At 34.9% G+C, this 57,671-nt stretch carries 62 protein-coding genes, 2 pseudogenes and 1 riboswitch (2 of these 65 cut by a window edge); of the genes and pseudogenes, 43 read left to right on the forward strand and 21 right to left on the reverse strand.

Annotated features, from left to right (window positions below):
• The 7 genes and pseudogenes from groL to FB551_RS14250 all read left to right on the forward strand — a co-directional run.
• On the forward strand, positions 1–445 hold the end of the coding sequence (gene groL / locus FB551_RS14220) for a chaperonin GroEL (RefSeq protein ID WP_047435225.1). The gene continues 1,181 nt to the left of window position 1, outside the view; only the last 445 of its 1,626 coding nucleotides appear in the window; its start codon lies beyond the left edge, outside the window; its stop codon occupies positions 443–445.
• 164 nt (positions 446–609) lie between these two features.
• Entirely contained in the window at positions 610–1,035 is a 426-nt protein-coding gene (locus FB551_RS14225) for a hypothetical protein (protein WP_142017946.1), read from the forward strand.
• Positions 1,036–1,486: 451 nt separating this feature from the next.
• Positions 1,487–3,556, forward strand: a complete 2,070-nt coding sequence (locus tag FB551_RS14230; protein WP_142017947.1) for a YCF48-related protein — start codon at positions 1,487–1,489, stop codon at positions 3,554–3,556.
• A 42-nt stretch (positions 3,557–3,598) separates the two neighbouring features.
• Positions 3,599–3,823, forward strand: a pseudogene (locus FB551_RS23530) (hypothetical protein); the annotation flags it as partial.
• 100 nt (positions 3,824–3,923) lie between these two features.
• Positions 3,924–4,595 carry a hypothetical protein gene (locus FB551_RS14240; protein ID WP_142017948.1) on the forward strand — a complete coding sequence of 224 codons (672 nt, stop codon included), beginning with the start codon at positions 3,924–3,926 and terminating at the stop codon, positions 4,593–4,595.
• A gap of 1,319 nt (positions 4,596–5,914) precedes the next feature.
• Positions 5,915–6,955 carry a hypothetical protein gene (locus FB551_RS14245; protein WP_142017949.1) on the forward strand — a complete coding sequence of 347 codons (1,041 nt, stop codon included), beginning with the start codon at positions 5,915–5,917 and terminating at the stop codon, positions 6,953–6,955.
• Positions 6,955–7,839 carry a hypothetical protein gene (locus tag FB551_RS14250; RefSeq protein ID WP_142017950.1) on the forward strand — a complete coding sequence of 295 codons (885 nt, stop codon included), beginning with the start codon at positions 6,955–6,957 and terminating at the stop codon, positions 7,837–7,839. Before FB551_RS14245 ends, FB551_RS14250 begins: the two co-directional genes overlap by 1 nt.
• A gap of 126 nt (positions 7,840–7,965) precedes the next feature.
• Here FB551_RS14250 and FB551_RS14255 read toward each other — a convergent pair whose 3' ends face one another.
• Positions 7,966–8,199 (reverse strand): helix-turn-helix domain-containing protein, encoded by a 234-nt coding sequence (locus FB551_RS14255; RefSeq protein ID WP_142017951.1) that lies wholly within the window; start codon positions 8,197–8,199, stop codon positions 7,966–7,968.
• Between the two features lie 695 nt (positions 8,200–8,894).
• On the opposite strand from FB551_RS14255, the gene FB551_RS14260 reads away from it, so the two are divergent.
• From FB551_RS14260 to FB551_RS14360, 21 genes and pseudogenes are all read left to right on the forward strand, one after another.
• The gene (locus tag FB551_RS14260; protein ID WP_142017952.1) at positions 8,895–9,419 is read left to right on the forward strand and encodes a hypothetical protein; all 525 of its coding nucleotides are present in this window, start codon (positions 8,895–8,897) and stop codon (positions 9,417–9,419) included.
• Positions 9,420–9,547: 128 nt separating this feature from the next.
• The gene (locus FB551_RS14265; protein WP_142017953.1) at positions 9,548–10,183 is read left to right on the forward strand and encodes a hypothetical protein; all 636 of its coding nucleotides are present in this window, start codon (positions 9,548–9,550) and stop codon (positions 10,181–10,183) included.
• A 183-nt stretch (positions 10,184–10,366) separates the two neighbouring features.
• Positions 10,367–10,912: an SMI1/KNR4 family protein gene (locus tag FB551_RS14270; RefSeq protein WP_142017954.1), complete on the forward strand. Its 546-nt coding sequence runs from the start codon at positions 10,367–10,369 to the stop codon at positions 10,910–10,912.
• Between the two features lie 69 nt (positions 10,913–10,981).
• Positions 10,982–12,157 carry a T9SS C-terminal target domain-containing protein gene (locus FB551_RS14275; RefSeq protein WP_142017955.1) on the forward strand — a complete coding sequence of 392 codons (1,176 nt, stop codon included), beginning with the start codon at positions 10,982–10,984 and terminating at the stop codon, positions 12,155–12,157.
• Positions 12,158–12,289: 132 nt separating this feature from the next.
• On the forward strand, positions 12,290–12,955 hold the full coding sequence (locus tag FB551_RS14280; RefSeq protein WP_167497857.1) for a DUF4919 domain-containing protein: 666 nt from the start codon (positions 12,290–12,292) through the stop codon (positions 12,953–12,955).
• Positions 12,956–12,997: 42 nt separating this feature from the next.
• A complete protein-coding gene (locus FB551_RS14285) occupies positions 12,998–13,672 on the forward strand; it encodes a hypothetical protein (protein ID WP_047435269.1) in 675 nt (224 codons plus the stop codon).
• A 36-nt stretch (positions 13,673–13,708) separates the two neighbouring features.
• The gene (locus FB551_RS14290) at positions 13,709–14,308 is read left to right on the forward strand and encodes an SMI1/KNR4 family protein (RefSeq protein ID WP_142017957.1); all 600 of its coding nucleotides are present in this window, start codon (positions 13,709–13,711) and stop codon (positions 14,306–14,308) included.
• Between the two features lie 104 nt (positions 14,309–14,412).
• A pseudogene (locus tag FB551_RS14295) lies at positions 14,413–15,070 on the forward strand (DUF2461 domain-containing protein).
• A gap of 104 nt (positions 15,071–15,174) precedes the next feature.
• Positions 15,175–15,687 (forward strand): hypothetical protein, encoded by a 513-nt coding sequence (locus FB551_RS14300; RefSeq protein WP_142017958.1) that lies wholly within the window; start codon positions 15,175–15,177, stop codon positions 15,685–15,687.
• Positions 15,688–15,719: 32 nt separating this feature from the next.
• On the forward strand, positions 15,720–16,268 hold the full coding sequence (locus FB551_RS14305; RefSeq protein WP_142017959.1) for a hypothetical protein: 549 nt from the start codon (positions 15,720–15,722) through the stop codon (positions 16,266–16,268).
• A 103-nt stretch (positions 16,269–16,371) separates the two neighbouring features.
• Complete coding sequence (locus tag FB551_RS14310; protein ID WP_142017960.1) at positions 16,372–17,013, forward strand: hypothetical protein; 642 nt, start codon at positions 16,372–16,374, stop codon at positions 17,011–17,013.
• 375 nt (positions 17,014–17,388) lie between these two features.
• The gene (locus FB551_RS14315) at positions 17,389–17,907 is read left to right on the forward strand and encodes a hypothetical protein (protein ID WP_142017961.1); all 519 of its coding nucleotides are present in this window, start codon (positions 17,389–17,391) and stop codon (positions 17,905–17,907) included.
• A gap of 91 nt (positions 17,908–17,998) precedes the next feature.
• Positions 17,999–19,609: a serine hydrolase gene (locus tag FB551_RS14320; protein ID WP_142017962.1), complete on the forward strand. Its 1,611-nt coding sequence runs from the start codon at positions 17,999–18,001 to the stop codon at positions 19,607–19,609.
• A 128-nt stretch (positions 19,610–19,737) separates the two neighbouring features.
• Positions 19,738–20,121: a 5-carboxymethyl-2-hydroxymuconate Delta-isomerase gene (locus FB551_RS14325; RefSeq protein ID WP_142017963.1), complete on the forward strand. Its 384-nt coding sequence runs from the start codon at positions 19,738–19,740 to the stop codon at positions 20,119–20,121.
• A 33-nt stretch (positions 20,122–20,154) separates the two neighbouring features.
• On the forward strand, positions 20,155–20,658 hold the full coding sequence (locus FB551_RS14330) for a DinB family protein (protein WP_142017964.1): 504 nt from the start codon (positions 20,155–20,157) through the stop codon (positions 20,656–20,658).
• A 57-nt stretch (positions 20,659–20,715) separates the two neighbouring features.
• A complete protein-coding gene (locus tag FB551_RS14335) occupies positions 20,716–20,991 on the forward strand; it encodes a hypothetical protein (RefSeq protein ID WP_142017965.1) in 276 nt (91 codons plus the stop codon).
• Positions 20,992–21,051: 60 nt separating this feature from the next.
• Entirely contained in the window at positions 21,052–21,489 is a 438-nt protein-coding gene (locus FB551_RS14340) for a hypothetical protein (RefSeq protein ID WP_142017966.1), read from the forward strand.
• Between the two features lie 494 nt (positions 21,490–21,983).
• A complete protein-coding gene (locus FB551_RS14345) occupies positions 21,984–22,760 on the forward strand; it encodes an alpha/beta fold hydrolase (protein ID WP_142017967.1) in 777 nt (258 codons plus the stop codon).
• 9 nt (positions 22,761–22,769) lie between these two features.
• On the forward strand, positions 22,770–23,123 hold the full coding sequence (locus FB551_RS14350; protein ID WP_047435295.1) for a DUF2200 domain-containing protein: 354 nt from the start codon (positions 22,770–22,772) through the stop codon (positions 23,121–23,123).
• A 147-nt stretch (positions 23,124–23,270) separates the two neighbouring features.
• A riboswitch (FMN riboswitch) is annotated at positions 23,271–23,396 on the forward strand.
• 92 nt (positions 23,397–23,488) lie between these two features.
• Positions 23,489–24,136 (forward strand): 3,4-dihydroxy-2-butanone-4-phosphate synthase, encoded by a 648-nt coding sequence (gene ribB / locus FB551_RS14355; protein ID WP_047435297.1) that lies wholly within the window; start codon positions 23,489–23,491, stop codon positions 24,134–24,136.
• Positions 24,137–24,269: 133 nt separating this feature from the next.
• Positions 24,270–25,268: a T9SS type A sorting domain-containing protein gene (locus FB551_RS14360; RefSeq protein ID WP_142017968.1), complete on the forward strand. Its 999-nt coding sequence runs from the start codon at positions 24,270–24,272 to the stop codon at positions 25,266–25,268.
• A gap of 61 nt (positions 25,269–25,329) precedes the next feature.
• Here the strand turns inward: FB551_RS14360 and FB551_RS14365 are convergent, their stop codons facing one another.
• Positions 25,330–27,414 (reverse strand): TonB-dependent receptor domain-containing protein, encoded by a 2,085-nt coding sequence (locus tag FB551_RS14365; protein WP_142017969.1) that lies wholly within the window; start codon positions 27,412–27,414, stop codon positions 25,330–25,332.
• A 165-nt stretch (positions 27,415–27,579) separates the two neighbouring features.
• Here FB551_RS14365 and FB551_RS14370 point away from each other — a divergent pair, with 165 nt between their 5' ends.
• Positions 27,580–28,332 carry a hypothetical protein gene (locus tag FB551_RS14370; RefSeq protein ID WP_047435303.1) on the forward strand — a complete coding sequence of 251 codons (753 nt, stop codon included), beginning with the start codon at positions 27,580–27,582 and terminating at the stop codon, positions 28,330–28,332.
• 110 nt (positions 28,333–28,442) lie between these two features.
• Positions 28,443–29,735: an MFS transporter gene (locus FB551_RS14375; RefSeq protein ID WP_142017970.1), complete on the forward strand. Its 1,293-nt coding sequence runs from the start codon at positions 28,443–28,445 to the stop codon at positions 29,733–29,735.
• Between the two features lie 59 nt (positions 29,736–29,794).
• Here FB551_RS14375 and FB551_RS14380 read toward each other — a convergent pair whose 3' ends face one another.
• Entirely contained in the window at positions 29,795–30,010 is a 216-nt protein-coding gene (locus tag FB551_RS14380; protein WP_047435309.1) for a hypothetical protein, read from the reverse strand.
• A 218-nt stretch (positions 30,011–30,228) separates the two neighbouring features.
• Here FB551_RS14380 and FB551_RS14385 point away from each other — a divergent pair, with 218 nt between their 5' ends.
• The 5 genes from FB551_RS14385 to FB551_RS14405 all read left to right on the forward strand — a co-directional run bounded on the left by FB551_RS14385 (position 30,229) and on the right by FB551_RS14405 (position 33,636).
• A complete protein-coding gene (locus tag FB551_RS14385) occupies positions 30,229–30,903 on the forward strand; it encodes a DUF4919 domain-containing protein (protein WP_142017971.1) in 675 nt (224 codons plus the stop codon).
• 217 nt (positions 30,904–31,120) lie between these two features.
• Complete coding sequence (locus FB551_RS14390; protein ID WP_142017972.1) at positions 31,121–31,972, forward strand: alpha/beta fold hydrolase; 852 nt, start codon at positions 31,121–31,123, stop codon at positions 31,970–31,972.
• Entirely contained in the window at positions 31,972–32,442 is a 471-nt protein-coding gene (locus FB551_RS14395; RefSeq protein ID WP_047435315.1) for an RNA polymerase sigma factor, read from the forward strand. The genes FB551_RS14390 and FB551_RS14395 overlap by 1 nt, the downstream gene beginning before the upstream one ends.
• On the forward strand, positions 32,432–33,025 hold the full coding sequence (locus FB551_RS14400; RefSeq protein WP_047435318.1) for a hypothetical protein: 594 nt from the start codon (positions 32,432–32,434) through the stop codon (positions 33,023–33,025). Before FB551_RS14395 ends, FB551_RS14400 begins: the two co-directional genes overlap by 11 nt.
• Positions 33,022–33,636 (forward strand): class I SAM-dependent methyltransferase, encoded by a 615-nt coding sequence (locus tag FB551_RS14405; protein WP_142017973.1) that lies wholly within the window; start codon positions 33,022–33,024, stop codon positions 33,634–33,636. The genes FB551_RS14400 and FB551_RS14405 overlap by 4 nt, the downstream gene beginning before the upstream one ends.
• A gap of 72 nt (positions 33,637–33,708) precedes the next feature.
• Here FB551_RS14405 and FB551_RS14410 read toward each other — a convergent pair whose 3' ends face one another.
• The 5 genes from FB551_RS14410 to truA form a co-directional block, all read right to left on the reverse strand.
• Positions 33,709–35,466, reverse strand: a complete 1,758-nt coding sequence (locus FB551_RS14410) for an ABC transporter ATP-binding protein (protein WP_142017974.1) — start codon at positions 35,464–35,466, stop codon at positions 33,709–33,711.
• Positions 35,467–35,594: 128 nt separating this feature from the next.
• On the reverse strand, positions 35,595–36,365 hold the full coding sequence (locus FB551_RS14415; RefSeq protein ID WP_142017975.1) for an alpha/beta hydrolase: 771 nt from the start codon (positions 36,363–36,365) through the stop codon (positions 35,595–35,597).
• A gap of 86 nt (positions 36,366–36,451) precedes the next feature.
• Entirely contained in the window at positions 36,452–37,039 is a 588-nt protein-coding gene (locus FB551_RS14420) for a Crp/Fnr family transcriptional regulator (RefSeq protein ID WP_142017976.1), read from the reverse strand.
• A 77-nt stretch (positions 37,040–37,116) separates the two neighbouring features.
• Positions 37,117–37,458, reverse strand: coding sequence for a hypothetical protein (locus tag FB551_RS14425; protein ID WP_142017977.1), 342 nt, complete (start codon positions 37,456–37,458; stop codon positions 37,117–37,119).
• 23 nt (positions 37,459–37,481) lie between these two features.
• Entirely contained in the window at positions 37,482–38,237 is a 756-nt protein-coding gene (truA, locus tag FB551_RS14430; RefSeq protein ID WP_226798698.1) for a tRNA pseudouridine(38-40) synthase TruA, read from the reverse strand.
• Between the two features lie 88 nt (positions 38,238–38,325).
• On the opposite strand from truA, the gene lpxK reads away from it, so the two are divergent.
• The 6 genes from lpxK to FB551_RS14460 all read left to right on the forward strand — a co-directional run bounded on the left by lpxK (position 38,326) and on the right by FB551_RS14460 (position 44,194).
• Positions 38,326–39,351 (forward strand): tetraacyldisaccharide 4'-kinase, encoded by a 1,026-nt coding sequence (lpxK, locus tag FB551_RS14435; protein ID WP_047435338.1) that lies wholly within the window; start codon positions 38,326–38,328, stop codon positions 39,349–39,351.
• Positions 39,335–40,150 carry a purine-nucleoside phosphorylase gene (locus FB551_RS14440; protein WP_142017978.1) on the forward strand — a complete coding sequence of 272 codons (816 nt, stop codon included), beginning with the start codon at positions 39,335–39,337 and terminating at the stop codon, positions 40,148–40,150. The genes lpxK and FB551_RS14440 overlap by 17 nt, the downstream gene beginning before the upstream one ends.
• 207 nt (positions 40,151–40,357) lie before the next feature.
• A complete protein-coding gene (locus FB551_RS14445; protein ID WP_047435910.1) occupies positions 40,358–40,873 on the forward strand; it encodes a TlpA family protein disulfide reductase in 516 nt (171 codons plus the stop codon).
• A gap of 84 nt (positions 40,874–40,957) precedes the next feature.
• Positions 40,958–41,413, forward strand: a complete 456-nt coding sequence (locus FB551_RS14450; RefSeq protein WP_142017979.1) for a GNAT family N-acetyltransferase — start codon at positions 40,958–40,960, stop codon at positions 41,411–41,413.
• Between the two features lie 166 nt (positions 41,414–41,579).
• Positions 41,580–42,677 (forward strand): DNA polymerase IV, encoded by a 1,098-nt coding sequence (gene dinB / locus FB551_RS14455; RefSeq protein ID WP_047435347.1) that lies wholly within the window; start codon positions 41,580–41,582, stop codon positions 42,675–42,677.
• Positions 42,678–42,721: 44 nt separating this feature from the next.
• Complete coding sequence (locus FB551_RS14460; protein WP_142017980.1) at positions 42,722–44,194, forward strand: alpha-amylase; 1,473 nt, start codon at positions 42,722–42,724, stop codon at positions 44,192–44,194.
• 50 nt (positions 44,195–44,244) lie between these two features.
• On the opposite strand, the gene FB551_RS23315 is transcribed toward FB551_RS14460, so the two are convergent.
• From FB551_RS23315 to FB551_RS14470, 3 genes are all read right to left on the reverse strand, one after another.
• Positions 44,245–44,412 carry a hypothetical protein gene (locus FB551_RS23315; protein ID WP_167497858.1) on the reverse strand — a complete coding sequence of 56 codons (168 nt, stop codon included), beginning with the start codon at positions 44,410–44,412 and terminating at the stop codon, positions 44,245–44,247.
• 244 nt (positions 44,413–44,656) lie between these two features.
• Entirely contained in the window at positions 44,657–45,997 is a 1,341-nt protein-coding gene (locus FB551_RS14465; RefSeq protein ID WP_142017981.1) for a carboxylesterase family protein, read from the reverse strand.
• Positions 45,998–46,496: 499 nt separating this feature from the next.
• Positions 46,497–47,399 carry a helix-turn-helix domain-containing protein gene (locus tag FB551_RS14470; protein ID WP_142017982.1) on the reverse strand — a complete coding sequence of 301 codons (903 nt, stop codon included), beginning with the start codon at positions 47,397–47,399 and terminating at the stop codon, positions 46,497–46,499.
• A 258-nt stretch (positions 47,400–47,657) separates the two neighbouring features.
• Between FB551_RS14470 and FB551_RS14475 the strand changes: the two genes are divergently transcribed.
• Positions 47,658–48,713, forward strand: coding sequence for an NAD(P)-dependent alcohol dehydrogenase (locus FB551_RS14475; RefSeq protein ID WP_142017983.1), 1,056 nt, complete (start codon positions 47,658–47,660; stop codon positions 48,711–48,713).
• 53 nt (positions 48,714–48,766) lie between these two features.
• Here FB551_RS14475 and FB551_RS14480 read toward each other — a convergent pair whose 3' ends face one another.
• Positions 48,767–49,195 (reverse strand): winged helix-turn-helix transcriptional regulator, encoded by a 429-nt coding sequence (locus FB551_RS14480; protein ID WP_142017984.1) that lies wholly within the window; start codon positions 49,193–49,195, stop codon positions 48,767–48,769.
• 82 nt (positions 49,196–49,277) lie between these two features.
• On the opposite strand from FB551_RS14480, the gene FB551_RS14485 reads away from it, so the two are divergent.
• Complete coding sequence (locus tag FB551_RS14485) at positions 49,278–50,156, forward strand: NAD(P)H-binding protein (RefSeq protein ID WP_142017985.1); 879 nt, start codon at positions 49,278–49,280, stop codon at positions 50,154–50,156.
• A gap of 133 nt (positions 50,157–50,289) precedes the next feature.
• Here the strand turns inward: FB551_RS14485 and FB551_RS14490 are convergent, their stop codons facing one another.
• The 9 genes from FB551_RS14490 to FB551_RS14530 all read right to left on the reverse strand — a co-directional run.
• Positions 50,290–51,573, reverse strand: a complete 1,284-nt coding sequence (locus FB551_RS14490) for an alkaline phosphatase family protein (RefSeq protein WP_142017986.1) — start codon at positions 51,571–51,573, stop codon at positions 50,290–50,292.
• 108 nt (positions 51,574–51,681) lie between these two features.
• Positions 51,682–52,527 (reverse strand): GNAT family N-acetyltransferase, encoded by an 846-nt coding sequence (locus tag FB551_RS14495; RefSeq protein ID WP_142017987.1) that lies wholly within the window; start codon positions 52,525–52,527, stop codon positions 51,682–51,684.
• 174 nt (positions 52,528–52,701) lie between these two features.
• On the reverse strand, positions 52,702–53,448 hold the full coding sequence (locus FB551_RS14500; RefSeq protein WP_142017988.1) for a DOMON domain-containing protein: 747 nt from the start codon (positions 53,446–53,448) through the stop codon (positions 52,702–52,704).
• A gap of 1 nt (position 53,449) precedes the next feature.
• Positions 53,450–53,974, reverse strand: coding sequence for an ankyrin repeat domain-containing protein (locus FB551_RS14505; RefSeq protein WP_142017989.1), 525 nt, complete (start codon positions 53,972–53,974; stop codon positions 53,450–53,452).
• Positions 53,971–54,516, reverse strand: a complete 546-nt coding sequence (locus FB551_RS14510; RefSeq protein WP_047435913.1) for a YceI family protein — start codon at positions 54,514–54,516, stop codon at positions 53,971–53,973. The genes FB551_RS14505 and FB551_RS14510 overlap by 4 nt, the downstream gene beginning before the upstream one ends.
• Positions 54,517–54,526: 10 nt before the next feature.
• Positions 54,527–54,874: a hypothetical protein gene (locus FB551_RS14515; protein ID WP_226798699.1), complete on the reverse strand. Its 348-nt coding sequence runs from the start codon at positions 54,872–54,874 to the stop codon at positions 54,527–54,529.
• A gap of 1 nt (position 54,875) precedes the next feature.
• The gene (locus FB551_RS14520; protein WP_047435373.1) at positions 54,876–55,718 is read right to left on the reverse strand and encodes a DUF5777 family beta-barrel protein; all 843 of its coding nucleotides are present in this window, start codon (positions 55,716–55,718) and stop codon (positions 54,876–54,878) included.
• 125 nt (positions 55,719–55,843) lie between these two features.
• Complete coding sequence (locus FB551_RS14525; protein WP_047435376.1) at positions 55,844–56,494, reverse strand: Crp/Fnr family transcriptional regulator; 651 nt, start codon at positions 56,492–56,494, stop codon at positions 55,844–55,846.
• Positions 56,495–56,691: 197 nt separating this feature from the next.
• Positions 56,692–57,671 carry the 3' portion of a TonB-dependent receptor gene (locus FB551_RS14530; RefSeq protein WP_142017991.1) on the reverse strand. Its footprint extends 1,168 nt past the window's final position, so 980 of the gene's 2,148 nt are visible here — the last part of the coding sequence; its start codon lies off the right edge, out of view — the gene reads right to left on this strand; the stop codon is at positions 56,692–56,694.

The raw sequence follows: 57,671 nt of genomic DNA on the forward strand, positions 1-57,671 counted from the left end.
CAGAGTAGATGATGCACTACACGCTACAAGAGCGGCTGTAGAAGAAGGTATCGTTGCAGGTGGTGGTGTTGCTTTAGTAAGAGCAATCTCTTCATTAAACGAACTTTCTGGTGCTAACGCTGACGAAACTACAGGGATCAAAATCGTGAAAAGAGCGATCGAAGAGCCATTAAGACAAATCGTTGCCAACGCAGGTGGTGAAGGTTCTGTAATTGTTGCGAAAGTAGCAGAAGGATCTGGAGACTTCGGATACAACGCGAAAACTGACGAGTATGTTCACATGCTTGAAGCAGGAATCATTGACCCAACTAAAGTAACAAGAGTTGCCCTTGAAAACGCAGCTTCTGTATCTGGAATGCTTCTTACAACTGAATGTGTAATTACTGAAGTGAAGAGCGCTGAACCAGCTATGCCAATGGGTGGTGGAATGCCAGGAATGATGTAACAGCGTGTTGCTGAGACAAATTTAATATATAAACCGTTCTGCTTTTGTAGGGCGGTTTTTTGTTTGAAATTTAGTTGATAATTATAAAAGTTTTATTTATTTGCACTGAGGTTGTTTTTATATATTTGTGAATTACTGTAAGCATTTCAAAAACAAACCATTAAATGAAATTTTTAAAAATTCTATCTTTGTTAATTATAATTTTCATTGGAATTCTAATAAGTACAAAGTTAAAATTAACTGTTGAAAGTGCTGAATACAATGCTAATTACGAAAATATTTATCCTCCAAAGTGTTTCATAAAATTTGAAAACAAAAAATACCTTATTAAACAAAGATATAAATACAGGTATAAAATACTCAGTGAATATTGGTTTGTAGCCAGTGAAGGTTTTGCAGTTCAAAAATTTGAATTTCCTTTTGAAATGAATTATAGCAATGATCAAAAAAAATATATCCTATTAAAATATTCTGAAAACGAAGAATTCATTAAATTCAATTCACAAAAATATAAAATCACGGAAAAAAGGAATGATACAATTATTTCAAAAATAGCTGATGACAAACTTATTATATTTATTAACGAATGAGTAAAGTACTATTAATTCAAAGTCTCACAGATTATCAACTCCACAACTAAAATAACAAGAGCCCTTGAAAATGCAGCTCCTGTATCTGGAATGCTTTTAACAACTGAATGTGTAATCACTGAAGTAAAGAGCACTGAACCAGCTATGCCAATGGGTGATGGAATGCCAGGAATGATGTAACAACTTGTCGTTGAGATAAATTAATATGCTAACCGTTCTGCCTTGCAGAACGGTTTTTTATTTGTATTAGTTTTTTAACTATATTTGGTCCTCTAAATAAAACCATGAAAGCATACAATAAAGTTCTTAATTATACAAACTTTAAACTTGAATCAAAGCTCTGAAAAGATTTAGCAATTAACTAAAATTGCATTTACACTATTTTTGCTTATAAATATTATATTTCCATGATCATACTTGATCACAATAAAAACGTTATAAAAAAACATAAATGAAAAAAATACTTTTACTATTTTTAATTACTATTACTTTTAATCAAACATTTTCTCAGACTACTTGGGAGCTTTTAAACCCCAAACCAACAACAAATACAGGAAAGCATATTGAATTCGTTTCTAGCAATAAAGGTTTTATAATTACATCAAATGAACTCCTAGAAACTATAGATTCTGGTACAACTTGGACAAAAAAACAAAATATTACGGGTGGTAATGATATTAGTTTTAAGAATGGGATTGGCTATGTTGCAGGGGATTTCGGTTATATTTTAAAGACCATAGATAATGGTGTAAATTGGCAACAAATATATACTGGTTTTAATGATTCTTTTAATACAGTAAATATTATAGACAATAGCACAATTATTCTATCAAGCTCAAATAAAATCATTAAAACACTTGATGGTGGAGTTACATGGTTAAGTTATACTATTCCAAACGTAACAGTTGTCAAAACTGCCTTTACAAGTTCTTTGGTTGGACATGCTGTTTGTAATAACGGCAAGATACAAAAGACTATAGATGGTGGAAACACTTGGTATAATACTTATAGTACTACGACATTCCCATCTAACTTTTTCACGGTTTATTTCATAAACCAGAATGTCGGTTTTGCATCAAGACAACACGATTACTTATTTAAAACTACAGATGGTGGCGAAACTTGGACAGAAATTACAGGATCATTTGAAGCAATGTATGATTTTTACTTTTTAGATGAAAATAATGGTTTTGCCACAGGAGATTATGGTGCAACTTATAAAACGACTAATGGCGGAATTACATGGAGCCAGATTTTTTTCCAAGACGGATACTTTGACTATACTTCAATGTATGGCATTTTCTTTCAGGACAGTAATAAAGGCTTTGCTACGGGGGCAAGAGGACGAATAATTAAAACCATAGATGGAGGAAACACATGGACACAACATTCGCCCACCTACAATGATTTTAAGCAACTACAAATAGTGAATAATAATGTTGGTTTTGCATTAACTGATAATCAATTTTACAAAACCAATAATTTTGGTGACACGTGGACATTGGTTGGCACGTTAAATCTTGGCACTTCTGTTACTAGTAGCGATTTCACATTTGTTAATGAAAACTTAGGATATGCAACTACTGGAGGAACATATGGAGGACATGTTTATAAAACAACTGATGGAGGATCAACATGGGAAATATTAAATAATGGAAATGATATTATAGATGAAGGGATAAGTTCAATTTGTTTTTTGGATGGTAATATTGGTTTTATTTCTGGTGGTTTTAACCAAAAAAAAGTCATGAAAACAACAAATGGAGGAAGCAGTTGGACACAGGTATCAAACCAAGCCTTTGGAAATATTCAGTTTGTAAACTCGCTTGTGGGTTATGCTAATAGAATCGGGAATTATTATGGAGCAATGTATAAAACTATAGATGGAGGTAACACCTGGAATCAACTCATTGAAGTAGCAGGAGGTGGAATCAAATCTTTTCATTTTGTTGATGAAAATAATGGTTACTTTGTGGGAGATAATTCTCTATTTTACAAAACAACTAATGGTGGTACAAGTTGGACACAAATATCAGTTCCTTACGGCTACTATACGTTAACAAAATTTTACACCCCTAATATAGGATATATTGTAAATGAAAATGGTGAAATATACAAAACCATAAATGGCGGAATAAATTGGTCATCAGTAACAACTCAGTATAGTATAAACTCTCTTGAATTAGTTAATAATTATATTTTCACAGCAGGAACAAATGGAAAAATATACAGAAGCTTTACCGGGAATACAGTTTTAGGGACATTAGAAAAAGAAACTGAAAAACAATTTGTTGTATATCCCAATCCTACTTCCGATTATATCAATATAAGTTTAAATGGTAAAGCTGAAAAAGTAGAATTATATAGTGCTGATGGAAGGTTTCTAACTCCTAAATTCATTACAAATACAAAAGATTTCATTAAATTAGATATGAATGATTTTTCTTCTGGAATATATTACCTAAAATTAACTTTCAAAAACAATAAATCTGTGACAAAACAAGTTATTGTAAAAAAATAAAATACAATTACTATTGGCACAAATCCTTGCAAAACAATATATTTTGGACACAACGCAAAAATCGACGAATAGTTCAATATACTTGAAGCAAGAATCCTCGACCCAACTAAAGTAACAAGAGTTGCCCTTGAAAACGCGGTTTTTGTATCTGGAATGCTTCTTACAACAGAATGTATTATCACTGAAGTGAAGAGCGCTGAACCAGCTATGTTAATGGGTTGTGGAATACCAGGAATGATGCAACAGCGTGTCGCTGAGACAATTTAATATATTAACCGTTCTACTTTTGTGGAGCGGTTTTTTTTATTATTAAGCCGTTTTGTATATTTGATTGTCAAACTTTAATGATAGGCACAAAAATCCAACCATGAAAAAAATACTATCTTACTTATTAATCTTTTTCATATTTACCCTAATTTTAAACTGTAAGGCAAATGAATCATTTGGATTAAAAAAAATGAGCAAAAGTGAACGCAATACATTTATTTCTTCAAATTTAAAAACTCAAAGGGGTGTTAATCTGGGTAATTTTATTTTTCATCTACAGGAATCTAAAGTAGACTTAACACCCTTTAACCAAATTTTAATTGATGAATTAAAAACATCTCAGTATCCGTATGACATTAATATATTAACGAACGTATTGGTTAATAACAAAGAAAACAAATCTGAAATTGAATATATACTCAACTCAAAAATTAAAATTTGGGATACAGAAAATTGGTCTGAAAAATTCTGGACATTAATCCAAGAGTATAATTTAAATATTAAAAAACCTAGCTACTACTCTATAGAAAATAATTCATCAAAAAAATATGATGCCTCAATATTTCTAAAAACAAAAATCGAAACTGATGAACTAGGAAAAGAACCTATGTTAATGATCAATTGGAATATTACAAGCTACGAAGAAGGAAAACTTATTGAAACATTAGATAAGTTAGATATTAAACAAATAGATTATACTTCCAAAAATCAGGCAGTAAGTCTATATGGGAAAAGTGGAATTGATGGATTATTAAAAGTTATAACTTACTAAAAGTTTTTACTGTACAAAATATCTCAACTTTAATTGAATGACAAAAAAAATAACAGTTTCGGTAATAATCTGGCTAGTTTATGTTTTTGCAGACTACTTTTATCTTCCCTATTTTATCCAACCCTTTTCTTGGCTTTTAGTGTGTATAATCTTGCTAATTTTAACAGTAAGACAAGTAATAAAATTAATCAAAGAAAAGAAAAATATAAAGGTAAACAGAATAATAAATCTTTCAGTAACATTAATTTTATTTTTTCTAACGTTTTACAATTTCAACAAAATCCCCAACTTTATTATTGAAAAATTGACTGGAGTATTTCTTATAATAGGCGAAATCAAATAGTAAAAGATGTTTTGACAGAAAAATTGAAACCCGATACAACAGTGAATAATGGTATTTGTAAACTTTCATTTGACTTCCCAATTATTTCAAATGGTGGAAATGACATCTGGATTTGTCAAAATAAAACAGAAGGTACAAAAACTATCAAATTTTGGATTTCTCGGGGCTTTTTCGAATCACCACAAACTTATTTTATATTCACAAACGATAATGAGACACAAAAGCAATACGAAGAACAAATAAAACTAAAACCTGAATATAATTGGAAATTAGAAAAAAATTGGTACCGGATAATGGAACGAGATTAAAATTTCTTTTATCAAAATTTTCTGCATTAAAGCAACAAGAATTAGCCTTGAAAATGCAGCTTCTGTATCTGAAATGCTTCTAACAACTAAATGTGTAATCACTGAAGTAAAGAGCGCTGAACCAGCTATGCCAATGGGTGGTGGAATGCCAGGAATGATGTAACGGTCAGCGACCGAGGCAATTTAATATACTAACCGTTCTACTTTTGTAGAGCGGTTTTTTTGTATGTAAATCTAAGGTAAGATATTTAGATTGGAATCCTTGTCAAGGTTTAAAACCTTGACAAGGATCTGCTGAAATATATTTGAAAACGCAGCTTCTGTATCTGGAATGCTTTTAACAACTGAATGTGTAATCACTGAAGTAAAGAGCGCTGAACCAGCTATGCCAATGGGTGGTGGAATGCCAGGAATGATGTAACAGCTGTTGCTGAGACAATTTAATATATAAACCGTTCTGCTTTTGTAGGGCGGTTTTTTGTTTTGTAGACAACCCCTTTGTTTATCATTTATTATACTATTGCGTTTATCCCAAAACAACTAAAAATAAACCATTGTTTAACAGACAATTGTACAATACACATATGAAATAAGCGTAATAATATATATGTGATATTTGCGCAATGCGTATATTTGGATGTTATGTGTAATTAAATAAAAGAGAAACAATGATTGAATTGTCAACAATAAATGAAGACTTAGTAATTAAAAGTAAATTCATTACTGGTCACACAACATATGATTTTGCAATAAAAAATCTCTACCCTCTAATTAATAGATTAGATATACAAAGAAATCTACAAAATCCATCATTTTATAGAAGATTAAAAGATGATATATTAAATGGTTGTATTATGCCTCCTATTACTATTGCAATCATTGATAATAAATATGAAAATTCATCAGGTTCTTTATCAGACCTTAAAACATATGTGAATAAGCATATTGAAAACATGTTTATTTTAGATGGCATACAACGTTTGAATACTTTACATAATGCTTATACTTATCCGGAGATTGATAAATCATTAGATTTAAAACGTCCATTATTCATAAATCTCCTAATTTGTAAATCAATGGATAACCTGCTGTATAGAATGATTACCTTAAATAATGGACAAAAACCAATGTCGGCAAATCATCAGATTGAAATATTATTAAGTAACATTTATAATTTTGATGAATTAGGTATAAAAATAATAACAGACAAGCAAAAAGGTACAAAAGGAAAGAATGAAAATCATTTTGAAAAATCAAGCATAATTAAAGGTTATCTAGCTTTTATAACTAATAGCATATCTATTGATAACAAAAAAATTATTGATGAAAAGATGGATAATCTTTTAACTAAAAAAATTATGGAATCTAATATCACAAATGATAATTTAGAATTTTCAGATGTTATTAATTTGATAAATAACCTTTCAGAATCATCACTAACTAAAAAATGGTTTGATAACACTAATAATGTAATTGGTTTTTCAGTAGGAATTAGAAAGTCTTATAATTATTTTAAAAATGTAACTTTAGAAGATTTTGAAAAATCACTCTCTATATTCGAAACTACATTTAAAGGACTAAATTTATCTACAATAAAGCTTAGCAAAGAGAGAAGAAATTTGGTGAAATTTTTTATTGAAAATTTTGAAACTCAACACCAAATGAGTGAATATGATCTATTAGATATGTTTAATGATTATACTTTTTAATGAATTACAGTTTTACAGAATTAATTCAGTCAAGATTTCAAAGTTCACTTGTGCCAAGTTTAATATTAAATGCAGGCACAAGAAAGGAATCTTATTTAATTAGGCTTCTGACAGGTACAGTAAGTATTGCAAATAATTACACTAGTGAAATATTTATCCAAAAAACAAACTATTCTAAATTAGGAAAAGAAGTAAAAAAAATTATCTCAACAAAACCAATTAGAGAAGCATTAACACATCCTTTGCAACTTTCTGATCTGGATTTTTATATAAGTACTTCAGAACATTCAAATGATACATATTATGAATTATTAATTGATGAGGTATGCTCTTACTTTTTCGCAACGGAAAAAGAGAATCACACAACATCATTCCTTCATTTATATAGGATTATTGAATATATTTCTTATAGTTTCCCACTGATATACTCTTCATATTCCAGAGACTATTTTGGTACATTTAATAGACTAAAAAGTTATTTTGAGACAGCAAAAAGTGAATTATCATTTTTTGAAAAATTTCAAGAGAAAATAATTGATAGCTCCCTTTTAGAAAGTGAATTAGAAATAGATTTCACAACTGTTGATCCAATACTGGCATCAAAATATTATACTTTACTGAAAAATATTTTAGATCCCTCAAATTTAAAAACTGACGTACCCAATACGAAAATATCATTTGAATACAAATTCATATTAAAATTAGTAATTACTTTAAGAAATCGTTATTTTCATTTTGCAATTGGTGGCCAAAGAAATATCAGATCTAACGAAATTATTCAAAGTGATCTGTTTTTTAAGTTAGTAAATGATGAAATACTTAATTGGATAACAATAATATATTTTGAAATATTAAATCATTCTGTAAGTCAAAGAAAAATATAACTACATATAACATCATATTGGCAAAATGCGGGGTTAAACTCTGAATTGAAAACCTTCTCGTTTTTCGCCAATACTTTTCCCCATACCAATAGATTAATAAAAACAAATCCACTCTCGCCAGGATTTCTAATCAATTTTGAAATCCAATAAATCTTTAGGTGTTACATTTAGACCTTTGGCCAAATCAATTAATGTAGTAAATGCAAAATTTCTTTTTCCATTTTCTATATCGCTTACTGTACCTTTAGTAATTTTGGAACTATTTAGAACAACATCATCTTGGGTAAGCCCAGATTTAAGTCTTAAATCTTTGACGTGTTCTCCAAATCTTTTTAGTATTTCATCTTGTAAAACGTCCATTTATTAGCACTTTATACAAAGGGCGTAATTTTTTTTACAAATTTTGTTACAAGAACTTGTAACAAAATGAAAATTTCTTATATTTGGAAAAGATTACTCATTAGAGTAATTTTGCGATACTTCAAAGAAATATAGAAGCTATTGCTTAGAACCTTGCTTTTGAAAACTGGTAATTTTTATGCACGCAAGATGATAAGCAGGAAGCTCACGACCTAGGCGTGGGCTCTCTTATCTGTGTGCAGGGTATACCAGTACCTCAAAAGCGGATATTGTAGAGTCTCATGCCGTTTTTATTTTCATGTCGTTCTGTTCTTCTACAAACATCTTTTTCTAAGCCTGCTTTTACCACATAAAGTATCATGATACGGTACAATGGGGTGTACAATCCATTGCGGCTTCCGGGCTTTTAGAAAAACACAAATTCTACACTATTCATAAGGCTTGTATGGGCAGAAAGTTCAGAACTTCTTCCTTTATGGCCAGTAAAGTCATACAATAAAACAAAAAATTAAAACCATTAAGGAAAATGAAGAGAATAAGATAAGTTAAGATCCATCAAAGATGGATGAAGCAGTCTGCTGAATACATAGCTTCAGCTATGATCTTAATGATTCTTAATCCCTTAAAAATTCTTAATGGTTCAAAAAAATGTACCCCAATTAATCATTCATAAATCACTAAAAAAATACAGACTCATGAAAAAAAGCAGAACAGACTTTCAGTCCCGGCTGGGAAAAGGCCACAAAAAATACTACGGCTTACAGCTGATGGAAACCTATTTTCAGTTCAATGACCTTACAGCATCCAAAGAACAACTAAACAGCATTATGAATTATGCCCTCAAACGAAATAGCCGGATACAAGAAGCCCCATCCGTTATTCTTCATTTTTATCAGGCAATGCGGTCATTCATCCGTGCAGGTTATTTCATAGCGATGAAGGAAAAGAAAGGGATCATCAATACTCCGTTGGAAGAAGTTTCTCCATTAGTTCTTGGCCTGCTTTCTGAGAAAGAATACCAAAATCCTCTGTTGGTCTTCAAAAAAGCATTCAGAGAATACAGCATACAGGAGTTTGATTATTTTATATCCGGGATGGCCTATTTCTCACTTGGCGTATACAGCAATCTTCCGGAAAGGAATATGATAAACCCGTACATCCATGTGATCAAAATGCTGGATGCAGCGTATCTCCTTCTTGAAAGGAAAGGGAAAATATAAAAGCTATTCTAAAAGAACAATTTTTATTCAAATGCTCTCTATTTACATTTGATATATAGATACTCTCTAATGTTAATTTAATCTCTAAATTTGGATGTTTGTAACAAAAAAACAAATTTAGAATGAAAATGAATTGCAACAAATGTAAAAATGAAGTTATCATTATAAACTTTTCTGAAGAACAAAAACTTGATCTTTATATTTTGATGCAAAACGATTTAAAAGTATTTGCTGAAAAAAAATTAATTGACGAATTCAATGTAGACAAAAATAAAGCAAAAAATATTATTCAACATTTAAATAATAGAAATGGCAGATGTGCAGAATGTGAGTTTGAAAAATTGAACGGAGAATATGTTGAATGTCCCAATTGTGGTGCTTTTAATTATAATCTTAATGAACCAGTGTTTAATATAGAATTTTGCAGTCATTTAGAATGGTCTCTGGATTTTAAAAACATTGAAAATGAAAAGATAAAATATTATGCTAAGCCTTTTTGGTGTGATGGTATAAGTCATTTACCAGAAGACACAAAATCTTTACTTTATAATAATATTAAAAATGACAAGCAAATAATAACAAAAGCCTGGATTGGATATAATGGCAATGAAATTTATGAAATGAAAATCAAGTTTGGGAAAAGAGCTATAGAAAATTATAAAAATAATAAAAGCTTAATCGAATGCATTCCAGGAAATAATGAAAATCCGAATTGGATAAAGTTATTTATGGAAGATAAAAAGATTGAAATTCAATTAAAATAATAATTGTTGCTAACATGAGTATGCACGACTGAAGAAGGCAGTAACCTCGCACCACAAAGTCTCCCGACGTTGGAGAAATAAAACAAAATCCACCACCACACTAATTTTTATCCCCAAACTTTCTCTTATCTTTGTTTCAATAACGATCTGATCAATGCTGACGACGTAAACACCAAACAAAATATGGCAACAAAAGAAGAATTCTGGGACAGGAAAAAGAAATTAAATGATGATTTTTTCGTGATGGGCTCCGTGGCCCATCCTGCAACTGAAGAACAAATCAGAAAATATGAAGAAAGCACAGGGTTTAGCTTCAGCGAAGATGTTAAGGATTTTCTTACCTCATTCGGATCCTTACTTTTTGAAGTTAAAGAAGAGATCTGGAAACGTCCCCAGGAATTTGATGTTCTTCCAAGCTGGAAATTCGGGTATGGATTTTTTGTGTACGGACTTTCGCAGGATAAAGAAATGCCTTCCTGGATGGGATTTGAAGAAAAACATCAGGAAGCCATTGAATATAAAGAAAAGCCATTGGGACAACTGTTTTTCAAACGCAGTGGAAATCTCTACAGGGCATATACCGACAACGGAGTGATAAAAATTGAGTATGACAAATACGACGACGAAGATCATGAAGTATTTGAAGGAAATATTTATGATTTTTTAATTGAAGAAATTAATAATTTAGAACAGGATTATCTGGAATATATTAATGAAGGAAAATCCTGATGTATTTGTACACAACCCTATAACTGCTGACTTTACACCTATAAAACAAAAACACTAAACCTTATACCATTGAAAACAAAATTACTATTCCTTTCATTTTTAGGATCGATACTAGCGCATTCACAAACGCTCCATTTTAAAAATCTCGTCAATATGTCTGCAGGCAGAGGTGCCATCACCAGTGTCATCGTAGATGATAATATCTATGTGAGCAATGGATACCAGGAAAGCGGAGGTACTGCCAATTATATTGAAAAATATAATATTAAGGATAATAAGTGGAGTGTTCTCAAATCTACTCTAAGTCCCAAAAAATTTGCTAATTCAGAAACTTACGATAATAAAATCTATATTTTTAACGGTTGGGGAAACAGCCATCTTGAAATTGTAGATCTTGAAACCCAGAAAGTAACAGAAGGAGCAGTTAACCGTTCCTACACAGGAAATGCAGGTTCTGCCATCCATAATGGAAAAATATATGTGTTCGGTGGCAGCGGACTAAACGGTGCTGCAACCACTGTATTTTCTAAAAGATTTCAATATTATGATATCGCTTCCAATACATGGCATCCATTACCGGATATGCCATCAGCCCGAGAAACAAAAGGCAAGATCGTGAATGATAAATTGTATGTCATTGGTGGCTTTAACGGTACCTCATCCCGCATGATCAATGTTTACGACCTCAACACTAATAGCTGGACCAATCAGTATACGATGCCTTCAGGGATATCCGGACATTCTCTAGCGGTATCCGGTGATAAGATTTTTATTGCAGGAGGTTATAATAACCAGACTTTTCTGGCCTATTTTGATACAACAACCAATAAATTCCATCAGTTGTCATCCAACATGATTCCCAGAAGACATGCTGCAGCGGAGGTATATAACAATACTTTATACATTATCGGCGGAAGTACAACGTCTATTACCAAGTCAGCGATTAAAAGTATACAGGCAGCAGATATCAGTGAAAATGCACTCTCTTCAAACGCAGCCAATGAAAATTATGAAACTAAAACAAGAGTCTATACCAATGCACAAAAAGACGGTTTTGTGATCAGTAATAAAAATAACAGCAATCAGTTTGAATTTACCGTTTACTCCACAGAAGGAAAAGAAATACACAAAGGTTTTGCCTATTACAACAGAAATATAGATTTATCCAGAGTACAAAAGGGAACTTATATTTTTAGTTTTAAAGATGAGAAAGGGGTTTTGCAGCAGGTTAGAATTGTAAAATAATAATACACGAAAAAAATTGTTATCAATTCCATCATTCGCTTCAAAAATAATCCTGAAAACGAATTAATATAATACATGTCAGGAATGCAGAACATACTCTGCAAAAGGTATAATTCAATAATAAATATCAACATGAGAATTCTCCTCCTATTTCTTTTTTTTCCGTTTCTAAGCTTTGCTCAAGATAAATTTGAGTATAAAAAAGATTTTGAGAAAATACTTAAAGAAACAAAAAATATAAAATCAGAGCTTTATTATGATAATTTATTAGACAGATATAATAAAATAGACACAACACTCACAGATAAGCAGGTACTGGCTTTACTAATCGGTTTTACAGATAATAAATTTTATAAGCCCTATAAAGATCTTGAATTTGGTAAAATATTATATCAATTGAATACAGAAAAGGAATATGAGAAAGTAATTCAGCTGGGTGATGAATTTTTGAAAACCCACCCTTTCGACCTGAAAACACTTTTCGAAACATCCTATGCCTATTTTAAAACTGATCATAAAGAAACAGCGGATCAATATCTCTTGAAAACTAGAATAATATTTCATGCGATGGCCTACAGCGGGCAGGGATTTAGTCCTGATGAACCAACATTTGCATTAAATCCTAGTGATGGGCAGGATTATTTAAGAAAAGGATTTAATATGAAGATTGGAAAAATGGGATCTGGAAAGGATAAAAATGGTTATTTTCTGGATATTCTTGATATTAATTTCGACAATGGAAATACAACAAGTATGTACTTCATCATACCTCATGCAACAAAAAAAATGTTTGAATAGATTCTCTTGTTATTCGTAGATTTGACGACTAATAATCATGATATGAACGCTCAGGAACTTCAAACATTACTCACCGAAAGAGCAGAAAAATTTCATCTCAAAAATGAAGCATTTCACACGCTCCACAAAATACTCTCAGAAAATCCTGAAGAATTGATAGGAGGCTTTGCCCGCCACGAAATTACTTTTGTATTTGAGGGATACCAATATCTGATTGAACAGCGATACCGGGAACCTATTATCCGGGCAAGAATAAGTCTTTGTGTGGAAAAGGAAACGTATGTTGAAAGTTTAGAACCCATCGGGTATTATGATCTTGAAATGGATTTTGATGGCGAAATAGTGGACGACTGGTTTGTCATTGAGAAGGAAAAATACCTGAAAGATATTGGAATCATATCCTATTTTCAGGAGATGAATAAAAAAATGCCTCCTCAATATTTACGTAGAAACCACAGTGAATATAAATTTGTTTCTTACATCTCTCTGATTGGAACACTCTTCATCAGCAAAGATTTTGAAGGGGCCGGAGTATTTATCAACAGAGCAAACACTTATTTAAATGACACCGATAATGTTTTACCTGACAAAGATTATTTAAAGAAATGCCGATATTTCCTGAAAATAATGACCAGATATTTACTGGAAAACAATTTGTTATCTGAAAGCTTGAGGCAAAGATTAACAGAGAATAAGAATAATAACCCACGGCTCTAACCTCCGGGATCTTGTATCAATATCAGAAGAAATGTTATGAAAAAAAGACAATTTAAAAAACTGGACAATTCAATCTCAAGCTTTCAATGGATAAAAAAGAAAAGTGAAAAATATTGGCAGAAAGTAGATCTGATGGAATGCTGGGGATTCCAGATTCAGAAAGGAAGCCAATGGAAAAAAGGATTGTCAGAGTCTGAATTAGAAGATTTCCAGAACCAACTGAACATCACCTTTCCTGAGTCATTAAAAAACTATTACAGAACGATGAATGGTCTTGACAAACCGGGAATTGACAATAATGGTGGTGAAGGAGAAATTGATCTTGGTCCTACATTTTATTCATACCCGGATGACATTCCTATCATAAAAGCAAGAATTAAACTGACCATAGAAGCCAACCGCGTGACGGAAGATACTATGAAGAACCAAAATGTACCTCCTATTTTCCCCTATTTGGGACATCGGTTTTTAGTACTGGATCATGAAGAAAATGTTCTTTCCATGTTTGGCAGTGACATTATATTTTGGGGTGGCAATTTATCAAAAGGAATTGCAAAAGATATTTTTCCAATTCGTCATGCTGAAAAAAAGAAAATTGATACAAGCTCATTCTGGAACAAAAAAATAGGTCGCTAAAGCGTTCTACTCAGTTACTCCAATCGTTGAGCCTATAAATTAAATTACAAGAAGACAAAAGACTTTTCGTAAATATTCAAAAATAAAAACATCCATACAGCAACATGAAAAAAGCATTTGAATTTCTCAATCATTTAAAAGAAAATAACAACCGGGAATGGTTTGCTCAGCATAAATCTGAATACGATGTCATTGTAAAAGAAAACAAAGTTTTTTTTAATCAGATCTATGAGAAACTTCAGGAACATGATCAGCTCAAAGGAATTCATATTTTTAGAATTTACAATGACGTGCGTTTTTCCAAAAACAAAACACCTTATAAAACCAATTTTGGAGTGGGATATTCACGGGCGAAACCTATGCTGAGAGGTGGCTATTATATTCAGCTGGAACCGGCAACAGTTTTGTTGGTGGTGGATTCTGGGGCCCTGAAGCTAAAGATTTACTCCGTATCCGTAAAGAATTTGAAATCAGCAGCACAGAAATTGAAAGAATTATCGCAGATAAAACTTTTATACAATATTTTGGAGAACTTAAAGGAGAAGCTGTAAAAACGGCACCTCGTGGGTTTGATAAAAACCATCCGGCTATCGATTTAATCCGAAAAAAGCAATTCCTTGTGATGCGTAATTTACAGATAAGGAGGTTTTATCAGACAACTTTCAAAAAGAAGCCCTCCTGACTTTACTCGCTATGAGACCTTTTTTTGATTATATGAGTGAAATTCTGACCACGGATATGAACGGGGAACCTTTATTTTAAAATCGATTTTTTTTTATGTACTCTATATTAAAACAGAAGAGTTTAGAAAGCAAAATATTCAAGATCAAACCATTCAATAAAATGCAATATTATCTTTTCAAAAAATGAAATTAACCCTGCAAATTTTAATTTTATCCATCCTTGATTTTATTGTTATCTGGACGTGGTTCTACTATATTGATCCAGATCCCAGCATTTCAATTGCAGTTATAATAATTTATCCCCTATTATTTTTCATTAATCTGCTTGCAGGAGTTATTTTGTGGATAACAAAGAAAAGAAACTTATCACTGCTGTTTATCATCAATTCTGTTGTTACCGTTATGATCGCCAGTTTTCTTTGGTCAAATGCTATCAGAAGACACCAAAATCGAATTTGGATCAGCTATAGCTTTTCTCACAATACAAAAAATTATTATATCAGCATTCACAAACCCGATTTTACATTTATGATCACAGAATCTGTCAATCCGGGAAGTTTTTCTTCATTTCAGGAAGGAGTTTGCAACTATGAAAGCGGAAAAATAATTTTAAAAACAGACTCAACCCGATATAGTATTGAGCACAACATATTAACAGGATTTACAAAAAATAAAATTCAGCTAAAAAAGGAATAACAACCCTTTATAAAACATGTTCCAATAAAGCTATGAAAAAAACATCCTTATTCATTTTCGCTTCATTTATACTATTGAGCTGTTCCGAGAATTCAATACGGTCACTAGATTTTGGTGATTTTAGATTAAAGGCTCCAGGAAGTTGGAAAAAATTGAAACCGGAAGCTTGTGATAGTAATGCCGGAATTATCATCACAAAAAATAATGATTCGATTTTTTATGATTACGGACCTTATTCCTATTCATTAGAAGAAAATATCGCGATTATTAGCAGAAAAGATTTCAACGAACTTCTAGCAGTGAATCCAAAGGCTGATACAACCCAATTTATTGTCATTGATAAAAATACAAACAGGGAAGATTTTGTCAAAAGTAAAATAACCTATAAAAAAATTGATGGATATAAGGCAAAAATAGTAGAACCCAAACAAATTGGAAAAGGAATAACAGGAATTTACATTGACAGCCTCAAAACAGATCCCATAGGAAATATCAAGTTTAATTTATATGGTATTAATCTGAAGAAAGAAAGTCAGGTAGAACTTTTAAAAGCAATTCAGACATTACAGTTTAGAAAATAATATAATTGAGAATTACTTTCTATGGTATTGAATAAAATATCTCCAATAATGATTTCCCATTAACTTTTTTATATTTTTGCTCTGCTAAAAAATTAATAAACCCATGAAACTGTATATTTTATTTGCTCTTCTTTTTATTTCCAGCATAGTAACTGCACAAGAAAAAGAATATCCATCCATCAAAAAAGGAGATTTTCCGGAAGGCATTTATATGACTTTGGAAGATGTTTTAAATAAAAAACCATCTTCAACCGAAGAGGTCTATTTCAAAGCCTGCGAAAAATGTGATTCTCTTGACATGCCGGAAAAAGCATTCTTTTATTTCAAACAAAAAAACAAGAGGGTAAAAGTTCCATTAGCTGTTTCGCATAAAGGAGAAATGTATTTTCAGACCTATCGAAAATACACCAACAAGAAAGATAATGGTTATGATCCTGACCAATATTCAAGATTTTGCAAAGTTCTGAACTATGGAAGATTCATTTATTTTGAAGAAAACATGAAAGGCTTATGGTCCAAGGCTTTTTTAGGAGCATTAACTCCTCTTGCCTACTCTATTAACGGAAAAACCAAAGGGATTGTTTTAGATTTAGACAATAAAGAATTTAATATTCTGCAAAACTGTGATGATTTAAATGATTTTCTATCCAAACATGACATTCCTGAATTTCAATGTAATTCAGAAACCTTCACTATTGGAGATTTGAGAACAAAAATTGAAGAGATCAATCTGCCTTATCGCTAATTGAATGTTGACGATATATTGAAAGCTCTTCTGTTACAAGAGGAGCTTTATTATCTTTCTGGCTTTGTGATGGAACCGATCCTGAAGTAAATATCTTTCAACTTAAAAGCAAAAAATAAGCAATATTCTCCATGAAAAAAGTCATTGCTGCTACAGGTCTGGTATTAGTTGTAACCCTTTATAACTATCCTATTTTTGACAACAAAAAAATCATATTTGCCGTTATTGGGTAACCCCGGGAATAGTAAAATTAGAAGATCAGCTTTCCTCAAATCTTCCTGCTTAGGAACTGAATTCACTAACGGTGAGGGTCAACAATTTCGGACTTGAGAAAACAAAACTCTATGAAAAAGACTTGCCTAAAGATAAATAAATATGCCCACCACCATTAAAATAAAAAATAAAACCAATTGGGCTGTGACCATTATATTGGGCTTGGGTTTACTCCTGCTTACTTTTATTATTCTGATTATTATTCCTCTTACAAGCCTTCAGGAGGAAGGTTTCTTTTTCATTTTACATTATATTTCATTTACGGCTCCCTTTGCAGCGTTTTTTATACTATTCTTGTATATCTGGTTATGGAATACCTTCGGAAAAACAATACTTATTATTGAACCACAACAAATAACAGTCCGATATAAAAACAAATTATTTGCAAGTCCGAAAACTTATCTAAAAAAAGAAATTGATCAGATTCAGGTAAAAGATTTCCAGGTAGAAAAATATAAATTCGGTGTTCGCTATCACTTTTCTCTGAGCGGCTCAACCTATTCTGTTGTTTTTATACAAAATAGCACCGAAATAAGAGTTGTAGATTGGATCACCGAAACCAGAGCCAGTGAAATAGTGAATGAAATAAAAAAAAGCTGGTGTTACAATGAAAAAAACTGATCAGGCAAAGCATCACTTTCTCCAACAAAAAGAATTCAAAAATTTCATGTAATATTATCACACCTAAAAGTGTCTTACTTTAAAATATTATATGAAAGCTATTGTAATGTGTCTGGTTTTATTACTTACAACACATCCCCTTTTTTCACAAAAATCCAAGAAGCTGGAAGAGTTATTTTCCACGTATGAAAAAGCAGGACTGTTCAATGGTTCTGTTTTAGTTGCTGAAAAAGGAAAAGTTATTTTTGAAAACAGCTATGGCTATAGAAATGCTCCTAAAAAAGAGAAAAACACCAATAACAGCCTCTATCGGGTTTTCTCCACCACAAAAATGTTCACAGCAACGGTTATTTTTCAACTGGAAGAACAGGGGAAATTATCTCTAAACGACAAACTCTCCAAATACTACCCTGACTTTCCGAAAGGTGACAGCATTACCATTGCCCATCTTCTTTCCCACACTTCAGGAATTCCCAATGATACGAACTCTGAATATACAATAGATGAAGCAACATTTTTAAAATACATTACTGCAAAACCTTTGAATTTTTCCCCTGGAAAAGATTGGGATTATTCCAATTCCGGGTATTATATTCTCGGTTATATTATCAAGAAAGTTACAGGTCTGAATTATGATCAAGTCATAGAAAATAACATCCTCAAACCCCTGAAAATGAATCACAGTGGATTCAACTTTAATAATGTGACAGATAAAAATAAAGCATTGGGATATGAATTTTTATCAGATAAAAGCTCTAACGAAGCATTACGTTTCAAAACCGATCATCCTTTTGGAGCCGGAGCCATGTATTCTACGGTGGAAGATCTTTTTAAATTTAATGAAGCATTAAAGAACAATATTATTCTGAAAAAAGAAACTACAGACAGAGCTTTTACTCCTTACCTTAAGGATCACTATGGTTTAGGTTTTCAGATTTCGAATGTATTTGATAAAAAAAGAGTGGGTCATGATGGCGGCGGACCTGGCTACAGAAGCAGATATTACAGAGTTCTGGAGGATGATATTTGTGTGATTATAATTTCAAATTCAGAACTTTCACACACGGATTTTATTTTTCCTCTGGTAGAAAAAATACTGTACAATAAACCATATAGCATCCCGACCATTGCAAAAGTGAGTGCAGAGGATTTAAAAAAGCTGGAAGGAGTTTATTCCACTGAAAATTCAAACTTTTATATTAAGAGTGCTGATGGGCAACTGGTTTTCAAAGAGGGCAGCTATCCCAGAAACGCTCTGTTACCAAAAAGCAAAACTTCTTTTCAGCTGGATGAAAAATTCACCTGTACATTTCAGCCGGATCAGGATGGAAAAATAAATACCCTGGTCATACATTTCTGGGATGGAACGGTAAAAACAGCCAAAAGAAACACCAATGCTCTTACATGGGGAATTATTGGAAATGCCACCCCCAATGGCTGGGATGGAAAAGATATTCCACTACAAACAGATCCTAAAAACCCGAATATCTATTTTCTGAAAAATTATAAACTGAATAAAGGTAATTTAAAATTCAGATTTAATAATGACTGGGGATATAGCCTGGGTCTGAATAATGATAATAAAAGTATGGCCTTCGATGCCTATGATTTCCCCATCTATGAAGATGGAATTTATGATATTATCCTTGACATGACCAATGCGGTAAAACCACAATACTCCATTAAAAAATTAAATCTATAAAACCGCATTAATAAAGCAAAAATTACACATATTAAAACCATTTTGTTTCAGAATGGTTTTTTATTTTGAATATCCATTGCTATTTTTATTATTTTTATCTCACACAAAATCAACACAAAATATAATCTATGCCCCATTTTATTATAGATTGTTCGCAGGATATTCTTCAGCAGAGAACACCCGATGAATTAATGGATGCCGTTTACGAAGTGGCTGATGCAACAGGGCTGTTTGCTCCCAATGACATCAAAGTACGGCTCCATCCATATCCATATTACAGATTAGGAGCCGGCAAGAATAACTTTCTGCATGTGTTCGGTTATATTATGCAGGGCCGCAACACTGAACAAAAAGCTAATCTTTCGAAACAGATCAGTATCCGGCTTTCAGAATTGCTTCCTGACATCTCTTTTCTTTCTGTCAATATCAATGATTTCGAAGCGGCCACCTATAGCAATAAAGCCCTCATCAATCCTGAGAATACAAATAATGACCGGCATTTTGGATTATAACATCACCTTACAACCTAAATAAATAGTAATAGTATGAGCCTAAAAACTTTAGTCAACAAAAGTGTACAGTACAACAATTGGGTAGTCAATAAATACATCGACTGGTTATCCACAAAGTCTGACGAACAGCTGAATCAGGAAACTATTTCCAGTTTTCCTACTATTTTAAAAACATTACATCATATCTGGCAAACACAGGAATACTGGTGGAGCCATATTTCTGAAAAAAATGATTTTGATTTTACTAAAACTACAGAAACCACCGACAAAGAAGATGTTTTCAATGCCATAAGAAACAATTCTCAAAAGCTGGTGGATTATGTGGAAAGCTTATCTGAAGAGGATCTTGCAAAAAATGTGAAGATTGAATCCCAATGGTTTCAATGTGATTTTTCCAAATATGAATACATCCAGCATGCTATTCTTCACGGGACATATCACAGAGGGCAGATTGTAACAATGGGAAGAAATATAGGGATCACTGATGCTCCTATGACCGATTTTAATTTCTGGAATATTTACAAAGATCAGCAATAAAAGACATATCTTTTCTACCATTTAAAAGATAGTAATTTATAGTTTGCGCCCATTATTATGACCACTAAAACCATAGAACTCGATTTATTTCAGGAGAATATCAAACACCTTTCAACTGATGAGCTCGGGAATTTTATTGCGATAACCTCCAGAAACAGAATTGTACTCTCTGACAGAACAATACCATTAGAATTAGGAGTGGATGTTGTAATGGCTAAAATCATTAATGAAGAAAAAATTTTAATTGTACTTCATCACCCAACTTCAATAGAAAATGCTTTAATCATTGACTATACAGGAAGATCCTATGCCCGATTTAATATTGGAACTTAAATAAATGACATTAAAATAAATGGCAAAAAGATAATAGTCTCATATTTTGATGAAGGTATTTTGAGAGGTGAGAAACCTGACTGTGATGCCCTGGCTGTATTCAATCATAAAGGAGAACAAGTTTTTGGTTTTAATTCGGGTAATGTACAAAACCCGCTTATCGATTGTTATTGTGCTGCCAACTTGGGAAATGGAAAAATAGTTTTTAATGGTTATGGAAATTTTCTTTTACAGGAGTTGGATCTCAATAACTTTAATCTTGCCAGCTATAAAGTTCCACCTCTATGCATAGGTGCCAGGTCTGTATCTGCAAAGGCAGATAATATCATATTTCATTCAACCTATGAAGACAAAACAAGTTTTTTCATTTGGAATCTTCAAACAGATGAATTTTACTCAATAGATTCGGAATTTAAAAACCTTCAGTCTACCGAAAATGGAATATTTTACCAGGTTAACAGAAAATCATTTACTATCATTAATCCATTAGAATCATAAACTTTGTGGATAAGTACCATAGAGACTTTTAGAATAGTAAGAAAAAGAAACTTATATATCTGATTTTAAAACAATTAAATTAAACGCAGGCAGTTATCCGCATTTTCAATTATTTGTGGATAACTTTCTGTGATTCAATTTTTGTTGTGGATAAAGTATGGATAAGTTTTTACACCATCAAAAAACACCCGCATAAATAAATGAAAATCATTGTTTTACAATGCATATATTTTTTTATGGTTTTTCCACAACAGAAAACAGTATGGATAAGTTCTGTGGATAAGTTTTCCACATTTTTTAGCTTTTCGCATTCATATTTTAAAGATCTCTCGGGAACACTTTATGAGATCATTATCATCAACCTGAGATTAAAAGATAAATTCTACAGTTACCATTCAATACAGACATATTTTTACATTCTGATCATTAGATTTCCAACAGTCTTTTCGTAAATTAGACTTTAAAATAAAATAGACCAATACTTTTAATTTAATATGGAAAAATACGCAATATCATCAGACGGCCAGAGAATTCATTATAAAGAATCCGGAAATAGAAATCCTACTCTGATCTTCGTCCATGGGTGGCTTGGGAATACTGAATGGTGGGCAGCCCAGCAGGAATATTTCAACAACATGTACCACATTGTACAATTGGATCTTGCCGGACATGGAAAATCGGATTCTTCAAGACAGGAATGGATGAGTGAAAAATATGCTGATGATATTAAAGCAGTTGCTGATGCTGTTAGTTCTCAGGAAATAATCCTGGTAGGACATTCGATGTCCGGAGCTTATGTCCTGGAAGCGTCTTTAAAAATCCCCAAGGTAAAAGCGATCATCCTGATGGACACGTTAAAAAACCTGGATGAATCTTTTACAGAAGAACAGGCTGGAGAAGTGCTTTCGCAATACAAAAAGGATTTCAAACACACTGTGGAAAACTTTCTGCCACAATTTTTGTTTGCAGAAGGAACACCGCCTGCTGTAAGAGAAAGAGTACAACATGAATTTCTTCAACACGAACCAGAATTGGCAATCAATGCTCTGTGGCCTTTGTATAAAACAGACTTCAAAATGGTTGCGAAGCAGATTCAGGTACCTGTTATAGCTATTAATTCTGACGCTTCTCCTACTCATCTGGAAAACAATCGTAAATACTTGAACAGCTATGATTATGTTACCATTGAAGGAGTCGGACATTATCCTATGCTGGAAAAACCTGATGAATTCAATACCATTTTGGGTGGCGTTATTAAAAAATTAATCTAATATGTATTCATGCAGAACACCAGAATTTTTACAACCGCTTTCGCAAGTGTCTATCCACATTACATTCAAAAAGCTGAGAAAAAGGGACGTACTAAAGAAGAGGTACATCAAATTATATTCTGGCTGACGGGATATGATGAAAATGATCTGCAGAAAATACTCAATAACAAAACCGACTTTAAAACTTTCTTTGAGCAGGCACCTCAGCTTAACCCAAATGTTTCATTGATCAAAGGAGTCATCTGTGGATATCGTGTAGAAGAAATTGATGATGAGCTCATGAGAAATATCCGGTATCTGGACAAACTGATTGATGAACTGGCGAAAGGAAAGAAGATGGAGAAAATATTAAGAACAACCTGAAAATATAAATTCCAAAAGAGTAATTGCTAAATATGATTAAAAACGCTTCTCCAATTCAAAAAACTTCCCGAAATTTGCGGTCTGTGCGTTAAATACTATTCAATGAAATAAAAATTTAAATTAAAACATACAGCAAAACTTAGTATAAGTTTTCTTCGGGGCAGGGTGAAATTCCCTACCGGCGGTTACAGTCCGCGACTCCTTTCTTTTGAAAGGACTGATCTGGTGAAATTCCGGAACCGACAGTTAAAGTCTGGATGGGAGAAGAAAATGAGATGACCAATAAGATTCCTTATGGACTCTTGTTGCGTTGTATTTCATTTCCATGTACCGAAGAGTATTTTAACTTTTAAAAGTAAAATAACATGGAAAAATTATTAGAACAATTCGGAGCTACCTCCAGGGAACGTGTAGAAAAAGCACTTCAAACATTACAACAGGGAAAAGGTATCCTACTGGTAGATGATGAAAACCGCGAAAATGAAGGCGACATCATCTTTCCCGCTTCCACTATTACAGAACAGGACATGGCGCTTCTGATCCGAGAATGCAGCGGTATCGTATGCTTATGTATTTCTGAAGAAAAAAGCCGCCACCTCAACCTTCGTCCGATGGTGGAAAACAACAATTCAAAAAATCAAACCGCATTCACTATTTCCATTGAAGCAAGAGAAGGAGTGGAATCAGGAGTTTCTGCAAAAGACCGTGTAACCACGATCAGAACTGCTGTAGCAGCAAATGCGCAGGCAGAACATATTGCAAGTCCCGGACATGTATTCCCTCTGATTGCAAGAAAAGATGGAGTATTCGAAAGACGCGGACATACCGAAGGCAGTGTAGATCTTGTAAAAATGGCTAATCTTGGTGAAGATGCCGTACTTTGTGAACTGACGAATGAAGACGGTTCCATGGCAAGGCTTCCTGAAATTGTGGACTTTGCCATCAAAAAAGAAATGAGTGTCGTAACCATTGAAGATATTTATGCGTATCGTACCATGGTAATAAGCAATTAAACTTAACATTTTTAACGCACAGACCGCCTGTTGATCCGATCAACAGGCGTTTTTATTAAAAATATAATTAAAAAGAGAAAAAATTAACATTTGAATACTATTTTTTAATTATTTTTAACAAAAAATTCTGACTATGAAAAAATCTTTACTCCTTTTACTAGGAGCGTCTGCCATGATGTCTGCGCAGATCACGCTTACAAAAGCATCCAATGATCCTATTTCCGGAAACGTTATCAATTATAATAACACAGCCGGTACCGTAAACAACTCTGCAACAGGACCAAACGCAACATTTTCAAATGGAGGACTTACAATGGGAGCCGCGTCACAAACAACCTATTCCACTCCTACTTCTACTGAAATAGCAACGTTCCCGGGTTCTACTCTTAAAATGGTAGATGGAGGAACAACCGTTTATTACAAAGCGTCAACTACTAAACTGGAAATTACAGGAATTGTAAATACACAGGCAACTTTAAATTTTAGTGTGGATAATGGTACTCATATTAATTATCCAACAACGTACGGGCCAACACAAAACGACACCGCGAAAGGTACTTTTTCCTCATCTTCTGCCAGCGGATTATTCAGTGGTACAATGACTGCTATTTCTGATGCATATGGAACTTTAATTATAGGAAATCAAACATACAATAATGTTCTGAGAGTAAAATTCACACAGAATTTCAATCTCTATTCAGCTCTGGATGTTACTTATTCTAACCCTATCGGAACAATTACCAATATAGCATATTCTTATTACGATGCTTCTCACAGATATGCACTGCTTAATTCTACAAGCGGAAATATCAGCATTCCATTGTTGAGCATCAATCAGAATGTAAAAACTACATTTGCATTAAGTGAAACATTCCTGGCTGTAAACAATGCAGTGAAAAAAGAAAACCTAGTGGTTTATCCAAATCCAGCACAGGATTTTATCCGTTTCAAAGGAAATACAGATAATTATTCCAAGGCAGATATTTACAGTCTGGATGGTAAACTGGTTAAAACTTCAGATGTAAAATCCGGAAATATACAGATCTCAGATCTTCCTCCTGCATCTTATTTCATTCAGGTCAGTGGAAAAAATGCTGCTGATACAAAGAATACGAAATTCATCAAGAAATAATAAAACAAAATCCCCGCTCCTACAAATGAGCGGGGATTTTTATTAACATTCAAATGAGCATCTAGAAAGTAGCTGCAGGAGCAGTATCATTATTAAGCTTTCGCTGAATTTCTGTCTTTTTTCCTTTGGAGAAATCATAACTCAGCCCTACTACAAACATTGATTTATTGTTCATTATTTGTGTATGAACTTTATAATCTACCAGGCTTTCCGGTAAACTTTTCGTTTTATACTCTGAAGGCATTCCTATCCAATACATTCCTGTGGAAAATGTCCAGTTTTTACGTTTATAGCTCAGAAAAATATTATTCTGATTTTCATTGGTATTCAGGAATGCTCCACTAAGGCTATACACCGGAATATTGAACTGATACTGAACGGAGAAAGATTTATACTCTGACGAAAGCGAAAAATAATTTCCTAAATAATTATTTTTAATCAAAGCCTCTTTACTTGTTCTTACCGTTTCTGAAGTTGGTGTAATCACAGCTTTTATAACAAGGAGACTATTTCCAAAAGGTTTATAAGATCCTGTCAATTGAACTCCATACCTCTGCGCATTTTTTCCGTTTTCGTAAGTTAAAGCATACCCATTCAACAACTCATCCTGAACATAATACTGATTGATCACCCTGTTGGTATATCGGTAAAACAAACCTGCATTAAAATCAAAATACTTATTATTAAAGGAATAGTTCAGGTTATTGGAAAAGACCTGTTGGGATTTTAAGAAAGGATTTCCTCTCTGAACAATATTTGGAGCCAGCTGTACCACATTACTGCTCAAAGCATTACTCCAGGGACTTACCGGATTATAACTTGCTGTAAAACGAAGATTCTGATTTCCTTTTATCTGATAAGCTAAAATAACCTTCGGGGTAAAAGTCCATTCATCAAAAGTATTCTCTGCACTTTTGTTATGAATATTGGTAAGACCGGCTCCGATACGATAGCTGAACTTATTTACTTTTCCTGAAAATTCGGTGTAGAAATACTGTTCCAGATAATTGACACTGTATTGGGAAGATCCTGAAAGATTATTCAGATCATTGGAAATAGAAGACCTTGATATACGGTATCCGGATGAAAGCTTTCCTGCAGTGAAATCGTGTACATGCGCCAACTCTCCTACCAAACTAGTTTGTTTTGCTTTCAATACCATATCATTATCATATACCGATAATCCTGAACCTACGATCCATTCTTTGGCTGTTTCTGTGGTATTGGTTGTGTAATGAGAACCTACTATATTGATACTCAACTCATCTTTTTCGCCCATTTTTTTAGAATAATAAAGATCCAGCTTAGGAATCACGTAATCTGATCCATTATTTTTAAACATACTGTGCTCCTCTTTCAGATTATCTTCAGTAAAGGCACTCTGCCCCACTCCTTTTGAAAATCTGCTGAAAATATCCATATTCAGTTTAGCCTGAAAAGCATAATCGTCAGGAACAAGCCTGGTATAACGCAAAGCAACATTCTGGAAAGTATACCCGAAATGATCTTTTCTGTTTTCATCAGAACGATAATGCTTTCCATTCAGCTGGTAATCATAGATGCTGTTTACTCTCCGGTCATCATAATCCCTCACATTCAGGGAATATTCTAGTCCGAAATTATTTTTTCCTTTTGTATAATTGGCATAAGCAGAACCGTTCACAAATCCGGTATTCAAAGCGGTAGAGACATCTGCCCCAAACACATACCCTGTTTCTGTAGATTTTGTAAGAATATTAACTACAGTATCTGCTCTCGTAGCCCATCTTGCCGGCGGAATATCATAATACTCCACTTTTACAACCTCAGTAGGTGCAACACTTCGGATCTGCATATCTGTAGCTTCAATCCCGTTGATAAGAAATAGTGTAGTTCCTCCTTTTGTACTGGTAATGGTATTTTCTACCGGATTCAGTTGTAACTCCGGAAGTGTGCTGAGCAAATCTTTCGCATAGCGCGCTCTATCCAGCGCTTCTTTATCGAAAGTATAAACAGCTTTGTCTGCAAATTGTTTTTTACGCTGTGATTTCAAAATAACTTCCTGAATTTCTTTAGGGACCACTGCATCAACGGTATCATTTTTCTTCTCCTGAGAAAACATAAAAGCACTGCAAAGAAATAAGATGGTATATATAGTTTTTTTCATGTCTGAAGATGAATTATACTATTAGGACAATCAATTACCGATGACTATTACATTTATAACCGTAAACAATTAGAAAATCGACCTATTTTTCTTCATATTCTGATTATTATGTTAAATTCAGCCCGTTTTTTGCTGGTATTTTCTTACATCACAAAATATTGAGTCATGAAAAAAGCATCCATACTAATTCCGTGCTTCCTGTTTTCGGCCCTGGGAGCTCAGGAAATGCAGAACAGCCCGGCAGAGAAGATGAATATCATCAAGACCAATGTCACGGCTTACGCATTCAGAAATATCAATCTTTCCTATGAAAGAGCCATCAACCAATGGTTTTCCGTGAATGTCGGTTTTGGAACTATGACTGAAGGAAAAGTACCTTTTATCAATGCTTTTCTGAAAGATGAAGATGAAAAAAGATTCCAGAATCTGAGAGTAAAAGCCACGAATTTTACCATAGAGCCAAGATTTTATATAGGAAAAGGCTATGGAAAGGGGTTTTATTTTGCGCCTTATTACCGATACTCAAGTGTTACGTCCAATACTTTTGATTTTTATTATGATTATAATGGCCCGAATGGAGTGACTTATCCAATTCCCCTTAAAGGACATGGAGACACCAAAGGAAACAGCGGTGGACTCATGGTAGGGGTACAGTTCTTTCTGACCAGAAGCCAGAATCTTGTCCTGGATTTCTGGATCGCCGGAGCCCATTATGGAAGTGGAAAAGGTGATTTTACGATGACGTCAGATTATGTACTGACACCTGATATGCAGGCTCAGCTTAAAAAGGAAATTGAAAATCTGGATATTCCGTTTGTTAAGTATACCGTAGAAACCAATGCCAATGGTGCCAGAATAAAAGTGGACGGACCGTGGGCAGGTTTCAGAAGCGGGCTTTCCATTGGATATAGATTTTAAAAAATTATTCCGACAGAGTATTCAACCGTTCTTTTTTAGGAACGGTTTATTTTTTTCTGAAATTTGTATCTTGGATCCCATTATTAAAAAAACTTTCTGGAAATACATCTATGGACTCAAACTCAATCACCACAGGCCAAAGAATCAAAGCCATTATTGGCGGATCTATCGGAAATCTCGTTGAATGGTATGATTGGTATGCGTATGCAGCCTTTGCCATTTATTTCTCCCATTCATTCTTTCCTGATTCCGATCTGAATGCCCAACTGATGAATACTGCAGGTATTTTTGCAGTAGGCTTTCTGATGCGTCCTATCGGCGGATGGCTGTTTGGGAGTATAGCAGATAAAATCGGAAGGAAAAAAGCGATGACGCTTTCTGTTCTGCTGATGTCTTTTGGATCGTTATTAATCGCTCTTACTCCCACTTATCAATCAATAGGTATCCTGGCTCCTTTATTGCTTTTACTGGCAAGATTACTTCAGGGATTAAGTGTTGGCGGTGAATATGGGGTTTCGGCAACTTACCTCAGCGAAATGGCCACGCAGGACAGAAGAGGATTTTATTCAAGTTTTCAATATGTCACTTTAATAGGCGGGCAGCTTATCGCATTGGGAATTCAGCTTGTTTTACAGAAACTTTTACTTACTGAGGCTCAGCTGGAGGAATGGGGATGGAGAATTCCTTTTGTAATTGGGGCATTGCTTTCTATCATTGCATTATATCTTCGGGCTAATCTTCATGAAACCGAAGCATTTGAGAATAAAAAAGCAGTCAGCGAAAAGAAAAAGGGAACAGTAAAAGAACTTCTGAAACATCCTAAAGCTTTGCTTACAGTGGTAGGACTGACATTGGGAGGAACATTGGCCTTTTATACTTATACAACTTATATGCAGAAATTCCTGGTGAATACCGTACACCTTACAAAGGAGGAATCTACATTAGTCTCTTTTATTTCACTCTTTATATTTGCGTGCCTTCAGCCTGTATTTGGAAGTTTATCTGACAAAATAGGAAGAAGACCGCTTCTTTTAGGTTTTGGTATTTTGGGAACATTATGTACTGTTCCACTTCTTACAGCACTGAGTACAACTACTTCAATCTGGGGGGCTTTTTTCCTGATTATGGCAGCTTTAATTATTGTAAGTGGCTACACATCCATCAATGCAGTGGTAAAAGCAGAACTTTTCCCTTCCGAAATCAGGGCACTTGGCGTTGGCTTACCTTACGCTATTACGGTTGCAGTATTTGGAGGAACAGCGGAATATATTGCACTATGGTTCAAAAAGATTGGTTCCGAAGAATACTTTTATTGGTACATTACAGGATGTATTCTTTTTTCTCTGATTGTTTATATCGGAATGAAAGACACAAAAAAGACTTCTACACTGGATAAAGATTAATATCAGAAATAGTATAAAAAGCGAGCGCCACAGAAAAACTGCAGCGCTCGTTTTATTTCTTAATGATAGGCCTGTTTAAATTTTTCAATCATACTATCCAGATTATGACGCTGGACGTATATACTTTTTACCTCCTGATACCTCGGTGATTTGTAGAAAACCTCGTGGAAATCCATGCTACCGTTTCCTACTTTTACAACTTTCTGTACTTCGATATTCAACTTTCTCAATTCGTCTTTGAAGACTTTAAATTCATCTTGGATACTACTGCTCATTAATATTTATAGTTTTTTAGTTAAAAATTCCATTCACCCCTTCAAATATGAGGGGTAACCTCTCAAATTCCGAATAAAGTTAGTAAATTTATTGACACAAAGTAACACTTTGACAATATTTTATTATTTTTTTTACAAATAGTATGTCTATATTATTTGATTGATGCATAATTCGTATTTTTAATCTCACAAAAAATGGTAACCACCTTATACAAACCATGAATATTAAAGCATTTTTCTCTTTATTCTTCTTAGTCCTGCTTACTTTCCTGCATGGTCAGAAAATGGAATTCAAAGCACCGGATTATACTGCTATTCAAAAAAATATTGAAGATAAAAATTCAGAATTCTATTATCCGAAACTTTTAAAGAGGTTAAAACAGAACGATACGCTTCTCACCAGCAATCAATATCGTCATCTTTACTTCGGATATACCTTCCAAAAAGAGTATCAGCCTTATAAAATCGGAAAGAAGTCTGAAGAAGTTGCCAAATATTATCGTGGAGAAGGTATTTCACAAAAAGATCTTTCAAAGGGAATCCAACTGTTTTTGGATGCTTTGGATGAAAATCCCCTGGATTTGCGTGCCATGAATTATCTCGCTTACCTGTATCATTTAAATAATGATGACGTTACTGCTGAAAAAATTGCGGGAAATTTCCATGGATTATTAAATGCTATTCTGACCTCGGGAGATGGCCTGACTTGTGAGACGGGTTTTCATGTTATTTCTGTGACAGATGAATACGTCCTTTTAAACAGATTTCAAATGGAAACAAAATCACAAAGCCTGAAAGGAAAATGTGATTACCAGGAATTTGAAAAAGACAAGTACAAAGTACCCGGATTTTATTTTGATATCAGCAGATTCTACGGAAGGATATTGGATTAATAATTATCTGAAACTTATTCATTATTTCATACCATTTTATTATTCAAAAAGAACTGCTATCAACTTTTATAAGATTAAATTCATATGATTTTGCCCTAAACAGGAGGGTTTAGAAGAAGGAGGATATTTTTTTTTCAAAAAAAAAAATTAAATTTTGTGTAACATTTTTTAAAGGTTCGTCTCTAAAAGACAAATAAACTTTAAAACTTTAGAAATCATGAAAAAATTCACATTCCTTCTGATCATCATGTTATTTTTTTTAGCAATATGCAATATATTCGGCCAACAAACAACTTATCCGTTTGAAGTAAAGAAAACAGGAAAAGGGAATCAGTCGTTAATTTTCATTCCGGGATTTGCCTCTTCGGGTGATGTTTGGAATGAAACAACCTCAAAGTTTGAAAAAGAATTCACCTGTTATACTTTAACAATGGCTGGATTCGCAGGAACAAAACCACAGACTGATGCCAGTTTTAAAGACTGGGAGAAAGAAATAGCAGCATACATCAGGAATAATAAAATTGACAAGCCTATCCTCATCGGGCACAGTATGGGAGGTGGTCTTGCCCTGGCTATTGCAGCTGATTATCCTGAACTTATAGGCAAAATTATCATTGTAGACACACTGCCATGCCTGGCAGCCCTATCTGATCCTAATTTTACTTCTAAAGAAAACAATGACTGTTCGGCTACCATTACTCAGTTGACAGCAATGAACGACGAACAGTTCCGAAAAATGCAGGCACAAGCTATGCCACGTCTCTTAGCCGATACTTCGATGCAGGAAACCGTGATCAGCTGGAGCATGAAATCAGACCGAAAAACATTCGCTAAGATGTACTGTGATTTTTACAATACCGATCTCAGAGAAAAAATAAAAAATATCCAATGTCCTTCCCTTATTCTTCTGGAATCTTTTTTTGTTAACCTCAAATCAACGATTGAAGGGCAGTACAAAAATTTAAAGAATGCCAATATGCAGTATGCTTCAAAGGGATTACACTTTATTATGTACGATGATAAGGATTGGTATTTTAACCAGCTTACTCACTTTTTATCTGCGAAATAATGATTTTTGAAGAGATATACGAACTTTATTGGCAAAAGATATTCCGACTGTGCATGGGATATGTGAATGATTCTGAACTTGCCCGGGATCTTGCTCAGGAAACTTTTATCATTGTCTGGCAGCAGCTTCCCAAATTCAGGAATGAATCCAGCGTAGGAACATGGATTTTCAGAATAGCATCCAATAACTGTCTCCGACAGATTGAGAAGGAAAAGAAATTTGCAAAAACAGATCTCCCCATCAATCTGGAAGAAAAAAAGCAGGAATCTATGGAACCTCAGATACAAATGTTGTATCAGTTTATTTCGGAGCTGGCGGAAACAGACAGAATTATTATTTCATTGGAACTGGAAGAGATAAAACAGGCCGAGATAGCCCATATCGTTGGACTTTCAGAATCTAATATCAGAGTAAAAATTCACAGAATCAAGGAAAAATTAACACAAAAGTTTAAAGAAAATGGCTACTAATATCGATTTTAAAAATATATGGAAGCAGCAGACTTCCAACAAACCGAATATAGAAGAACTTCTGAGCAAGCTGAAAAACTTCAGAAACCAAAATCTCCGTAAGCTGATTCTGGCCAATATTTCATTGATCATCACCTCATTATTAATTATTTATATCTGGTATCGTTTCCAGCCTCAAATGATGACTACAAAAATCGGGATTGTGCTTGTCATTCTGGCCATGGTTATGTTCCTTTTTGCTTATAATAAAATGTTTATGGTTTTTTACAAAATTGATCAGACCCAATCGAATAATGAATATCTGCAGAGTTTATATGTAGTAAAAAGTAAGCAGAAATTTATGCAGACCACTATTCTCAACTTATATTTTATTATGCTTTTTCTGGGAATAGGCTTTTACATGTATGAATACACTTCAAAAATGACATTAAGTGCAGCGATTCTGACCTATACGCTGACATTAGCATGGATTGCTTTTAATTGGTTCTATTTAAGACCTAAAACAATAAAGAAACAGCAGGGAAAACTTGATGAATTAATTAATAAATTTGAAGAGATCAATAATCAATTAAAAGAATCATGATATCTTCAGACAACAAAAATCATTGGGAAAATGTATATGAAACAAAGAATCCTGAACAGGTAAGCTGGACTCAGAAAAAGCCACAGACCTCCCTTGACTTTATCAAATCTTCAGGCTTGGGAAAAGAGGCTAAGATTATTGATATTGGCGGCGGCGACAGCAACCTTGTTGACTTTCTTCTTGAGGAAGGTTACGAAAATATTACAGTGCTTGATATTTCGGCCAAAGCGCTGGAAAAGGCTCAGAAAAGACTGGGTGATTCTGCATCAAAGGTAAAATGGATTGTCACAGATATTACAGCTTTCGAGCCCGCAGAGACGTATGATATCTGGCATGACAGGGCTGCTTTTCATTTCCTTACAACTCCGGAACAGGTTTCAAAATATATTGATATTGCAGAAAAGAATGTGAATAACTTTATGATCCTTGGAACTTTTTCCAAAAACGGACCTACGAAATGCAGCGGATTGGATATTCAGCAGTATGACGAGGAATCATTATCAGAAAAATTTAAAGAAAGCTTTGAAAAAATAAAATGCATTACTGAAGATCATATCACCCCTTTTGAAACTGTTCAGAATTTTGTTTTCTGTAGTTTTAAAAAGCATTAAATGAATTATATATTTAAATAAAAAAGAGAATCGTGATGACTCTCTTTTTTGTTTATTATTATTCCCTATGGATTATGATTCTTTTTCTTCTTCCATTTCCACTTCATGTCGCAACTGTGCTTTGTAAAGCGTAGCATAATATCCGTTTTTATCCAAAAGCTCAAGGTGCTTCCCTTCTTCTACAATTTTACCATGCTCCATCACAATGATTTTATCGGCTTTCTCAATAGTGGAAAGTCTGTGAGCAATAATAATGGAAGTTCTGTTTTTGGTAATTTTCTCTGTTGCTCTCTGAATAAGTTTTTCACTTTCGTGATCGATAGAAGAGGTGGCTTCATCCAGGATTAAAATTTTCGGATCTGATAAATAAGCTCTCAGGAAAGACAGCAATTGTCTTTGGCCTAAAGAGATTGACGACCCTCTTTCGCTCACTACATAATCATATCCGCCAGGAAGCTGCTGGATAAACTGGTCTACCTCAATTTCTCTGGCACCTGCTTTTATTTTATCTAAAGTTATGCTGTCATCTCCAAAGGAAAGATTTTCAAAAATACTTCCATGGAAAAGGAATACGTCCTGCAATACCACTCCGATATGACTTCTAAGATTATAAAGCTCATAATCCTTTAAATCCACATCATCGATGAGGATATTTCCGGAATTGATATCATATAATCTTGTGATCAGACTGATAATGGTAGATTTTCCGGCACCTGTTGCCCCTACAATAGCGACTGTTTCTCCCGGATTTACTTTAAAATCAATTCCTTTCAAAACTTCCTGCTTTTCATCATAGGCAAAATGTACTTTCTGAAATTCAATTTTTCCTGCAAAATGGTCTTTCTTTACTGTACCGTTATTCGGCATTGAATTTTCTTCATCCATTAATCCCAGTACCCTTTCTGCTCCCACAATTCCTCGCTGAATATTGTTGAAACGGTCTGCAATCTGTCTCAGCGGACGGATCAGCATTGAAATATACTGGATAAACGCAATCACAACTCCCGCGCTGATGGTAATATAACCTCCGTAGAAAAGGATAAATCCAATGAATAACGAAGAAATAAGTTCCACTACAGGAAAGAACAGTGAAAAAATGAATACAGTTCTCAGCAATGCACCCTTCAGCGTAATATTGATGTCATCAAATTTTTTGAATTCGGATTCCTGTCTGTTGAATACCTGAATAATTGACATTCCCGCCAGTCTCTCCTGAACAAAAGAGTTTTGATTGGATGTCCAGTTTCTTTCATCCCCGAAAGCTTTTTTCAGTCTTTTCTGGAAGAATCTTGTAATCACCACCATTAAAGGTAAAATAGCCAGTGTAATATAACTCAGATGGACATTGGTACTGAACATCATAATCAGTACAAACAGAATTCTCAGAATATCTCCGAATACCATCAGGAAACCGTCTGTATATACCGTTGCAATGGTTTCCACATCTCCTACCGCACGCGTTACCAGCTGTCCGATAGGTGTTTTATCAAAAAATGAGGTCTTGAAATAAATCAGTTTAGCATATAAACGCTCTCTGATATCCCTGATTACATTCTGCGAGATAAAATTTGAGAAATAAACCAGGAAAAAGTTTAAAACTGTTTCAGCAAACACCAATCCTACAAGGATATAGATATGTTTCATCATCAAAGCCTTATCATGAAGCTTTGTAATATCATTATCCACCACCTGCATAGTAAGATATGGCCTGTAAGTAGAAACAATAGAAAGGAAAATAGAAATTATAAGCGTAAGGATAAACCATGAACGGAACTTCATTCCGATAAAGAACAGCCTTTTTATAATTCCCCAGGTATCTTGTTTTTTCATTGTACGAATCGAAAGAAAGAATTAAAATATTCTATGCAAAAATAAGACATTATAACCGGACTGCCTTTACAACTTTTGCAAATCGTCATAGAAAATATCAGATACCTACTATTTACAATATGAATATATTAAGCATTCTTTTGTATCCACCCCAAAACATATTCTGCAACTTCTTCCCAATTTTTTTCACCACAGATGAAATGACTTCTTCCTGCAAACTCTTTAAAATCTACAATGCTGTTGGAATCTTTATAAGCCCCTGCTATTTTCTTTGAAAATGCTGCCGGAAAAATATGATCATTAGAACCTGCAATGAACAGAAGTGGCTGGTGTGGTTTCTTCAGATCTAGTTTCGCAGAAGCTTTAAATAAAGGATCTTTTGCTAATTTTCTACTTTCAGGCACTGCTACCGCTTCGTATAATCTGTCACTTTCTTCTTTCGAATAATTATTGAAAAACGCTTTGTGATACCATTCTTTTGTTCCCAGATAGGGACTGTTTCCTTTGAAAAAATTCACCACCGGCCAAACGATTTTAATGGTAGAAAAAGGAGCCATTATATTTTTCGGAGGCGCACCGTCTATACTTACTCCGGCGGCGGCTTTTCCCATATCAATCAGCTTCTGTACCATAAGACCTCCAAAAGAATGTCCTATAACTATTGGTTTTTCAGGAAGGCTGTCTATCAGTTTTAAAAGATTGCTGATTGTCTCGTCAAAACCTACATGTCTTAATTCTCCGGGAATAGTATTCTTTAAATCTACAGGATTTCCTTCATGCCCAGGATTAGATGGTGTATGCACAGTATACCCCTGAGCTTCGAAATATGTCTTCCATTCTTTCCAGCTTGTATTATTCACAAATAACCCATGAATCAATACGATTGTTTTTGTTTTCATAATTTTTACCTTTTTATTTTGTTAAATTGATGAAACAAATTTCCGCAGATAAAATGATAAAAACTTTAACTCAGGTTAAAATCGTACTATTTACCTGAAATTCTTTTCCTTATCCTGCTCAGTGAAGGTCCCTGAATGCCCAGATAGGAAGAAATATGATAAAGAGGAACATTACTGAAAATATCCGGATGCTCTTTCATCAGATCCAGATAACGCTCTTCAGGAGACTTTAATAAAAATCCTTCTACCCTTGTCATGGTAACATTAAAAGCCGCCTGTGCAAGAAGCCTTCCAAATTTTTCCCATTGATGCGACTGCAGATAAAGAGAAAGCAGATCCGTGTGCCGGATAAAAATAATAGAAGCATCTGTAAGAGCCTGAGTAAAATAATCACAAGGAATCTGATTAAGAAAACTTTTAAAAGGAACCACAAATCCATTGGCAGAATAAAGAAAAACATTCTTTTCTTCACCTGTCTCTCCATTGATGACATAAGAACGGAAAACACCATCAACTATAAATCCCAGATAAGAGCATACATTTCCCTGAAGATTGTAAAAATCTCCTTTTTTATATTCTCTGGGTATCCAAAAATTTTCAGACAGGCTGAAATCTTCTTCAGAAAGTCCGGCAAAATGATGCAATGCAAAGGCTAGCTTTTCAATTTCAGTCATAGTTATTTTTTAGTAAACCTAATGGTATTTAAAAATAATCTTAATTTCTGATATTAAAAAGAAAAACAGTATGTGTTTTACTGATCAAGGGTCTTCCCTATTTCTTCAATTTCGATGGTTTTTGCAGGTCTTTCTTTTATAAACTTATTTTCCAGCAATTTATAAACTCCCCAAACTGCTACAATAGAGATTAGCCAACCTACTATATTCACACCGGAAAAGCCTGTATAATTTACATTATCCAGAGATTCAGGATCTCTTGCACCCAAATATACACCGTAACCCATACCTAACACGATCTGGGTTCCCAGATAAATTCCGATAGCCAGAATACCATACTGCCACTTTGTTTTTCCAAACCTTTCCGCTAGTTGTGCATAATATCGGTAAGCACCGATAAGAATAAAAATTGATAACATGATTATTATTTATTTATAGTTTTTTATGTAAAGTCGTATCCCACATCTACAAGGTACAGCCCATGTCCTGGTGCTGAAGTTCCCGCTGCATTGCGGTTTTTATCTTCAATTACTCTACGGAGATCCTCAGGTTTCAGTTTTCCGGTTCCAATTTCAACCATAGTTCCCACAATGGCGCGCACCATGTTTCTTAGAAAACGGTTAGCAGAAACAGTAAATTTCAGTTCTGAGCCGTTCTGCTCCCATTCTGCTTTGTAAATTTGGCAGATATTAGTTTTATTATCTGTTTTTAATTTGGCAAAACTGGTAAAATCTTCGTATTCGAAAAGAATCTTACAGGCTTCATTCATCGCCTCTATATCCAGACCTCTTTTCCAGTGCTGCCATGCAGATTCCTGGGTGAACGGATTTTTTTCCAGCGAGATATAATATTCGTAGGTTCTGTAGGTTGCATCAAAGCGGGCGTGAAAATCATCTTTTACCGGAAAAATCCTTTTAATGGAAATATCGGGTGGAAGAAAACTGTTCAGTTTTCGCGTCAGCTGATCATTTATTTCCTGTTCGGTATCAAAATGAGCAAATATTTTTTTGGCATGAACACCGGTATCTGTTCTTCCTGCTCCTGTAGTTTTAATCTCTTCTCTTAAAATTGTGGAAAGTGCTTTTTCCAGTTCTTCCTGTACAGAAATAGCGTCCGGCTGTATCTGGTAGCCGAAATAATTCTTTCCGTTGTAAGAAAATTCTATAAAGTATCTCAATGTATTGTAATAACTCCACAAAAATACTTTAATTTAACGAAATATTTGTTGAAAAGTCTTCAAGAATAATATACCAAATGCTTATGAAAATCCCTATTTTTGCAATCGTATGAAAAGATGGTACCTTTATCCTTTTTCCCTTGGTTATCATTTGGTAACGGGTATCCGGAACACAATGTATGATCTGGGAATTTTTAAGTCGACAAAATTCAAAACACCGATAATCAATGTCGGGAATCTTTCTGTGGGCGGAAGCGGAAAGTCACCCATGGTGATGTATCTTGCTCAGTTCCTGTCCAAACATTACAGAACCGGAGTGCTTTCACGTGGCTACGGAAGATTGACGAAAGGCTATGAAGTAACCAATTACGAAAGCAACTACAAAATGGTGGGTGACGAAGCGATGCAGCTTTTTGAGCGCTTTAAAAACCGTTTTGTTATTGCCGTTTCCGAAGAACGTGTTCCCGGAGCCAAAAAGGTGATTGATGATATGGATCTCGAAGTCCTTGTACTGGACGATGCGATGCAGCACAGAGCTATCAAAGCGGGATTCAATATTCTGATGACCGATTTTAATGATCCTTTTTTCAAGGATTACCTTCTTCCTGCCGGAGATCTGAGAGAATCCAGAGCAGGTTACAAAAGAGCCAATATCATCATGGTCAGCAAATGTCCTGATGAACTGACCGAGGAGACAAAAAGGTATTATATCTCAAGAATAAGACCTTCTTATGGACAGAAAGTTTTCTTTTCATCCATCGGTTATGACGAAAATGTATACGGAAAAGATAAAATGCTTCCGGATAATAACCTGAATTATTATGATATTTTACTGATTACCGGAATTGCGAATCCTAAGCCACTTCTGGAACATCTTGCAAAATTTTCAAAAAGGGTGAAACATTTAAAGTTCAGGGATCATCATAATTTCACGGATGATGATATTAAAAAAATCCTTGCCGAGTATAAAAAATTAGGAGAATATAAACTGATATTAACCACAGAGAAAGACTACGTACGTCTGAAAACTTTTGACTATCTTAGAGAAATTGTTTACTACTGGCCTATCAATGTATTGATTGATAAGAAAGAAGAATTCAATCAAATCATCTTAGATTATGTTAGAAAAAATTAAAGAGACTGCAGATTTTATTAGAAATAGTATTCAGGAAACGCCTGATTTTGCAGTTGTTTTAGGATCCGGACTGGGAAAATTACAGCATGAAGTAGAACCGATCCATATTTTAGAGTACAAAGACATTCCTCATTTTCCACAAACGACAGTGGCCGGACATACCGGAAAACTGATTTACGGAATTCTGGAAGGAAAAAAAGTACTGATGATGAGCGGACGTTTCCATTACTACGAAGGACATTCGATGGAAACTGTAACTTTTCCGGTGAGAGTTTTTCACTTGCTAGGTATTCAAAACCTTATTCTTTCCAATGCATGTGGCGGCGTAAATCCTGCTTACAGTGTTGCAGATATCGTTATTCTGAAAGATCACATCAATATGATGCCTGAGCATCCGCTTCGGGGAAAAAATATCGATGAGCTCGGACCGCGTTTTGTGGATATGAGCGAGCCTTACAACAAAAAAATGATTGCTACAGCGGAAAAGGCTGCTGCAGATCACCAGATAAAAATTCATCAGGGAGTTTATGTTGCCCTCCAGGGGCCTACTTTTGAAACCCCGGCTGAATATGGCATGATAAAAGCCATCGGCGGGGATATGGTAGGAATGAGTACCGTTCCTGAGGTAATTGTTGCAAGACATATGGGAATGGATGTTTTCTGTATTTCCGTAATTACAGACCTTGGCGGACCGGATGTAGCTTTTGCCGTTTCTCACGAAGAAGTCTTAAATGCAGCCAATAAAGCAATGCCCAATGTAATTGCCGTTGTGAAAGGTCTGATTAAAAACTATCAGTAGAAATACTCCTGATATTACAACAGAAGACGCAACATTCCCCTCCCACGGAGGGGTGGCAAAAATTCAAAGAATTTTTGACGGGGTGGTTTCCACATTTTCACTCTCCTCCATAGAATTCATCAATATTATAAATTTTTCCTAATTCCACAGAAATCAATCCCAGATTGCAATTCATTGTTTAGATTTGTATCCATGAAATTGTATGAGATGAAAAAGTTGATATTAATATTGATGATGGGTATTTTTGGGATAAGTTATTCACAAAAAGTTCCTGCCGTTCTTAAAACGGGATTTTCAAAAGAGGCTTTGCAACAGAAACTGGAAGATGAAGAAGGAAAAGCCGTTACCATCCAGCAGATTCTTGATCAGCATAAAGGAAAAGTTTTAGTGATTGATTTTTGGGCAGGATGGTGTAGAGATTGCTTAAATGCGCTACCAAAAGCGAAGGAATTAGAGGAAAATAATAAGAATATTGATTTTGTATTTCTATCATTGGACCGTTCAAAAGAAGGGTTTCAAAAAAGTCTGGAAAGATTTGAGATGAAAGACAAAGAAAATTATTGGTTTTCCACAGGATGGAAAAATGATTTCAATAATTATGTAGACCTTAACTGGATCCCGAGATATATGGTGATTGATCAGAAATCTTCTATTGCAAAATATTATGCCATATCACCTGAAGATCCTGAACTTCAGCAAACCATAGATAAACTTTTAAAATAACTTCATTTATTTTAATCCGAAACATAAAAAACTCATTGGAACATCAACATTCAATGAGTTTTAAAATTTTAGATAGATAACACCATGATCACAAGAGAAGCCACAGAACAGGATTTAGAAATCCTTTTAGAATTCGAACAGGGAGTTGTAACTGCCGAAAGACCTTTCAACACTACACTTATTGAAGGAGAGATTCATTATTATGATTTAAAACGTCTGATACAATCTCCGGAAGCAACCGTAATTGTTGCCGAAGAGAATAATGAAATCATTGCATCAGGATATGCACTGATCAAAAAAGCAGAGAAAGATTATTATCAGTTTAAAGAATATGCCTATCTGGGTTTTATGTACGTAAAACCAGAACACAGAGGAAAAGGAATTAATAAGGTAATTACCGATGAACTGATTTCCTGGTCAAAAGCAAGGGGAATCAGTGAGGTAAGACTAGATGTATATGCTCAGAATGAATCTGCCATAAAAGCTTATGAAAAAGCAGGCTTTGAGCCTCACCTTCTCACAATGAGGCTGAAACCGTAAGGGGTTGGAAGCAGGAAGATGGGAGATGGAAGTTGTTTATGTCCTAAGAATAATCTGTGACTTTTTTAATTAGTTTTCAATAATTAAGACATAAATTTCCTTATTGGCTTCAGACTTCCCTTCTACAAAAAATTTACCGTGAATAAAGGAATCCATATCTTTGTATATGGATTTTTCTTTGCCCCTTCGTAAAATTATTCATGTGGACATGGACGCATTTTATGCTTCTGTGGAGCAGCATGATAACCCTACATTGAAAGGCAAACCTATAGCCGTAGGAGGACAGCACCGTGGCGTAGTGGCAGCTGCAAGCTATGAAGCCAGAAAATATGGTGTCCGTTCTGCAATGCCCAGTAAAACAGCCAAAGAAAAATGTCCTCAGCTTATTTTTGTTCCTCCCCGATTTGCCCGATATAAGGAAATTTCGAAAAAGATCCGGGAAATTTTTTATGAGTATACCGATCTGGTAGAGCCTTTGTCCTTGGATGAAGCTTATCTGGATGTCACCGAAAATAAAAAAGGAATGGAATCTGCCAACCTGATCGCTAAAGAAATCCGTCAGAAAATTTTTGAACAGACGGGATTGACAGCTTCTGCAGGAATTTCCGTCAACAAATTTCTGGCTAAAGTAGCTTCCGATATTAATAAACCCAATGGTCAGAAAACCATTCATCCTGATAAAATGGAGCATTTTCTGGAAGAGCTACCTGTAGAAAAATTTTATGGCGTTGGAAAAGTTACAGCTAATAAAATGTTCAGCTTAGGAATTTATAAAGGAAAAGATTTAAAGAAGAGATCACTGGAAGATCTGGTAAAACTTTTTGGAAAGTCGGGAAAGCATTATTATAATGTGGTACGCGGGATTCATACTTCAGAAGTAAAACCTCATCGCATTCAGAAAAGTGTCGCTGTGGAAAGAACTTTTTTTGAAGATCTTCTTGACGAACAGCAGATTAATGAAAAACTGGAAAGTCTCGCAGAGGAAATTCATCAGAGATTACAGAAAAATAATATTCTCGGAAGAACTTTAACGTTAAAAATAAAATATAAAGATTTTTCACTTTTTACAAGAAGTATAACAAAGGAAGATTACTTTTCATCACCGGAACAGTATTATAATACCGGAAAGAAACTTTGGGAGCTTCGTCCTTTTGATAAAGCTGTCCGCCTTCTCGGATTGTCTCTCTCCCACCTGAATACGGAAGAAAAAAAGCAGGTTTCCGTTCAACTAAAAATCCCGTTTGAGGAATTCGAAAATGAATAGGTCATATTTTTTTGCTACCTTGTATCAATCAAATCAGCAAATCTATGAACCCAACTATGATCCAGTTTTTCCACTGGTATTCTGAAGGAGACTCAACATTGTGGAAAGAAGCCGAAAAACAGGCAAAATATCTTGCAAAACTTGGAATTACTTCCGTATGGCTTCCACCAGCCTACAAAGGGACAAACGGCGGTTACTCGATAGGATATGACGCTTATGATCTCTATGATCTGGGAGAATTTGATCAAAAAGGAACAATCCCTACCAAATACGGCACTAAAAACGATTATACAAAAGCCATTAAAGCCTTAAAGAAACAAAATATACAAGTTATTGTAGATATTGTTCTTGGACATAAAGCCGGCGGTGATGAGCTTGAAAAATTCAAAGTGGTAAAAGTGGATGAGGAAAACAGAGAAAAAGTAATTTCCGATGTTATTGAAATAGAGTCTTATACCAAATTTACTTTTCCCGGAAGAGGAAAAAAGTATTCTGATTTTGAATGGAACTTCACCTGCTTCAGTGGTGTGGATTATGCAGAAGGAATGGATTCTCATATCTTTAAAATTCAGTCAGAATACGGTAATGACTGGGAAGAAATGATTGATGATGAAAAAGGAAATTATGATTACCTGATGTATAATGACATTGAGCACCGGAATCCTTTTGTACGGGAAGAGCTCAATACCTGGGCAAAATGGTATTTTGATCAGACAGATTTTGATGGGGTAAGACTGGATGCTTTAAAACATATTTCTTTTGATTTTTATAAAGAATGGCTCACACTGCTCCGTTCTAATTCCGGAAAGGATATTTTCGCCGTTGGAGAATACTGGGCTCCCGGATATCTTCATCTTCTCCAAAAATATATTGAAGTAACAGAAGGCTGCATGAGTCTTTTTGACAGTTCGTTACAGAATAATTTTCATACAGCTTCCAGAGAGGGAGGCTCTTATGATCTCAGACGAATTTTCGATGAAACGCTTACTCAGGCAGATCCTATGCATTCCGTAAGTTTGGTAGCCAATCATGACACACAGCCATTACAAGATCTTGAAGCTCCTGTAGAGCCATGGTTCAAGCCTATTGCCTATGCACTTATTTTATTGAGGAAAGATGGCTACCCATGTATATTTTATCCTGATCTCTATGGAGCTCATTATGTGGATAAAGACAGAGAAGGCAATGACCAGGAAATATTTATGCCTAAAGTAGATGGCATTGAAGAGCTGTTAAAAGCAAGAAAAGATCATGCATACGGTGATCAGCATGATTATTTTGAGGATGCCAACTGTCTTGGATGGGTGCGTACAGGAGATGATGATCATACCGGATGTGCTGTAGTTCTGAGCAATAAAGATTCTTACAGCAAGCCTATGGAAGTAGGAATACTGTATGCAGGAAAAAAATTTAAAGATATCTTGAAAAGGTTTAAAGACAAAGTGATTATTGATGAAAATGGCTGGGGAAATTTCCCTGTCCCGGCGGGAAATGTAAGTGTCTGGATTCCTGAATAAGAGCCTTGTCAAGGTTTAAAACCTTGACAAAGCTTTCTTTCATTGTAAAATTAGCAATAAATATATCGGCAATTCCAAATATCTGTAGCCCATTCGCAGCATTGTCCGTCTTCGTTGGAAGTACAGCATACCTTACCCCAATTTAGATCTCCCGCTTTTAGGGTCTTCAGTTCATCACGTTTAAGTTTTTTTACTTTAAAATCTTTGTTTGTTTTCATAATTATTTTTTTATGGTTTAGTTATTAAATATACATTAAAAAACAGAATTATGGATGAAAATTCAACACTAACTACCTGATTTAGTATACATAGTAAAATCTGAGAATAAATATTAAAGGCAGGGGTAAAACCACCCCGTCAAAAATTCTTTGAATTTTCGACACCCCTCCAGAGGAGGGGAATGTTTGTGTCTTCACCTGAGACATGTGTTAAAATTAGAAATTTTCTAAGCTTGCTATGCAGTTACATCTTTTTGATTTCCAGGATTTCTGGTCTTTCAGAGGTCTCTGATATTTTTCCTGTGCGGGCAAATTCAGCCCAGAGCGCTCTCAGCTTTTTACCATTCTCTTGAATACGGTCCCAGGGAATATTTTTCAGCAGTTCGGAAGATTTCCAGGCAGATTCATTCCCAAAGATCAAAGGAAGATCAATACAATGAGGGGCACCAATAGGATTGTCTTTCAATTTTGAATGAATTCTGAAGAGATAAACATTTCCACCTGCTGCAGCCAGATTCTGAGCAAACTGTCTTGCCGGATTTCCGTAGATCAATGCTGTCGTTTTTTCAACAGTTTTATCCATGAGTCTTAAGCCAAATCCTTTTCCGAAATATTTATTTAAAGCCTCCGAAGTTTTAAGATAAAATGCCGTTTCATCATTATTTAAACCAATCAGAACATCAAATTTCTGAGCGTTTTTTTTCCACATTTCCGTCGCATCTTCTTCTTTACCCAAAGGAAAGAACCCATATTGTATACCAAAAGGCATCGCTGCTTTCAGTACGTATTTTATGACAGAAGGTACAAGTGTTTTGTAGTCCGCCATCATTTTTAAAACATCAGTTTCATCTTTTAATACTTCTGTTTTTTTCAGAAATTCAGCTGACATTTTCTGTCTTTTATGACGCAGTCCCAAAGGTGCACTCTGGATAATCAGACGCTGAAACAAACCTTCCACCCCCTTCGATATCATCAAATGGGCAATGGCATCACCTCCCGATGACTGCCCGAGAAGGGTAATATTATTTTCATTGCCTCCAAGATCTGCAATATTGTTTTTTATCCACTTTAACGCTTCAATGATATCCAGTAACCCAAGATTGGCAGGTCTTTTTTCATCTCCACCTAAAAAACCGAACAATCCCAGACGATAGGAAACGGTAACAACAATAATATGCTGTTCTTTTACCCATTGCGCAGGATCAGCAGTGGCAAGATCTCCACAGCCTATTTCATGAGAGCCACCATGAATCCAGACTACAACCGGGAGTTTTTCATTTTCAGATATCCTTTCCGGACGGGTTATGGAAAGGTATTGGGTAGATTCATCCGGTTCAAAACTTTCTACAGGAGTTGCCCCGATCATTCTTTCTACAAGGGGACTTAAAGCCTGCGGACACACCGGAATTTTTTCCGGAGAAACAATCATTGAGGATAAGGAAGCTTCTGCAGCAACAGGTTTTTTAAATCTTTCAGAACGGGCATAGCGGATGCTTCTGGCTCTGATAATTCCATTTTCTTTTAATCCTACAATTCTTCCGAACCGGGTTTCGAAAATTGTGGTTTCCTGCTGATTGGGTGTCATGTGTAAATGGTGAAACTTTTCCCTCTAAATTTAATTATTTAAACACAAATAAGAACACAAATATTCACAAATCATTATTGTGTTATTCGTGAAAAAAACTAGTGTTATTCGTGTTGAAAAATCTAAACACAAATTTCACAAATACGAACACAAATATTCACAAATCATTATTGTGTTATTAGTGAAAAAAATTAGTGTTATTCGTGTTGAAAAATCTAAACACAAATTTCACAAATAGCAACACAAATATTCACAAATCATCATAGTGTTATTCGTGAAAAAAATTAGTGTTATTCGTGTTGAAAAAAAATCTAAACACAAATTTCACAAATACGAACACAAATATTCACAAATCATTATTGTGTTATCAGTGAAAAAAATTAGTATTATTCGTGTTGAAAAAAAATCTAAACACAAATTTCACAAATACGAACACAAATATTCACAAATCATCATAGTGTTATCAGTGAAAAAAATTAGTGCCATTAGTGTTGAAAATTTAGTTCAGGATTTTATATTCACTCGGAGAAATTCCTACTTTGGTTTTGAACAGCCTTGTAAAATGCTGTGGATATTTAAAGCCTAAATCATAAGAGATTTCGCTTATTGTTTTTCCCTGATCCAGAATCTGTTCTTTAGCAATATCGATAAGCTTATTGTGGATAAATTCCTGAGCAGAAATTCCCAGTTCTTTTTTAATTAAGTCTCCGAAGTAATTGGCAGACAGGTTCAGTTTCTCTGCAAAGTAATTGACCATCGGAAATCCTATATTCTTTGGATTTTCAGATTTTAAATAGTCATCTACCAGATTTTCAAATTTCCCGATAACACCTTGGTTAATGTGATCTCTTGTAATAAACTGGCGGTCATAGAAACGCATACAGTAATTCAAAAACAGTTCGATATTATTTACAATTAAAGATTTGCTGTGTTTATCAATAGCCTGTTCCAGTTCCAGTTTAATATTTTTAAAGCAATCCAGGACCACTTCCCTTTCTTTTTCCGAGAGATGGAGCGCTTCATGTACGTCATAGGAGAAAAATGAATAGTCCTTCATATTCTTCGCCAGGTTGGTTCCTTTTATTAAATCCGGATGAAAAATTAAAGCAAAACCTGCAGGCTGAACAAACCGGTCTCTATTATAAATTCCATAAGTCTGTCCGGGAGCAATAAAAACTAAAGTTCCTTCCTGATAATCGTAACTGTGTTTCCCATATTGCATATCACCACACATCACATCCTTCAGGAAAACAGTGTAAAACCCAAATTTTCTTTTATACTGGCAAATAGGATCGGATTTGGAAAAATCAATGACACTTACCAGCGGATGCAGGGTTTCGTGATTTGCCATTTTATTATATTCCGAGACCGTATTATAGATTTCAACCTCCTGATTTTCCATGAAATACATTTTTATTACTATTCAAAATTACCACTTTCATTTGTAACTGAACTAGCGTCTGTAAAATTGGTAAGTAATTCGGTAATCTGTATAAGTATGATTTACCGCAAAGTTTCGACTTTTGTACCGTTATGGAAACTTTTAATACCAACATTTTTTCAGAAAGGGGAAGGCGTCTCCGGATTATTCCTCAGCAAAACAGCACGTGTTGATATTGACTATCATAATGTATAACCCTAAAATAAATTAAATATAAAAATGAGTACAATCACAGTAAAAGCTTATGGTGCAGAGTCCACCACAGCAGATCTGAAAGAACTGAATATTGAAAGAAGAGAGGTAACCGCAAAAGATGTAGAGATTGAAATCCTATACTGCGGAGTATGTCACTCTGACCTTCATACAGCAAGAAACGACTGGGGCGGATCTTTGTATCCTGTAGTTCCGGGTCATGAAATTGTGGGAAAAATTACCAAAGTAGGAAGTGAAGTTTCTAAATTTAAAGTTGGAGATCTTGCGGCAGTAGGATGCATGGTAGATTCGTGCGGACATTGCGATAGCTGCCAACATGACCTGGAACAATATTGCCAGAATGGATTTACAGGAACTTACAATGGAAAAGATAAACATCTTGGCGGCCATACTTTTGGAGGATATTCCCAAAAAGTAGTGGTTGATGAACATTTTGTTTTAAGTGTTCCTGAAAATCTGGATCTGGCAGCAGTAGCACCCCTTCTATGCGCTGGGATTACCACATGGTCTCCGTTAAGACACTGGAATGCTGGTCCGGGTTCTAAAGTAGCTGTTGTTGGATTGGGTGGATTAGGTCACATGGCTATTAAGCTAGCAAAAGGACTGGGAGCTGAAGTTACCTTATTTTCAAGAACTCCGGGAAAAACAGATGATGCTAAACAACTTGGAGCAGATCATGTAGTAATTTCTACGGATGATTCTCAAATGGATGCTGTAAAAGGTAAATTTGATCTTATCATTGATACGGTACCTTATGAGCACGACATCAATCCTTATATGCAAACGCTGTCTCTGAATGGAACCCTGGTTCTTGTAGGATTCGTAGGTGAATTTCAGGAAACGGAAGTAAGTACAAGACCTATGATCTTCCAGCGTCGTTCTGTTGCCGGATCTTTGATCGGAGGTATTGCAGAAACCCAGGAGCTGTTAGACTTCTGTGGAAAACACAATATTGTCTCTGATATTGAGCTGATTAAAATGCAGGATATCAACCACGCCTATGAAAGAATGCTTAAAAGCGATGTAAAATACCGTTTTGTTATTGATATGCAGTCTTTGTAATTCTTCTATAAAATAGTAACAGAAACAGGCGCTTCAGATTGAAGCGCCTGTTTTTATTTTTTCAGGTTTTGGCTGAAAGCATTCTGATCCTGATTCACAATATATTGGTTTCCTTCAGCATACTTATTATCATTTCTTTCCATATCCTGAAAAGCCCAGGCTGCCATGGCATCAATAACCGGAGCAAGTTCATTGCCTGCTTCACTCAACTTATACGTCACATGAGGTTGTACTACGGGTTTTGCTGTCCTGATAATCAATCCGTCTGTTTCCAGTTGCTTCAGATGCTGAATGAGCATTTTTTCCGTTACGGCAGGAATTGCTTTTTTCAATTCGCTGTATCTTTTTTCTCCGGTAGAAAGATTAAAGAGAATGATAGGTTTCCAGAATCCTCCGATTCTTTCCATAACGTACATCACAGGGCAATCCTGCACTGTCTTTCTGTTTTCCTGGATAGTTGAACTTTCTTTGATCGCTGTCATAATCACATACTTTAGGGTAAGTACTTGTATAAAAGTAAGTACAAATATAACTTTGTTCTCAGAAATAAAAAAATATTTACATATGAAAATCGTAATCACAGGATCACTAGGAAATGTGGCTAAACCATTAGCACAACAATTAATTGCCGAAGGACATACTATTACTGTAGTCAGCAGCAGCGATGCAAGAAAACAGGACATTGAATCTCTTGGAGCAACTCCAGCTATAGGTTCTATCACAGATGCTAACTTTTTGACTCAAACATTTGAAGGCGCAGATGCTGTTTTTGTCATGACTCCTCCGGCTATCAGCCCGGATAAGATTGTGGAAAACACAACTAATGCAGGTAAAAGTTATGCTGAAGCTTTAAAAAATGCTAATGTAAAAAGAGCAGTAATGCTAAGCAGCGTAGGAGCAGAATCTCCAGTAGAAAACGGCCCTATTGCAGGTCTTCATCATATTGAAAAAATATATAATGAAGTAGAGAACACTTCTTTTACTTTTTTAAGAGCCGGATATTTTTACAATAATTTTTTCAATGATATTCCTTTAATTCAAAATGCAGGAATCATTGGCGGTAATTATCCTGCAAGCATTGAAATCCCTGTAGTACATCCCAATGATATTGCCAAAGCAGCCGCCGAAGAGCTGGTAAAAGACGGAAATACCAACACCATCAGATACATTGTAAGCGATGTAAGAACAGCTTCTGATTTTGCTAAAGTCTTAGGAACTTCTGTTAACAAGCCGGAACTTCCATGGGTAGAATTCTCTGATGAAGATTCTTTAAACGGCATGCTTCAGGCCGGACTTCCTGAAGATATGGCTCGTCTATATGTTGAAATGGGTAGAGGAATAAGAACTGGTGTTGTACAGAAGGATTTTCTTGATCATGGTTCTCCTGTTACAGGAAAGGTTAAGCTAGAAGATTTTGCAAAGGAATTTTCTTCCAGATTCTAATTTCTTTTGTCTTGAAACAGAAGAAACAAAAGTTCAAGACTGGAATTAAAATGCTAAGTCAGTTAAAAAGCGAGTTTCGGCGCACCAAAGGTGCGCCGAAACTCGCTTTTTAAATTATATTTTAACTTTAAGATTATTTGTTCTCTTTCAGGGTTTTCTTTAAAACTTTCAGCTTTCCATCGATAGGCTGATCAATTTTTAATCCTAAAACCTCAGCAACTAAAGGATAAACATTGATGTTGGCAAATTCTCTGATTGTCAGATTATTTTTAAATTCCGGTCCCCAGGCAAAGAAAGTAGCTTTCATTTCCGGCACAACTTTGGGGCTGTAGCCATGTTTTCCAACTGATGTTTTCTTTCCTTTTTCAAGGAATATTTTCGGAGCTTTCGGGATCAGAAGAATCTGCCCTATTCTGTTGTACTGGTCATCTCTTGTGGCAAAGTGAAGGTATTTAGGAAGCTTTTTATCAAGATATACTTCGTAATCGTCAGTTTTATTGGCTTTCAATTCTTTATAAACTGCTTTTACCTCATCCGGATTTTTAACATAAACTCTTAACAGGGTTTGAGAATTGTAAAAATCAAATCTGTTTTTATCAAAAAGCACAGCTGGGATTTCTAATGGTGTACCTCCGTCTACTTTAATCATGCCGTGATCGGAAACAAAAATAAAATTGACATTTTTTAATCCTAATTCATTTACTTTCTGAACAAGGCTACCAATCGCCTGATCTATCAGATGAACAGCATTTTCCGTTTCTTTGGTATCCGGTCCATAATGATGTCCACTTCCGTCTACTTCCGGGAAGTATAATGAAATAAAGTGAGGTCTTTTATCTTCCGGTAATTTCAGCCAGTTGACTACTTTTTCTACTTTTTCTGAAGGGGTAAATTTTTCGTGATAAGGATAATAATAAGTAGGTCTCATTCCTCCGGCATCACTGGCAGACCCTACCCACATTAAAGAAGCTGATACCATTCCTTGCTTTTCTGCAAGTCCCCAAAGCGGAGTTCCTCCATACCAGCTTCCATCCTCAGCATTTTTCCTGTTGCTCATTGCATAGCCTTCTTTTCTCTTGTAATCGTAGAAAAAATTATCGATCAAACCATGATGGGAAGGATAAAGTCCGGTGATAAGACTCCAGTGGTTGGGGAAAGTAATACTGGGATAACTTGGAATCATTGCTTCCGCTTTTACGCCGCCGCCTGCCAGTTTCAAAAGATTTCCAGCATTGTATTTCTGAGCATAGTCATAACGGAAACCGTCTGTAGATATCATAATCACATAAGGTTTTGATTGCGCTTCCGTACTGTTTTGCCTTCCGGGTATAACAACCTGGGCTGTATCAATATTTACCTGTTGAGCAAAAGCTGTGAAGGAAATTAGCAGCAGTAAAAAATGGATTCCTCGCTTCATTATTTAAAATTTTCAGCAAAGTTACATCCTATACTTCTCCCTGAAAAGTTTAGGAGATTAAAAGTATATTAAAAGCGATTATTTTTTTTGGATCAAAATTAAAACTCATTAAACAGGTCTCTTCATTTCAAACTGTGACAGCCAATTGTTCAGTCCTGCTCTTTCACTAAGAAATTTGCTCGTGTTTTCTGAAGAATCATCTACATTGTTCAATGCTATAGTTTGCCCTCCATTTTTTTTTGAAATGGCATTGAAAAGCATCGTTCCTATTCCCTGATTTCTGTAACTTTTATCTACAGCAAACTGGTATATTTTTTTCGATGTAGGACCATAGACAATATACCCCACAAGCTTCTCTTCAATATAAGCACCAAAGGTTACATAATTCTCAGGCATAGGTTCCAATACAAAAACAGATCCCTGCCAGGAAGGTTCGATATCCCAGAAAGAACGTAATTTTTCCCATTGAAAGTCTTTTAAATCCTTAATAGCAACCTCAGCATTTTCTTTTCCCTGCTTAATGCTGCCGTTAAAACAAAGCAGCCTTCGGACAATACTAAAGCCTAAGTTTTCATATGCCCTGATGGCAGGCTGGTTTCCTTCAATCACTTCAAGCAGTAATGTATTGGCATTTCTTTCTTTTAAAACAGGAATAATAAAATCATACATTTTTCTCACCAATCCTCTACCTCTGCTTTCCGGGATGATTCCTGTTCCTCCGTTGTAGATTATCTTTTCTCCATTTTCAATTTTTTCAGACTGAAGAATAAATCCTACCAGTTTTCCCTCTTCAAACGCTCCGGCAGACAAACTCAGATCTAATTTTTCTGCAGCAACTTTTGAAACAAGCACCTCTTTCGTTAAGTGAAAAGGAACAACATAATCAGAAAATGAATGATTGAACACGGATAAAAGCTCATCTATTGTGATATCAGCTAAAGTTTTAAATTCCATGGGTTGTAAAAATTGTAAGGTAAGGAAAACTCCTTTTGTTAAGAATCAGGATCTACACAAATATATGAATTTTAAAGCAAACTCCCTGAAATTGGGACTTTAAGAAAAAATGATACCCCTGAAAGATCAGAGGTATCTGTTTTAAAAAATATTTAGGTGTGTTTTTCTGAAAAATTATTCTTTAATTAGTTTTTCATAAGATGTACTTCCATCTTTAAGCTGGATTTCAAGATAATAACTTCCCGATCTCAGGTTTTCAACATTGATGCTTTCTCCTTCCGGTTTTACTGACAGTACTTTTCTTCCTGATGCTTCGAAGATATCAACGGATTTTATTTTATCAGCGTTTTTGAAGTTAACTGTTGATTTGGCCGGATTAGGGTATAGATTTACCTTCTTGCTATTGGCTGCAATTTCATTGGTAGATAAAGTAGCTGCCGTCATCGTTAATGTTGCATATCCTCTTCCTGCATCATGATATCCTAAAGAAGTTCCTCCGCTTTTACGGGAATAGAAAATATTGATGGTTCCCGCAGCATTGGCAATGGCAAAATCTCCTGCTCCACCTGTAAGTGACCTTGTTGCCACTACAGTTCTTGTGGATCCGGATACGGTATTGGATGTTTCTGTCCAGTCCTGAGCTGCATCTGCATTAGGCGTTGTCATTCCTATAAAGGTATAATCTCTGTTAGCTGATGAATTATAAATAAAACCATCTGATCCCGGAGCCATTCCTACCGTACCAAAACCTATTCCCATCATAGAGTTGCTGTCACCGGTTACCGTAATCGTTACTCCTGAAGGAGTCGTATCTAATTTCACCGTCATGGAAGTTGCCGGTAAGTTCACCGTTCCTGACGAAAACTGTGCCCATGCCAAATTAGCAAGAGCTAAACTAAGTGCTAGTAAAGTTTTTTTCATATCAATTTTTTAAAAGATTAATAATTTCCTTGTTGTTGGTTTGTAATGCATATTCAAAAGGGGTCATTCCCATTGAATCTTTCTTCGTTTTATCTGCTTTGTATTTAAGCAGCTGTTCTACCAGGTCCTTATTTCCAGCTTTTACAGCCCAGAATAAGGGTGTATAGCCTGTAGAATCTGCAATATCGGGGTCTGCTTTTTTCTTTAGCAGATGTTCTACCAGATCTTTATTGTATTTTATCGCAAGACCTGCCAGTGCTGTCCCCTCACGACTTTTGTAGTTAACATCTTTTACATTGTCGATCAGAAAATCAGCAACAGCTGTATTCCCTCTGTAACAGGCTAAAATAAGGGGTGAAAATCCGTTTTCGTTGATCTGATTAATCACATCCGGATTTTGTTTCATCAGTTCCTGTACTTCGGGAACTGTGCCGCTTCTGGCAATATCAAATATTGATTTTGCTTTTTCCTGAGCAGATAATACTGAGCCCAGGAACAGTCCTAATATTAAGATGAAATGTCTCATTGTTTTACCATTACATAGTTGTATTCAATATTGACATTTTCAGCCACTTTCTTGGTAACCATTTTGGGAATAGTCACTTTGTAATCCACAGGTCTTGCTACAAAACCTCCCTGCATGTAGATTTTACCATCTTTGGCATATAAAGTAGCAGCAGAGGTAACGGCTTTGTCTACTCCATGAAAGTTCAGTGTTCCCTGAACCGTATATTTCTGAGGACTTGCAGTAAGCTTTGATTTATCAAAATTGACAATTTTCCCTTTGAAAGTGGTTTTCGGATATTTTGCAGATTCAGCGTAGCTTTCATTGAAATGCTCTTCCATCAGTTTGGTTTTAAAATGAAAGTTTTTAACATTTGAGACTGATGCCATTTCACCGTTATCTGCATTGAGAATGACAACATTATTGTCATCCTGAGCGAAAATATCATCAAACAGAGGAACTGAAGCTTCAAAAGTCACTTTTCCTGTTTTAGAGCTATATTTCTGTGCTGAAGCGTAACCTGCAGAAAGGAGTAGTACGCTTAATAATGCTAGTTTTTTCATATCAATTTTTTTAATTTTCATTTAATCCGTCAGCTTTCCATTTGATGAAAATATTGACCTGAGCTGCAGACAAAGATCCTCCCTGGGGCATTTTCCCGGGGTCACCATTAGGTCTTTGGATGCGGTCCAGAATTCCATCTATATTATTTTTTACCTGATCATAGGTAACCAGCGGTTTAAAACTTCCTGCGGAATGACAGCCTATGCAGCTGTTGTCCACAATTGGTTTTACCTCTGTGGTATATTTTACGGGTGCAGTGATGGGTGTGTTATCAGAAATCTCTTCATACGTTCTGCTGTCACAAGCCGTCAGTATGATTGCTGACGACACTATCAATAAGGATGTTAGCTTTTTCATATTAAAAAACTCTATAAAGATTAAACCCAAAGAAAATATGTCCCTTTCCCCATGCTCCTGTAGCATTGGTAAGATATCCGATATCTGAATTTATCTGGGAGTTCGTTAGTAAAAGCTGGAACACGTGTCCTCCTGTTTCTATATCTACGCCCAATGATAAAGGGTTTTTATAAAAACTGTGATCATCAAAATTCACAAAGTATTCTGCATTCAGAGAAACTCTTTTTGAGATCTTGTAGCGTCCTCCCAATCCTGCCAGAAACTGGTTTTTATTTTCAATGGTAGGTTCGTAAAGGTTTTTATGAACAAAGGAAGGGGTAAGCTGTACTGAAAGCTTATCACTGAACCTTCTTGAAATCAAGGCCTGTGTAAGATAAGAAAGCCTGTCACTGAATGTAAGGTGTGGATAGGTATCTTTATCCAGTTCAGTATTGGCTCCCATTACATTGTATCCCACAATATCCACCGGGAAATTTTCACTTTGTTTTACCAGTCTGTATTTCACTGCTCCTTCAAAGGTTTTCATATTCGTTTCCCTGGAAAGGCTTACAGATACAGCATCTGAAATACCGTAGATAACGCCTAACTTGGTGGAAGCGTGGTCCAGACCGAAAAAGTCTTTAAATCCTGCGCTTATATCTCCAAATCTATGGGCAACAATGATGTACCATTCTTTTTTTGCAGCGAGTTTTGTAGATTGTCCTGTTACAATCTGAAGGGCTTTAAAAGCGGGTTGTGAAGTTTCTGTGTTGGTTTTCACCGTGTCAATATCTTTCAGCAGATCTTCCTGTGCAAAGACAAGACCTGAAGAAAATACTGACAAAAATAAGAGAGTTTTCGTCATATACAATTTGAATTAAATTATGATATAACAAACTTATTGAGTTCTCAATTCAAAAACAGGTGATAAAAGTCACCAGCCAAATTGTTTTTATCAATGATAGAAATAAACTTTTCAAACAATTGAAATTAGACAGTTCTAACATTTTCATTTACAGGAACTTTTATTCCTTCTTTAGTCTGCATGATTTCTCCCTCGCTTTCAATTTTTTTCAAAACTCTGCTTACCACTTCTCTTGAAGTTCCTAAACTATTGGCAATTTCACGATGGGTGATCTTAATAGGATTCTTTCCTGAGGATGAAATCTGTTGTTTGATATAGTTCAGAACTCTCTTATCCAACCTATGAAATACTGCATCGTTCACCATATTCATTACTTCGGAGAATCTACGGTCATATTCATGGTAAAACAGCTTGTTGATTTCCGGAAACCTGATAAGCCATTCATGCATGATAGAAACCGGAATAAGAATCGCTTCCGAATCTTCTTCCGCAATAGCATACACCCTGCTGATATAATCTGTCAGAATAGATGAAAAGGTCATGAGACAGCTATCTTTCGGTTTGATATAATAGTAGATCAATTCTCTTCCATCATTCAGGGTAAATACCTTGATAGAGCCTTTTATCAGGAAAGGAACAAATTTATTTTTCTGCCCTTCTCTTATGATTTCAGTTTTTGATTTTATATCAACAGCCACAGCATGCTTTTCGAGCTCTGATAAAAAATCAGCACCCAAAAAGCCAAACTTACTTACAGCAAACGAATTATCAATCATATCTTATATTTTCTACTTTTTCTTAAACAAAGATATAAAAATGATATACGCTTACTACATATTTTTATTTTATTAAAGAAAATTAACAATTATAAAATTCAAATATAAATTTCATTGATTCCTATGATTTGATATAAAAAAACCACAGTAATGAACTGTGGCATTTTTATTTTACTTTAAAAAAGATATTTACAAATCTAAAATCTGTATTTTGCATTGAATCCGTAAAAGAAATACGCTTTTCCAGGTCCTGGATTAAGATCTGTAGGAACCGTGTAATTACTTCCTTTGTCTGAATCATTGATATTATTTCCTAAGAATAAAAATGTATAATTCGTCTGGCTTGTAAGATTATTACCCATCACATACAGGTCCAGATCCAGTTTATTGAAAGACTTTTTAAATCCTAATTTTGAATTAAGCAATCCGAAACCTTTTACCAGATTTGTATTGTTAAAGTCTGAATATACATTTCCAAGATAATTATAGGTATTCACAAGATAAAATCCCGGCTTGGTAAAGATGTCCAATCCTACGGTATATTTGTTCCGTGGAACTCCTACTACTGTTTTGTGATCATAAGTATTCTTTTTCCCTCCTACAATTGTTGTAAAGTCTTTGTACTTCGCATCATAATAAGAAAGGTTGAAAAAAGGAACAATTCTCTCAATAAATGAGTTCTCTGCTCTGTACTGATATCCTACGCTAAACTCAAGTCCTGTATTTTTCTGACTTCCGGTATTAGCCCAGTACGTTTGTCCACTTGTATTACCTGGCAAAAGCAGCTGTGTAAGTTTATCGGAATAGTCTATTTTGAATGCTGAAATCCGGTAATCCAATTTTGTATTCAGTAAAAGTCCGTGTACACTGAAATCAAACATTTTGGCACGTTCAGGTTTTAAATCATCATTCGTGGCATTTGTAGCTGTAATAAATGAAGAAGCTGCAGTAGGGGAATTATATCCTTCGCTATAGCTTAGATTAAGGATCTGATGTTTCCATTCTTTCTGTAATGCAAAGTGAGGAGTACAGGCCAGGTCATACTTTTTATTAAATGACTGATCTTTGTGTCCGGGAACTAAATCTGGTAAGGCATACAGATCCTTCCTGTCATAATTGGTTCTGTTACCACTTATTCCTGCCAGAAATGTAAGTCCCCACGGCTTATAGGTAAGAT

This window comes from Chryseobacterium aquifrigidense (assembly GCF_006716485.1).
Taxonomy (GTDB): Bacteria; Bacteroidota; Bacteroidia; order Flavobacteriales; family Weeksellaceae; genus Chryseobacterium; species Chryseobacterium vietnamense.

Coding starts and splice junctions, on each gene's coding strand:
- FB551_RS14225 (WP_142017946.1), top strand. CDS start 610: ATGAAATTTTTAAAAATTCTATCTTTGTTAATTATAATTTTCATTGGA.
- FB551_RS14230 (WP_142017947.1), top strand. CDS start 1,487: ATGAAAAAAATACTTTTACTATTTTTAATTACTATTACTTTTAATCAA.
- FB551_RS14240 (WP_142017948.1), top strand. CDS start 3,924: ATGAAAAAAATACTATCTTACTTATTAATCTTTTTCATATTTACCCTA.
- FB551_RS14245 (WP_142017949.1), top strand. CDS start 5,915: ATGATTGAATTGTCAACAATAAATGAAGACTTAGTAATTAAAAGTAAA.
- FB551_RS14250 (WP_142017950.1), top strand. CDS start 6,955: ATGAATTACAGTTTTACAGAATTAATTCAGTCAAGATTTCAAAGTTCA.
- FB551_RS14255 (WP_142017951.1), bottom strand. CDS start 8,199: ATGGACGTTTTACAAGATGAAATACTAAAAAGATTTGGAGAACACGTC.
- FB551_RS14260 (WP_142017952.1), top strand. CDS start 8,895: ATGAAAAAAAGCAGAACAGACTTTCAGTCCCGGCTGGGAAAAGGCCAC.
- FB551_RS14265 (WP_142017953.1), top strand. CDS start 9,548: ATGAATTGCAACAAATGTAAAAATGAAGTTATCATTATAAACTTTTCT.
- FB551_RS14270 (WP_142017954.1), top strand. CDS start 10,367: ATGGCAACAAAAGAAGAATTCTGGGACAGGAAAAAGAAATTAAATGAT.
- FB551_RS14280 (WP_167497857.1), top strand. CDS start 12,290: ATGAGAATTCTCCTCCTATTTCTTTTTTTTCCGTTTCTAAGCTTTGCT.
- FB551_RS14285 (WP_047435269.1), top strand. CDS start 12,998: ATGAACGCTCAGGAACTTCAAACATTACTCACCGAAAGAGCAGAAAAA.
- FB551_RS14290 (WP_142017957.1), top strand. CDS start 13,709: ATGAAAAAAAGACAATTTAAAAAACTGGACAATTCAATCTCAAGCTTT.
- FB551_RS14300 (WP_142017958.1), top strand. CDS start 15,175: ATGAAATTAACCCTGCAAATTTTAATTTTATCCATCCTTGATTTTATT.
- FB551_RS14305 (WP_142017959.1), top strand. CDS start 15,720: ATGAAAAAAACATCCTTATTCATTTTCGCTTCATTTATACTATTGAGC.
- FB551_RS14310 (WP_142017960.1), top strand. CDS start 16,372: ATGAAACTGTATATTTTATTTGCTCTTCTTTTTATTTCCAGCATAGTA.
- FB551_RS14315 (WP_142017961.1), top strand. CDS start 17,389: ATGCCCACCACCATTAAAATAAAAAATAAAACCAATTGGGCTGTGACC.
- FB551_RS14320 (WP_142017962.1), top strand. CDS start 17,999: ATGAAAGCTATTGTAATGTGTCTGGTTTTATTACTTACAACACATCCC.
- FB551_RS14325 (WP_142017963.1), top strand. CDS start 19,738: ATGCCCCATTTTATTATAGATTGTTCGCAGGATATTCTTCAGCAGAGA.
- FB551_RS14330 (WP_142017964.1), top strand. CDS start 20,155: ATGAGCCTAAAAACTTTAGTCAACAAAAGTGTACAGTACAACAATTGG.
- FB551_RS14335 (WP_142017965.1), top strand. CDS start 20,716: ATGACCACTAAAACCATAGAACTCGATTTATTTCAGGAGAATATCAAA.
- FB551_RS14345 (WP_142017967.1), top strand. CDS start 21,984: ATGGAAAAATACGCAATATCATCAGACGGCCAGAGAATTCATTATAAA.
- FB551_RS14350 (WP_047435295.1), top strand. CDS start 22,770: ATGCAGAACACCAGAATTTTTACAACCGCTTTCGCAAGTGTCTATCCA.
- ribB (WP_047435297.1), top strand. CDS start 23,489: ATGGAAAAATTATTAGAACAATTCGGAGCTACCTCCAGGGAACGTGTA.
- FB551_RS14360 (WP_142017968.1), top strand. CDS start 24,270: ATGAAAAAATCTTTACTCCTTTTACTAGGAGCGTCTGCCATGATGTCT.
- FB551_RS14365 (WP_142017969.1), bottom strand. CDS start 27,414: ATGAAAAAAACTATATATACCATCTTATTTCTTTGCAGTGCTTTTATG.
- FB551_RS14370 (WP_047435303.1), top strand. CDS start 27,580: ATGAAAAAAGCATCCATACTAATTCCGTGCTTCCTGTTTTCGGCCCTG.
- FB551_RS14375 (WP_142017970.1), top strand. CDS start 28,443: ATGGACTCAAACTCAATCACCACAGGCCAAAGAATCAAAGCCATTATT.
- FB551_RS14380 (WP_047435309.1), bottom strand. CDS start 30,010: ATGAGCAGTAGTATCCAAGATGAATTTAAAGTCTTCAAAGACGAATTG.
- FB551_RS14385 (WP_142017971.1), top strand. CDS start 30,229: ATGAATATTAAAGCATTTTTCTCTTTATTCTTCTTAGTCCTGCTTACT.
- FB551_RS14390 (WP_142017972.1), top strand. CDS start 31,121: ATGAAAAAATTCACATTCCTTCTGATCATCATGTTATTTTTTTTAGCA.
- FB551_RS14395 (WP_047435315.1), top strand. CDS start 31,972: ATGATTTTTGAAGAGATATACGAACTTTATTGGCAAAAGATATTCCGA.
- FB551_RS14400 (WP_047435318.1), top strand. CDS start 32,432: ATGGCTACTAATATCGATTTTAAAAATATATGGAAGCAGCAGACTTCC.
- FB551_RS14405 (WP_142017973.1), top strand. CDS start 33,022: ATGATATCTTCAGACAACAAAAATCATTGGGAAAATGTATATGAAACA.
- FB551_RS14410 (WP_142017974.1), bottom strand. CDS start 35,466: ATGAAAAAACAAGATACCTGGGGAATTATAAAAAGGCTGTTCTTTATC.
- FB551_RS14415 (WP_142017975.1), bottom strand. CDS start 36,365: ATGAAAACAAAAACAATCGTATTGATTCATGGGTTATTTGTGAATAAT.
- FB551_RS14420 (WP_142017976.1), bottom strand. CDS start 37,039: ATGACTGAAATTGAAAAGCTAGCCTTTGCATTGCATCATTTTGCCGGA.
- FB551_RS14425 (WP_142017977.1), bottom strand. CDS start 37,458: ATGTTATCAATTTTTATTCTTATCGGTGCTTACCGATATTATGCACAA.
- lpxK (WP_047435338.1), top strand. CDS start 38,326: ATGAAAAGATGGTACCTTTATCCTTTTTCCCTTGGTTATCATTTGGTA.
- FB551_RS14440 (WP_142017978.1), top strand. CDS start 39,335: ATGTTAGAAAAAATTAAAGAGACTGCAGATTTTATTAGAAATAGTATT.
- FB551_RS14445 (WP_047435910.1), top strand. CDS start 40,358: ATGAAAAAGTTGATATTAATATTGATGATGGGTATTTTTGGGATAAGT.
- FB551_RS14450 (WP_142017979.1), top strand. CDS start 40,958: ATGATCACAAGAGAAGCCACAGAACAGGATTTAGAAATCCTTTTAGAA.
- dinB (WP_047435347.1), top strand. CDS start 41,580: ATGGATTTTTCTTTGCCCCTTCGTAAAATTATTCATGTGGACATGGAC.
- FB551_RS14460 (WP_142017980.1), top strand. CDS start 42,722: ATGAACCCAACTATGATCCAGTTTTTCCACTGGTATTCTGAAGGAGAC.
- FB551_RS23315 (WP_167497858.1), bottom strand. CDS start 44,412: ATGAAAACAAACAAAGATTTTAAAGTAAAAAAACTTAAACGTGATGAA.
- FB551_RS14465 (WP_142017981.1), bottom strand. CDS start 45,997: ATGACACCCAATCAGCAGGAAACCACAATTTTCGAAACCCGGTTCGGA.
- FB551_RS14470 (WP_142017982.1), bottom strand. CDS start 47,399: ATGGAAAATCAGGAGGTTGAAATCTATAATACGGTCTCGGAATATAAT.
- FB551_RS14475 (WP_142017983.1), top strand. CDS start 47,658: ATGAGTACAATCACAGTAAAAGCTTATGGTGCAGAGTCCACCACAGCA.
- FB551_RS14480 (WP_142017984.1), bottom strand. CDS start 49,195: ATGACAGCGATCAAAGAAAGTTCAACTATCCAGGAAAACAGAAAGACA.
- FB551_RS14485 (WP_142017985.1), top strand. CDS start 49,278: ATGAAAATCGTAATCACAGGATCACTAGGAAATGTGGCTAAACCATTA.
- FB551_RS14490 (WP_142017986.1), bottom strand. CDS start 51,573: ATGAAGCGAGGAATCCATTTTTTACTGCTGCTAATTTCCTTCACAGCT.
- FB551_RS14495 (WP_142017987.1), bottom strand. CDS start 52,527: ATGGAATTTAAAACTTTAGCTGATATCACAATAGATGAGCTTTTATCC.
- FB551_RS14500 (WP_142017988.1), bottom strand. CDS start 53,448: ATGAAAAAAACTTTACTAGCACTTAGTTTAGCTCTTGCTAATTTGGCA.
- FB551_RS14505 (WP_142017989.1), bottom strand. CDS start 53,974: ATGAGACATTTCATCTTAATATTAGGACTGTTCCTGGGCTCAGTATTA.
- FB551_RS14510 (WP_047435913.1), bottom strand. CDS start 54,516: ATGAAAAAACTAGCATTATTAAGCGTACTACTCCTTTCTGCAGGTTAC.
- FB551_RS14515 (WP_226798699.1), bottom strand. CDS start 54,874: ATGAAAAAGCTAACATCCTTATTGATAGTGTCGTCAGCAATCATACTG.
- FB551_RS14520 (WP_047435373.1), bottom strand. CDS start 55,718: ATGACGAAAACTCTCTTATTTTTGTCAGTATTTTCTTCAGGTCTTGTC.
- FB551_RS14525 (WP_047435376.1), bottom strand. CDS start 56,494: ATGATTGATAATTCGTTTGCTGTAAGTAAGTTTGGCTTTTTGGGTGCT.